Genomic DNA, 53,105 nt, shown 5'->3' with positions numbered 1-53,105 from the left:
AGCTGTTCTAATCGCATCATCGAGCAGCGCAAACTGAGTTGGATTACCTCTGAGCTTGGTTTCCAGAACAATCATGAGCGGCAAGACTCAAATCTTGTGGGCACACTTTACCATAAACAAGAGTACAGACGGATGTAAGGATCTCGGTTGAGTCTGATAGATTATTGCCAATCTCCGCATCCGCTCCGATTGGCGCGGCATTCATCTCAGCACCGCCCTTCGGGACGGTGTGAACCTTCTGCCTGGAAAAGGTAAAATTTCTTCACACCCTGCGTTGCCATCTTTACCCCATGCTTTGCGACTACCTGCAACTCATTCTGACGGCTCGTGTGTATGATGTGGCTCAAGAATCGCCGCTGGAACATGCGCCCAATCTGTCTACCCGGTTGAATAACAAACTCCTGCTCAAACGAGAAGACATGCAGTCGGTCTTTTCCTTTAAGCTGCGGGGAGCGTACAACAAAATGGCGCAACTGCCGCCTGATTTACTGGCTCAAGGGGTGATTGCGGCCTCGGCTGGTAACCATGCTCAGGGGGTGGCTCTGGGTGCCAGCCGCTTAGGAACACGGGCTGTGATTGTCATGCCAGTCACGACCCCGCAAGTTAAGGTCGATGCGGTTAAAGCCAGGGGAGGCGAGGTGGTGCTGTATGGCGATACCTATGATGATGCCTATGCCCATGCCCGCCAACTGGAAGCCGAAAAAGGTTTAACCTTCATTCATCCGTTTGACGATCCATCAGTGATTGCCGGACAGGGCACCATTGGCATGGAAATTTTGCGCCAGTGCCAACAACCGATTCATGCCATTTTTGTAGCGATCGGCGGAGGTGGGTTAATTTCTGGCATTGCTGCCTACGTGAAGCGCATCCGCCCTGAAATCAAAATTATTGGCGTAGAACCGATCGATGCGGATGCCATGTATCAATCGCTCAAGGCAGGGCATCGAGTCCGGTTACCTCAGGTGGGCTTGTTTGCCGATGGGGTGGCGGTGCGGCAAGTGGGAGAAGAAACCTTTCGCCTCTGCCAGCAGTATGTTGATGACATCATTCTGGTGGGAACAGATGATACCTGTGCCGCCATTAAAGACGTGTTTGAAGACACGCGATCGATTCTGGAACCCGCCGGGGCGTTGGCGATCGCCGGGGCAAAAGCCTATGTTGAACGAGAGCAAATCGAAAACCAAACGCTGGTGGCGGTCGCCTGCGGTGCCAACATGAACTTCGATCGCCTGCGGTTTGTGGCAGAACGCGCCGAACTGGGGGAACGGCGCGAAGCCATTTTTGCCGTCACCATTCCGGAAGAGCGAGGGAGCCTCCGCAAGTTTTGCGAATGTATCGGCAAACGCAACTTAACCGAGTTCAACTACCGCATTGCCGATGCAGCCGAGGCCCATATTTTTGTGGGTCTGCAAATTGAAAACCGGGCAGATGCGGCAAAAATGGCGCAGACCTTTGGCACCTGCGGCTTTAAGACCATTGATTTAACCGACGATGAGTTAACTAAACTGCATCTGCGGCACATGGTGGGTGGGCGATCGCCCCTGGCTCATAATGAACTGCTCTATCGCTTCGAGTTTCCCGAACGTCCGGGGGCGTTAATGAAGTTTGTTGGTTCCATGAGTCCAAACTGGAATATCAGTATGTTTCATTACCGCAACAACGGCGCAGACTATGGACGAATCGTGATGGGCATCCAGGTTCCGCCGCACGAGATGGCAGAGTGGCAAACCTTTCTCGAAACCCTGAGCGATCGCTACTGGGATGAAAGCCAAAACCCCGCATACAAGCTGTTTTTGGCATAGGGCGATCGGTCGCAAGCTGGGTCGATTCATCCAGGCGGGCGAGCTGGTTTAGCCGCGATCGCAACCCGAAAAGGGCTGTAAATCAACAGGTTCCTGCCCAAAGGCACAAAATCCCAGTAAGCTAGGTCAATGAAAGGTGTAGTTTGCGTCAGTTAGTAGCAACTTCACCCGTATTTTTATTCAGCGTTCGCCCAACCAGGGGATGCGGTTTCTTTGAGGTTTTCAAAATGAATGTTTTACTTCTTTATCCTCGTTTCCCCAAAAGCTTTTGGTCATTTGAGAAAACGCTGGCACTGCTCGATCGCAAGGCCATGTTGCCGCCGCTGGGTCTGATCACGGTTGCTGCCATTTTGCCGCAACCGTGGAACTATAAGCTGGTCGATCGCAACGTGCGTGATGTGACCGCAGCCGAGTGGGAATGGGCTGATCTCGTGATCTTATCTGCCATGATTGTGCAGAAAGACGATTTACTCGATCAAATTCAAGAAGCCAAACGGAAAGGAAAGCGGGTCGCTGTGGGTGGCCCTTACGCAACCGCATTGCCCAACGAGGTAACGGACGTTGGAGCCGATTATTTAATTCTGGATGAAGGGGAGATTACCTTACCTCTGTTTGTGGAGGCGATCGCACGCGGCGACGAATCCGGCATCTTCCGAGCCGGGGGCGAAAAGCCAGATGTCACTTCAACTCCGGTGCCTCGCTTTGACCTGCTCGACTTCGATGCCTATGCCGAAATGTCGGTGCAGTTTTCGCGCGGCTGTCCGTTTCAGTGCGAGTTCTGCGACATTATTGTGCTGTATGGCCGCAAGCCGCGCACCAAAGCGCCCGATCAACTGCTGAAGGAACTCGATCGCCTTTACGAATTAGGCTGGCGGCGCAGCATCTTCATGGTGGATGACAATTTCATCGGCAACAAGCGCAACGTCAAGCTGTTTCTGAAAGAGCTAAAGCCGTGGATGGTGGAACACCAGTATCCCTTCTCCTTTGCCACAGAAGCGTCGGTGGATCTGGCGCAGGATCAGGAATTGATGGATGCAATGGTGCAGTGCAACTTTGGCGCGGTGTTTCTCGGTATTGAAACCCCCGATGAAGCCAGTCTGACGCTAACCCAAAAGCACCAGAACACGCGAGATTCGCTCAGTGATGCGGTTCATGCGATTACGCGATCGGGCTTGCGGGTAATGGCCGGGTTCATCATCGGCTTTGATGGCGAAAAGAAAGGGGCGGGCGATCGCATTGTGCAGTTCGTTGAGCAGACCTCTATTCCCACTGCGCTATTCAGTATGCTGCAAGCCCTGCCCGATACGGCTCTCTGGCATCGGTTGGAAAAAGAAGGACGGCTTCGCAGCAAGTCGGCCAACATCAACCAGACGACGTTGATGAACTTTGTGCCAACGCGACCGCTGGAGGAGATCGCTCAGGAGTATGTGGATGCCTTCTGCCGATTGTACGACCCGGCAAAGTTTCTCGATCGCGCCTATCGCCATTACCGCATTTTAGGAGAAGCCACCTATCCTAAGAAAGGGAAGCGATCGAAGAAGGCCGTAAATTGGGTAACCATTCGAGCCTTCCTTACCATCTGCTGGCGGCAGGGTGCCCTACGCAAAACACGCTGGCAGTTCTGGCGCAATCTGTGGAACATGTGGCGTTATAATCCGGGCGGAATTAGCAGCTACCTGTCGGTGTGCGCCCAAATTGAACACTTCCTGGAGTACCGCGAAATTGTGACGCGCGAAATTGGGGAGCAGGTATCTCAGTTCTTAAAGGAGGAGGCAACCCTGGAGGCTCAGGTGAAGCCAAAGGTTGCGGTGTAACAGCGATGCCGTCATATGCTTCAGCCAGCGATCGCGCTAACGGTTGGACTCCATCACCAGGGTGTTAGATTTGCGTAAAGTGTGTGTATAATCACACACCTGTTTAGATAAACGGTACAGAAATACGGGCACTTGGTTTGGGTGCCCTATTTTTGCCCTGGCACACGATCGCTACACGAGGCTTTTGAGATGCGCGTTTTACTGATTTATCCCCAGTTTCCCAAAAGTTTCTGGTCGTTTGAGAAAACGTTAGAACTGGTAGGCTTCAAGGCTCAGCTTCCCCCCTTGGGCATTGTCACGGTCGCGGCCATTCTGCCCCAAACCTGGGAGTTTAAGCTGGTCGATCGCAACGTGCGAGATGTCACTTCAGACGAGTGGGAGTGGGCTGAACTGGTGTTGCTATCCGCCATGATTGTGCAAAAAGCGGACTTTAGGGCGCAAATTCAAGAAGCGAAGCGTCGTGGTAAGCGGGTGGCGGTGGGTGGTCCCTATCCTACCGCGCTGCCGGAGGAAGCCAATACTGCCGGGGCAGATTTCTTAATTTTGGATGAGGGCGAAATTACCCTGCCGCTGTTTGTGGATGCGGTTGAGCGGGGCGATCGCACCGGGATTTTCCGCTCGAATGGTGAAAAACCTCCAGTCACCGATACCCCCATTCCCCGCTTCGACCTGCTGCAATTTGATGCCTACGCCGAAATGTCGGTGCAGTTTTCGCGTGGATGCCCGTTTCAGTGCGAGTTTTGCGACATCATTGTGCTGTATGGCCGCAAGCCGCGCACTAAAACGCCAGATCAGCTCATTGCAGAACTTCAGCGGCTCTACGAATTGGGCTGGCGGCGCAGCATTTTTATGGTGGATGACAACTTCATTGGCAACAAACGCAACGTTAAGCGGCTGCTGCACGACCTGAAGCGCTGGCAGGAGGAGAATGGCTATCCCTTTGCATTTGCGACTGAAGCATCGGTGGATTTAGCCCAAGATCCAGAACTGATGCAGATGATGGTGGACTGTAATTTTGGCGCAGTCTTTTTAGGCATTGAAACTCCTGATGCTGACAGTCTGGCATTAACCAAAAAGTATCAGAATAATCGTGATCCAATTGTGGATTCGGTGATGAGGATTGCCCAATCAGGCTTGCGGGTAATGGCCGGATTCATCATTGGCTTTGATGGTGAAAAGAAGGGGGCGGGCGATCGCATCGCTCAGTTTGTGGAACAGACGGCGATTCCAACCGCCATGTTTAGCATGTTACAGGCATTGCCCGATACAGCGTTGTGGCATCGCCTTGGGCGTGAAGGTCGCTTGCTATCGGAACGGGGAGACGGACACCAGGCGACGCTAATGAACTTCATGCCCACTCGCCCGTTGGAGGATATTGCCCACGAGTATGTCCAGGCATTCTGGACGCTCTACGACCCGATCACAGTGCTGAATCGTACCTACCGTCATTTTCTGGTGTTAGGAGAGGCACATCGCCGCAACCAGCAGGAACATCCCCGTACCAACTCTACGGGTAGCCCGGATGTCAATTGGGCGACGATTTGGGCGCTGCTCATCATCTGCTGGCGGCAGGGGGTGGTACGCAAGTCTCGCTGGCGGTTCTGGGTAAATTTGATTAGCCTGACGGTGCGTTATCCCGCCGTAGTGGGCAATTATCTGTCAGTATGTGCTCAGGCCGAGCATTTTCTGGACTATCGCCAGATTGTACGGAGCCAGATCGAGCAGCAGTTAAATGAGTATTTAAGCCAGTATCCTGCTGAACGTCAGCAAGTTGCTGAGGTGAATGTTGCGGCTTAGCGTTAATTTGCCGTAGAGACGTGTTTGATTCATCTCGTGTTAGAGGGTGTTTGAAACGTATCTTTTACGTCCCGGTAGGGGCGAAGCATTCGGTAGACAATGTCTCGGTTGTTCCAGCCATCCTGATTCGTAGATTGCTTCTCGCAGAGTATGCTTCGCCCCTACACCTATCGGGTAACTAATCAGACCTTCATCCTCTTACAGCCATTTCCATTCACCACGCCTTAAACCCTAAACCCCACACCCATCTTGGCGAGACTGTGGCTTACTCGATTGAGAACCGCTGTAAGTCAACGCTCAAGAACTGGCTCAACCTCTGTAGAATTGAACCGCTACTGATTGTCGGCAAACTGAGCGTTGACCCATCAATTCTTAGGTTACAAAACCTCTGTATGTGAAAGACATAATTGAAGTAGTTATGTCTACAAAAGCAACGTTAAAAACTTGACAGCTCTTCTTACTCTGTGGTGAAAATAATGTTCAGGAATAACAAAAAATCAGTAAAAATGATGAAAACTTCAAAGTTATCTTCCAAATCCGGCCATTAATGCTTTAGTAGAGTTTCTCTCTCGCCAAACCATTTTGATCGCATCTTTTTGACCATTTTGACAATGTATATTTGCGCCCAAGTTTACCCGTAACCCCACAATCAAGACGCAATGAATGGGGAGTTATAGTCAGTCAACTTATACGGCATGCGGCAAATTAACAGCATTAACCCTGTAACTTTTTTAACATTTACTCTCGCTGGATATGGGTGGTTTTATATATCAGGCAATGCCGTCAAGCCCGTTGGTTCAACACCATTGGGCAGAATGACTGACTTAACAGAAGCAACAGTAGGGGTGTGAGGGAGATTAGCCGCATCGAGCAGCCCAAGCCAGATTTCGCTTTAGCATTCACAAGATTGAACATTATTTAATCACTGATGTAATTAGGTTAAACAACCGTTAGAACAGTAGCTTAACGAGATAACAGCCTACACTCACATTGTCTGAAAATGCGAAGGCAGAATGAAGCCGTCTAGTCTCCAGACTGCTGTATTGCTGTCGCTTCAAACCAGCTAACCGTTGCTAACCCTACTGAATATTACGTTCGCAGCACACTCAGATCCAGTTTTGATTCAAGTCTAGTTTTTTACTTTCGCGTTTGCTGAGAAGTGCGCCTAATTGCGCCTCATCAAGTCATGAACCGTATTAGCAGCAGATTCGTGATGATGTCTATGTATCAGGAAGTTCAACATTCATGGAATTTCTATGCTGGAATATTACTGCGATCGCCTACCCGCTGAGAGCCTTGCTCTAGAGCAAGGCGTATTCTTATCACCGACTCAGCGGCAATTTCTGTTGAATAAGCTGCAAAGCAATTTGCGGCCAGAGCACCGCCGTCGAATTGAAATCATGTTGCTTGCCGATATGGGGCAATCTCAAACCCAAATTTGTGAAGCGTTGCAGTGTTCTCACGATACGGCCCGTTATTGGATTTCAATGGTGCAGGCGGGTCGCATTCATGCTTGGGACGACCTGCCGATTGGTCGCCCTAAAACGATTAACGAGCCTTATCTCGATCGCCTGAAAGAATTGGCCAACCGCAGCCCCCGCGATTATGGCTATTCATTTCGGCAGTGGACGGGGCAGTGGCTCAGCAAACACCTACACCGTGAGTTTGATATCAAAGTGAGTCCTCGCCACATCAATCGGCTGCTCAGACAAATGGGACTTTCCACTCGGCAGCAACAACCCGATGCAAACAGAAATGGCCAGCATCCTGCATCAGAGGATGCTGGCCTTACTGCTGGTATTGTTTTCTGCAATTTGCCATCGGCATCATCCCAATCGCCGCCGGAATCTTTAAAGCTATGGCCCTTTAGCCCCAAATCCTATTAGCAACCAGGACTCATACAACATCATCTTCAATATCTTCAATGAAGGAGCAGAAGCGTATGCTTCACGATCCATCTGCTCAATTTCCATTGCATCATCAGCTTGCCCAACTGTTGGCTCAAACGCTGGGGCAAGCCCTCTCTGTTCAAGACTGCTCTACTTACACGCATCACGTTGAGATCATTCAACCTGCTGCTGGCAAACGCTTCTGGCAATCTGATGCGGCTCCTGGTATTTATATTGTGCTATCAGGTAAAGTGCGATTGCTAGATGCCAATGATGAGTTGCTGGCTTCCCTGGAAGTAGGGGAATCCTTTGGAGAGCTAACGCTATTTCCAGAGGACTTGTTTAAGCCATATTCGGCTCGCGCTTCTGCTGAGCTAAAACTTGGCTATCTTCCCGCATCACCGCTGCACCGATTGATGCAACGCTATCCTGATATCAGCACGCATCTATATCAGAAGGCTACATTGTGGGAGTTGTTGCTGTTGTGCCGTCAGACTCCGCTGTTACAAAAGGTGCCTGTGCGGGAATTAACTCGAATGCTGCCGTTTTTTCAGCGGCATTCCCTTGCGGCGGGCATCCTGCCAGGTCATCTGCATCATCAAAAGCTGTGGCTGATTCATCATGGCGAGTTGTTGCACCCATCAGGAACACGGCTGCAAGCTGGCAATGTGTATCTCCCTTCTCGTTTAACTGAACCTGCCCCCTGGCAAGTTACTTATGCAACTGAGCTATACACCTTAAACGATGCAGATTGGCAAATGGTGCTGCCCTATGCCCCCCAACTGGCTGAGCAAATTGAGGAGAATTGGCTACAGTCCGTTGTTGTTCAGCCAACCCCAGTAGCGCGGCGATCGCTCCAGTCCCGGTTAACGCCTCCATCGCCTCCACGACAGCGGCGATCGCCCCACTCTGCTTACTTTCCTAGCCCACAAATGAAAGTTGGGCATTGGTGGCAACAGGTAACACGACGCTACCCTTTCTATGCCCAGCAAAGTGCCTCTGATTGTGGTGCAGCTTGCCTGGTGATGATTGGTCGCTATTGGAATAAGCGCTTTAGCGTCAACCGCCTGCGAGACATGGCTAATGTTGACCGCAATGGAGCGTCGCTTCGCGGGTTAGCGGCTTCTGCCGAAACCATTGGGTTTTCTACACGCCCCGTTAAAGCTAGTTTGGATCAGCTAGCCAAACAGCCCTTGCCTGCGATCGTTCATTGGGAAGGCAATCATTACATTGTTGTCTATGAAGTAACGCGCGATCGGGTGATTGTTGGCGATCCGGCCATTGGTCAGCGAGTCCTCAGTCACGCCCAATTTAAGCAGGGGTGGACGGGCTATGCCTTGCTGTTACAGCCAACAGCGCTGTTGCAGCAAGCCGAAGAAGCCAAACAGACATTCTGGCAGTTCTTCGAGTTGGTTAAGCCTCACGGAGTGGTTCTGCTAGAGGTGTTTTTGGCCTCTGTCTTGATTCAGCTCTTTGGACTCATTACCCCTGTGTTTACCCAACTGCTGTTGGATCGGGTAGTGGTTCAGGGCAGCACGCTGACGTTGACGGCAGTGGGGCTGGGATTGTTAATCTTTGGCATATTTCGTGTTGCCATGAGTGGTCTACGGCAATACCTGCTCGACCATACTGCCCGTGGCGTTGATTTGGCTCTGGTGGTCGGCTTTATTCAACATACATTTCGCTTACCGCTTAGCTTCTTTGAATCTCGCTATGTGGGGGATATTGTCTCCCGCGTTCAGGAAAATCTCAAAATCCAGCGATTTTTGACGGGTGAAGCGTTATCCATTTTGCTCGATTTGTTAACTGTATTTGTTTATGTAGGGCTAATGGTTTGGTATAGCTGGCAGCTAGCCCTGCTGGTGTTAGTAGTAGTGCCTCTATTCTTCTTACTAGCGTTAATTGCCACGCCGTTCTTACAACGAATCTCGCGCGAAATTTTTAATGCACTGGTGACCGAGAGTAGCTTTTTAATTGAGGCTCTTTCCGGCATCCGTACTGTAAAATCAATGGCGGTTGAGCAGACGGTGCGCTGGCGCTGGGAGGAACTGCTCAACAAATCCATTAAAACGACCTTCAGTGGACAGGTGATCAGCAATCAGCTACAGATTCTGAGTGCCACCATTGAAATGGTGACGACAACGGCGCTTCTGTGGTTTGGGGCGTGGCTGGTGATTCGCAACCAGCTTACTATTGGGCAATTAGTTGCCTTTAATATGTTGCTAGGCAGTGTGATTAATCCGTTTCAACGGCTCACCGTTTTGTGGAATGAGTTTCAGGAAGTGGTGATTGCGGTTGAGCGAATCAATGACGTTTTGGAAGCAGAGCCGGAAGAAGGCTGGAAACCGCAAGCCTATCAACGCCTGCCCCAGGTTCACGGTCATATTTGCTTTGAAAACGTTACGTTTCGCTATCATCCAGAAAGCACGATTAATGTGCTGGAAAACCTGAGTTTTGAGGTGCAACCCGGACAAACAGTTGCGATCGTGGGTCGCAGTGGATCGGGAAAGACCACCGTTGCCAAACTGGTTTTAGCCCTGTATACACCCACAGACGGCAAAATTTTGATTGATGGTTATGATATCACGACGATTGCACGGCGATCGCTGCGACAGCAAATTGGTGTGGTCGATCAGGATACCTTTCTATTTGGCAACACCATTCGAGAAAACATCAGTCTTGGTCATCCAGAAGCAACGCTAGAAGAGATCATTGAAGCAGCTCGACAGGCCGGAGCCGATCCGTTCATTCAACAACTGCCCCTGGGATACGAAACCCAAATTGGTGAAGGCGGCGGCTCTTTATCAGGAGGGCAACGGCAACGGCTGGCGATCGCTCGGGCGCTATTAGGCAATCCCCGGCTGCTCATTTTGGATGAAGCCACCAGTAATCTGGATGCTGAATCTGAGCGGATCATTCAAACCAATCTCAACAGCTTTTTAAAGGGACGAACGACACTCATCATTGCCCATCGCCTTTCTACAGTGCGTCAAGCTGATTTGATTTTGGTACTGGATAAAGGTGTTCTGGTCGAAGCTGGAACGCACGACGAATTAATGGCTGAGGGGGGGCAATACTTTTACCTCAACCAGCAACAACTGGTTACTGCTGCTTAAAGGGGCTGAGCGTTACTCGAACCGTCCCCTTTTCTGGCTGGCCGCAGGCGCTAAACCCCCCGACGAGACTGAATAACTCCTGCCTTTTTCCCGGTTCTTATACCATCCAATTTTTCTTAGCGATCGCAGGTCTTAGACAATGAACAGCAAAAAAGCTGAGCCAACTCTATCCGGTTCAAGTATCCTGCTTCCTCCTAACCAAGAGGGGTTGAGCCGTAACGGATCGACGCATTCATCGGACGATCGAGCCAGGTCTGAGGAGCCGCCCCATCCTGCTCTACCCACTGCATCCGCACTGCCAGAGCAAGACTGGTCGCACGTGACTCAAGATTTGCTAGATGCCCTGCCCAAAGCCTGGACTCGCGGCATACTGTACCTGCTAGCCGTCTCTGCTGCCGTTGTGGTGCCCTGGTCTATGTTCACCAACGTGGAAGAAACGGGAAGCGCACGTGGTCGGCTAGAGCCTCAATCTCAAGTTCTGCAACTTGATGCGCCCGTGTCTGGAACGGTCACAGCAGTTAAGGTCAAAGAAGGAGAGACCGTACAGGTAGGACAGGTTTTAATGGAGCTAGACTCCGATGTCCTGCGTGCTGAACGGCAACAAGCGGAAGCCAAGCTGAATGGGGCACTCGATCGCCTGACTCAACTGGCACTGGTGAAAAACCAGCTAGAACTCACGACTCGTACGCAAGAATTACAGAATCAAGCGCAAGCTGCCGCCCAATTAGCTCAGGTCGAGCAGAACCAACAAGAGCTTGATTTTAATGAAACGGCTTACCAGTTGGCGCAAGAACTATTAGACAAAGATCGGCATACGGCAGAACGGCTGCAAACCGCTCAGGAATCGGGGGTTGTGCCGCTTCTGCAAGTTGAAGAGGCAGAGCGCTCCTTAATTCAAAGCCAACAGCGATTAGAGCAAACGCACTCAGATATCCAAAAGTCTCAGGTAGAGATTGAGCGACAAAAAAGCACCTATGAAGGACTGCTTCGCCAGGGTGAACTCGCCATTTTGGAGAGTAAGAAACAAATTGAAGAGCTGCAAACGCAAATCACCGATACCAAGGCGGAAGTGACTCAAACCCGTCAACAGATTCACTCGCTGGAATTTCAGCTCCGGCAACGGGTACTACATGCTCCCATTGATGGTGTGCTGTTTGAACTACTAGCTGAGGGAGTTGGGGATGTGGTCAATCCTGGCGATTTAGTAGCTGAAATTGCGCCACAGGGAACGCCGCTCATTCTCAAGGCTCACATTTCTAGCCAGGAGAGCGGATTCCTCAAGGTGGGAATGCCAGTCAAAGTTAAGTTTGATGCTTACCCGTTTCAAGATTATGGTGTGGTTTCAGGGCGGTTGAACTGGATCTCACCCAGTTCTAAAGTGGTTAAATCCGAGCAGGGACAGATGGAAGTGTTTGACCTGAAGATTGCACTCGATCGCCTCTACATTGACACGCCTAATGGTAGAGTTGCCCTTACTCCAGGACAGACCGCTACGGCAGAGTTAATTATTCGACAGCGTCGAGTCATTGATTTTATCCTGGATCCGTTCAAGAAATTACAGGAGGGGGGGCTGGAGCTATGAGCTGAACCCTGTTTTGGCTGATCAGCCCACCCAAAAAGAGCGATCGTGGGTGCGATCGCTCTTTTTCATCTCATCATTGCTCACTCCTTTCAGTACAGCCCCTTAACCGCCTGAAGCACGAAAATAATCAGCGTTTAGATCAAGATTAGAGCTGCCCTGAATAATAGCAATTAGCTCATCGCCAACGTAGAGTCCTGTTCCGTTAGGTAGCGTTGCCGGGGATGCACCCAGGCGGTAGTTAGCTTTTTCACCACCTAGCTCAATGAGATCCAGGCTGGCATCAAAGTCAGTGATGAGGGCATAGTCACTATCACCAGATTCATCGTAATGAATCACTGGAGGATCGGAGTCTGGATTAGACTGTGATTTGCCGCCTAATACAAAGCGATCGGCACCGTCACCACCTGTTAGCGTGTTGACTCCGGTGGCATCGGTTACAAGGGCGATCGGGCTGGCGTTCTGATCTGTGGTGATGTAAGAAATGCCGCCCCCCGTTAAAACATCGTCCCCTGTACCGCCAGAGAGGATATTGTTACCACCAAGGCCAGTGAGTAAATCGTTTCCCTCTCCCCCATCGAGGGTATCGTTTCCTGCACCACCCGTGAGAATATCATCGCCTGAGCCGCCAAACAGAGTGTCGTTGCCACCGCTGCCGTCGATGATATCGTTACCGTCTCTACCGTCAATCTCATCATCGCCTTCAGTGCCCACAAGAATGTCATCGCCCAAACTTCCAGCAGGAAAAGGGGTATTGTCACTATTGCCGATGAGAATGACAGATTCCAGTCCGCTATTAATTACCATCTTGATTCTCTCCCTTTACTCACTTATAGCCCTGCCACCTGTAATTCGATCGCCCAATAATAGATGCAGTGCAGGTAGGGTCATATTTTCTCGCGTCACGAATGAACTGTTGCCAAATCTTAGGAGAAAGAGCTTGGGAGCTTAACACCTGCGGCAAGCAAGAAAAGGGGGCGGTTCAAGTGACAACCAACACTTTTTAGCCGTCCTCCCAGACTCCCCATCGTTTATATACTTCTTTGAATCATTCAATTGATTTCTAGATTCTTTAACATCTGATCTGAAATATCAAGATTCCAAGACGATGTTATTAGACATAACTTCTATACTTATGTCTCAATCAATCCATAGACTTATTATTAGATTAAGAAGTTAAAGGATGATTGCAATCTAATTCTGGCATCGTCTACCAACGACCAGTCCGCTATTAGGTGCAGGTTGTTCAATCAGGTTGATTTAAGAGGACACAGATCTTTAAACTGATATAAAGCAAGATCGTTTTTTTAGTATTAAAAAATCTCTTTCTTGTTCTCAATCATGCATTGATATTATAATTTACTAAGGTAAAATTAACGGAAACGACTTCATCAAAACTTCACAAAATTCCTAATTAAGCACCCACATAATAGGAGTATTCAATGATTTGACGGCATTTAAAGTTAATTCATGATTGTTCAGCCTCTTCTCCCTCATATGGGTGTAGTCAAATTTGACCTTCACTTTTTAATAGAAATAGTGCGAATTCTGTAAATAGCCTTTAACAGTAGAAGTACTATGGTAAAAGCAATTAGTATTGACCGCAACGAAATTTTTAAGCATATTCAACTCTCTTGCCAACTGCCTACTTTTATTGAAGGAGCTATTCACTGCAAAATTATTGCTTCTACAGCAGCAGCACAGGGTATTACAGTAACGCTGGCCGAGTTACAGCAGGCCGCAGACAGTTTTCGGTTGGCAAATCAACTTTACGAGTCGAATGATACATGGCTGTGGCTAGAAAAGCATCATTTGAATTTGGATGATTTTGAAGAATTAGTGTGTACCAACGCCCTCAGCAGCAAACTGGCGCAACACTTGTTTGGGAAGCAGGTTGAGCCTTTTTTCTATGAGCATCAGCTAGACTATGTCGGTGCAGCCGTATATGAGGTGGTCTTACCAGATGAAGATTTGGCGATCGAGCTTTTTTATGCCGTGCAAGAAGGTGAGACGAGCTTTCATGAGGTTGCTCGTCAGTACATTCAAGAACCAGCACTGCGCCGTTCCGCAGGATATCGAGGGATTCTGCGCCGCTCGGATTTAAAGCCAGAGATTTCGGCTGCTGTTTTTGCGGCCACTCCTCCTCAAATTCTGAAGCCGATCGCCACCTCAAAAGACGTGCATCTCATTCTGGTAGAAGAAATCATTCAACCTGAGTTGAATGACCAACTCCATACCCAAATTCTGGCCGATTTGTTTTCAGCGTGGCTCAAACAGCAGACGGAACAAATCGAGGTTGATATTCACCTTGAAGACTCACCTCCTAAGGATCTGACGGTTTCAACGCACAGCAAACCCATCATGACCATTGATCCGAGGTGAGAACAGCAATTAATTCAATACAGAGGGGCATAGACTGAGCTATGCCCCTTATAAGCTGTGAGAAATGCCGCTTCAGGAGCGAGGTTAATCGTCGGCAGATGCCTCCAACCACTCTTGAAATAGCGATTCTAAGATTTGGTCTCTGACGGAATCCGTTAATTCAGTGGGATACCATTTCTCAACTCGAAGAATGTGATAGCCCAACCTGGTGTGAATTGGGCCAACCACATCTCCTTCGGTAGCCGCAGAAATAGCCTGGACGAGTTCAGGCATCAATTCTGCTAAAAAGTGAATTCCGGCAAAACCGCCGTTTTCCTGCGACTGCTTTCCTTTGGAGTAAGATAAAGCCAATGAACAAAAGGAGTCTTTTTCCTCCCTGAGCGCTTGCACAATTTTGAATGCATCCGTTAAATCCAGCACTAAGATTTGGGATAGGGCAACCCGCTTATACTCCTCACGATTGCTAATGTAGTGACCATCGATCGCCGTGCCGAAAAGATGTTCTTTTAGCTTCTTCGTGAGTAAGGCGATTCTAACGCCTTCTGACCATTCTTCTACGGTCATTCGCTGTTGGGCTAACCATGTCTGGGTTTCAGCAATACCCAATAGCTTGTGTTCTAAGCGAAATACATCTCCAGCAGCTTGCCACTCATCCTCTGTAACCGTTACGCCAAACTGAGCGCATAGCTTCAGGATTACAGCATCTCGTTCGGCTGAAGCCGCTATTTCAGCAAATTGGCACGAGTACTTCAGGTAGGTCAGGATGTCTTCAGCCGTTGCTGGAGACTTGTCAGGAAATAACCGATTGTTAGCAACAAATGTTTCGATCATGGTGGTTAAAGAGCGGTGATTGGTGAAGTGGGGATGGCGATCGCAGGCTGATACAGCAAGCGCTCAGGAGGAATATCACGGGCTTTAATTTGATTGCGATGTAAGTCACCGTAGAGGTTGAGATAATCAACTTCAGCAGGGGTCAACTTACCGCGCTGAACGCTCTGAATGGCGGCATCAACCTCTTCACGCTGGGTTAGTCCGGTGAGGCAGACATCGACACCATCCTGGCTGAGGGAATAGCGGTATAAATCGGGTATGGACGGTTGCCAACAGTTCGCTGGCAATCCCGGAGGCATCTGCCCCAGCAGAGTTTGCATTCCAGCCGATTTGAAAGTAACCATACCGGGACGTTGAGGATTTTGGCGATCGAGATAGGGAAAAACCTTGCGCTGGGCACCGCGATGGGCGACGTTATGACGAACCATAACCACATCCAATAAGGGACTATTGATCCACTCGCGAGCCAGGTCATGGTTGTGAAACGAAGCACCAATATAGCGAACAATGCCCATCTTTTTCAGCCGCTCTGAGGTGGTAAACATGCGCTCGATGGTGCGCTGGTAAACCGTGTTTGGCCCTCGCAGGTCGTTGGAGGCATTCATGCATTGCTGGAAATCGTTCGCATTGTCGGTGTCAATCCATCCCCAAAAGAAAATATCAATGTAATCAATGTTTAGTTCGATAAACTGATCGAGTAAGGAGGCTAATATGCCATCGGGATTTTTGACGATGTAGGTGACGGTTGCCAGAACGACCTGTTCTCGGACGGAAGATTTGCGACCGCACAATTGGCGCAACGCATTTGACATGGAACTATAAAGGTAGTGATGCAAATCGCTGGAGTAAAAAAAGAAATTGATTCCCTGATCAAAGGCGTAGAGCGTGTCCTCACTGGAAATGTGTCCTCCTCCACCCAGTCCTAAACAACTGACGGTCAAATCGGTATGTCCCAGTTTGCGGTAGAAAGGTAGCGTTAATTCAGACTGTGGCGTTATGACCGCATCAGGTGTAGAGACGGTTGGTGATGCAGGCGTTGTTAAATCGGTGAGCTTCATAGGTCTAACGGAGTATAAATATCGTCGGAGCTGGCATTGAGGTGGGAACGCCACAGTTCAATGCCTAACGTAGAAAATTGGGTAAAAATAGCTGCCATTCGATCGCCCGGAGCAGTCTTTTCCTGATGTCGCGCTTCTAACAAAGCATCTGCTACTATTTGACAACGGTTCATGCCAAAGCTTTCTTGATCGGCAAATTTCTGATCGGGTTCTTCGGCAAGAGCAAGTCCCGGCGCGAGCTGCTTTGTAAACAGAGGTACCTCTGGGCGAAAGTGGAGCTGGTGTTCCAGATAAACCGCTTGCAGCACCCGCTTCACGGCCTGGTAATAGCCTTTGTCAAAATAGAGCACTCCCGAGTCGTAGCGGCCATAATCTGACGGGTTATACAATACTTTGAATGAGAAGGGAAGGCATTGCTCATTCAGTTGCTGGGTGAGGCTATCCATGACGGCAACCGCTCCATCCGGACTTAAATTGAAGTAAATTCGCACGGTTTGGGGCGATCGCTCGTGATGCTCCCTGGATGGATTGGTATTGCCGATCGCCATATAGAATCCGTTTTGCAGCCGATTGCGAGGCAGGCGAATCGCAACGGCATCACCGATCGCTGCCGTATGGTCGTGGGGTTGTAAGTGGCGATCGCGCTCAATATGAAGCGTCAACCCATTTTTAAACACCACCCAGTGAGTCTCATCTTCCTGCCTCACGATTTGCCAACCTAGATCAAAGTAGCCTGTTCCCCGGTTGCTTTGGTGGAGCCGTTCATAGAAGGCAAGATCAACTCCCTGGAAGGTATTGTTTTCCAGATTTTGATGCAGCATTGAGTCGTCGGTATCGGCATCAAGGGTCAGGATTTCCTTATAGGCACCGTTGTAATAAATGCCATACAAAAAACTTCGCAGTTGCAGACTGAGGTACTTATGCTGCAAGTCGGCAGGCAATTGCTGAAAGCGATCGATCGCGTCATCGGGAAGTTCTAACGGTTTATAAGCAGGATGACGAATACAAAAAGTAGAGTCAATTTGCAATTGGTGAACGATATCTTCTAACGCGGTTTGAAGTTGATCAGGTAGCTGATCCAGCCGCTGGTTCTGCCAGGAATTGAGCAATTGCATCATAGGTGTACCTGCCTGCAAACATGGGGCTAATAATTGGAGCAATGATGAACATCATCAGGCCAGGATAAGGTGAGTCTGGGTGAGTTCTGCCTCCGCAACGCCGAACACAGTGGGGATAGAATCTTGGGGACGGCACAACAAGGTTTTTGCCACCTGGAGCATACAAACACCTGTGTTGCCAAATGTTTTTTGATACTGAATCATAGACAAAATTGATTGAATTAACCCCAACCCCGCAAACTGCATGACCTGCCGGAAGAAATCAGGGCGATACTCTAGCATCTCTGGAAACTGAGCAAAGTAGGCACGAAGCAAGGCTACCAATGTCGGCTGAATGGTATCCAGTGGAATCATAGCCAGACGTAACGACTCTTCGATCGCCATCGATTTGCTGGCTACCAGGCTACCCAACCACATTCCTAAATAGCTGGCAATGATTGATCCTAAATCAAACGCTGGATCTCCCCAATTGGCACGCTCCCAATCAATCAACCTGAGGTGAATTAAGTCCTTTCCATCGCCTGAGCTGTTGTTAGCCGCTTCCCAGTCATTGGGTAAAAGAATATTGTTAAGCTTGAGATCATTATGGGTCAGGCAACAAGGCTTAAACGACTGGCTCAACGCTATGATAGCCTGGGGCAGGCTATCATAGCGTTGATAAAGCGCAAAGAATCTTAGTCCATCAATGGGAACCTGACCAAAGACCTCAGGAGCGATTCGTTCTAGCCCCAGCGTGAGGTTGGGAATCTGGGGGCTGGCTGGTTCTGCGCTATCCGGCTGATGGGACAAAAAATTGTGGTAGCTCTGCTGATTCAGCGTTAGTTGATGGATGGTAGCAAGAACTGTACCAATGGAAGTGGCGATCGCGGTTGGGAAAGCATTTTCCTTGACATAAAAATCACTTAGATCTCGATGATCGTCCAGGTATTCAATCACAATGATGGAATGATCTGCATCAAAGTGACAAACGTCTGGCAACCACTTCTGCAAATAACGTACCTCTGAAAACTGCTGAAAAAACTGGTGAATTCGCCGCTCCCTCAAAAATTCACCTGCCGTTTTTCCATCACGGTTGTGGGGTTCTTGCTTTACTAATATCTGCCGTCCTTCTGATAAGGTCAGCAGTAAATTAAAGTTTTTGGCAAGCTTCGGCTCAATCTGAACAGATTCTCGCTGCTCTTGAGTGCAAACACCGTGTTCAAGTAAGTATTCAAAAACGTTTTTGGAGCTTAGTAGAAATGTCATATTTAAATTTTTCTGTTTGGTTAAAAAGGTGGGTCGAATTAACCAACCAATGGAGTAGCGGTTAAATTCCAGACCTAAGCTGTAAAAGAGAGGGAGTAAAGCGGCGAGGTGCCCTGAATGAAGTGGGATAGGTGTAGTTTTCCAGGGGGGTAGAAAACGCTTCTTGTATTGTGTTAAAAAACCGCCCTTAAAAGTCAAGTGAATTGGAGTTTTTTTAGGACATAACTTCCTCTTTTATGTCCTGAAAGCCGTTGTTCAAGTGAAGTGCCCAATCGCTTAATGGCGATCGCGGCGTTTAATCACAGTATTAACTTTACCGATGGTGTTGGCGTTGACTGTATTGCTGACAGTACTAAAAATCGTTCTGGGTCGAATGGCTGACCTAAGTTGACCTAAAAACGGGAGGGACAATAGTATGCCGCCATTCACGCTGCTCGTTTCATCATCTGTCAATTCATTGAGAAACGTTTCACAGTCCTGAAAAAGTTCAGAACCGACACGATTCAAGGTAGGTATTTTGATCTTTACCATATCCCTATCCTCCTAATGCTGTTTTTACGTTAGAACCGATAGTAGTACCTGGCTTGGTTTGTGAGTCAGAATCAGCCAAGGCCAAAGAAAAAAGACTCACAAACCAACTAAAAGCGTTCAGTCTATCTGAGAACTAGTGTATTGATAGCACTTATGCTATTAGCATTGATGGTGTTAGAGTTGGCAGAAATAAGCGTGAAAGCGTAGATCGAAGCTTTGATTTCACCGATGGATATAAAGATATTTCGTCCTCCTCCTAAAACCCCTAATTCATGCTCAGTTAATTCATTCAAAAAATTTTCAGAGTCTTGAAATAAAGCAGATCCAACCGGATGAAGATCAGTCAGTTTAATGCTAGCCATTTGGAATACTCCTGAGTTAGTGAATGGATTTAATTGAATTGGTTGATAATTGAATCAACCAAAATCAAACTAACATAGATACATAGATTTGCTTTCAATGAATTTCAAAAAGTTTACTTTAAGATATCAATTTGCGTTTGAAGTATTGTATTTTAACTTATCGTGCTTTGGAGTCAATTCAGACAAAATCACTTTTACTTTCCCCTGCTGGTAACAGAGGAAGTATGTTGGTAATAAATCAACAGACAAACCCTTTTTAACAGACACTTAAGGACTAAGATATCTGAGAGGGATTTGATGGTTTGCATTTGTTTCATCGGCTCAGAAGCCCCTAAAATTGAGAGGTTTAGAGGGCGAATGCAGCACATTTGATACTCTTCAACCATCCTCTAAAGAGCGTCTGATGTAGACTACAACCTCACCAGCTTGAGTAAAGATGGTGGGACAACTCTCTGTTGACGAGCTCTTGGACTATTAATTGATGCTAGCTCGCAGATCATTCGACGATACAAAACAACTAAAGCCGCTTGTAGAGTTCTCGCCGTTGCCACAACAACACGAACCTATCATTGCCAATGAAAGGAACAGTCGAAAGTACTCATTGCAGCGAAATCTGTCACCCGCTGAAAGGATTTGCCAATATCATCAAGGGGCTACTGTATTTTCATTGCCAACGGTTTGTGCATTCATTGTTTGTCCATTGATACTGTTATTGCTACTAAAACCATTTACATTCAGTGCCGCAAAATTTGTTCTGGTTCTGCGCCGTAGTAGCCTGAGGAGCCTCCGGGGAATTTTAGCCGAGAAGTGGTTCCTGTAACCGCCTTCTATTTCTGTCAATTCTTCGTCTGTTAGCTCATTGAGGAAACTCTCAGAATCACAGAATAATTCAGAGCCAGCAGGGTGAAGGTTAGAAACATTGATGCTAGCCATGTAAAACCTCCCAACGAATAAAAGCAATGGCCTTGCAGAAAAGGTTGGACAAATTAATTGATGCGTATCCTATCAGCTTGCGGATTAAGAGGCTGTTTGAGCCAGAGTCAATGTTTCCTGTAAGGGCACAGCATTCGGCAGATTGCCTTGCACAAACGCACGTAGCCTGCTTTCTGAGAGGTGTCGGGCTACGAATCAGACCCGTTAAGACATCCTCCAGATTGCCCCTACTCTAATAAACCGCTGAGCTGATAGGTTACGTTTTTTGGCTTTTCGATAAAAAAATGGGAAGTTGAAGCCTAGCAAACGATCGCCGTATTAACGTTGCTTAGTGTATTGGCATTAAACGTATTGCCGTTCACAGTCTGAACGCTAATACTAATGCCAATATTTGTCACAATGATGATCTTCTTACCATGCTTTTCCTTTCTTTTAGAGCCAAAGATCTCCATGCTCTGGTCGTCTGTCAACTCGTTTAGAAAACTTTCAGAATCTTGAAACAAACCAGAACCAGCAGGATTCAGTTCGGAAATGTTGATACTAGCCATATCTTTGTTTCCTTAACTAAAAAAACGTAGCTTGAGGAAAATAAAGCATAAATACAAACGTTTGGAAGCATGACATTCTGCCAGCAACTTGAAGACCTAAAGCAAATAATGACGCGTTGTTCCACTGCTATTGACTTCAAAATTGAGGAGTAGCAAAGCCTACCAGGCAGGCTTTGCTACAGAAGAAATCATGTTTCCTCTTTTCCTACTGCAAACAACCAAAAGTTAGATCGTTTCCAGTCATTTTCAGGATTCTAGTAGCCGCCGACGATTGCAGTATTCACATTCGTCAAGGTGTTGGCATTAACAGTGTTACCATTAACGCTTTGAGCGCTGATGGAAATACCCAAATTCGTTACCGCAATGAATCCACCGCCCTTCTTCCGACCAGCACCTACTAATTCCATTGTCTGACTGTCAGACAGTTCGTTGAGGAAACTTTCAGAATCATGAAATAAACCAGAACCAGCAGGATTCAGTTCGGAAATATTGATACTAGCCATTGGATTTCTCCTTTTTTTAAAGAGTCGTAATGCGATCGATCTGAAACTTGAAGTAAGCTCTAAAAAAGTGAGCTATTTCTCTGATTGAAGTAGCTTAACGTTCATTAAATTACTTCATTAGAGAAACTGAATTGCACCCTTAGCCAACGTATGCGGTGTTGAAGTTACCATAGGTATTGGCGTTGACAGTGTTACCATTGACGCTTTGAGCGCTGATGGAAATTCCCAAGTTGCTATAAGCCAGGAATCCACCGCCCTTCTTCCGGCCAGCACCTACTAGTTCCATCGTCTGACTGTCAGACAGTTCATTGAGGAAACTTTCAGAATCATGAAATAAACCGGAACCAGCAGGATTCAGTTCGGAAATATTGATACTAGCCATTGGATTTCTCCTTTTTAGAACTAATGAGATTAAATGAAGTTGAAGTAGAAACCAGCTTGAATTGCCTCGTTTCTATTAGCAATAGTGCAAGATGTAAATTGAATAATCAAGTCAGTTGATTCGATTTGTAGACATAATTTAAGGAGTTATGTCTTCTGCTAATTAGAGGAAAAAGCTTACACTACCGGGCTTAAAACCAGGTCATCTCAGACATAACTAAAAAACTTATGTCCTCAATACATAGAGTTGTGGAACGGCGATCGACATTGTGGTAGCGGTACGCAGAACTATCGCTTTATGCATATCCAGTAACGCCTTGGTTTTTAATTGTTGGTGGCATAACGCGAGTCTCAACCTCACGGTCGAAGCTAAGCGCTAACGGTATAATGCGGGTATTAAACCTTTTTTCTCAGAACTGTCTGGAGTATTGTGGTTAGCCACTGTCCCATTTCTTTCACCTGCTGATGCCAGATCAACCTGCACTAGAAATCGAACTGCTACGCGCAGCATACGCAGCCTTCAACGCGCGTGACATTGATGCTGCTCTCGCCCTTATGACTGCCGACGTGGCCTGGCCGAAGGCATTCAAAGGCGGTTTTGTCCGTGGGACTGAAGCAGTCCGCGCTTACTGGACGGAGCAGTGGAGCGAGATCAATCCACACGTCGAGCCGATTGCCTTTCACCCGGAGGATGCTGGGCAGGTCTTGGTCGAGGTGCATCAGGTCGTGCGCGATCTGACCGGAGCCGTGCTTGCCGATGAACATGTTGGTCACCGTTTCACCATTGAGCAAGGCTTAATTCAAGCAATGGAGGTCTGTCCACTTTCATCATCTGGCCTCGGTTCCTGAATCCTGTCCGCACTATTAGGGAATGACACCCAAACAGATTTGATAACACCATAAGAATCTGACAAACTGTCCTCAACAGTTCAAACACCTCGCTGGAATGACACCAAAGCAGATTCGCTAACGACCTAAGAATCTGATAAATCGCCACAAGAATCTGAGGGTTGGAACTCACTCCACGAAGGTGGCAGTGGCAATCTCCTGTCGCTGATCATGGCCACGGTGTTCTTGAGACTCATTACACCCCTGGGCGAGGAACTGCTCTTCCGGGGCGTTATCACCACCGCCCTGCTCCGTCATGGCTCGTCCTTCGGAGTCGTGAGCAGCGTCTTGATCTTCGCCCTCGCCCACGGCATCAATACCGTCTTCCCTGTCGCATTGGTGGTTGGTCTCATCACTGCCGAAGTCTTCCGCCGCCGCCGCTCGATCTGGCCTGCCGTTATCGTTCCCGTCGTCAACCTGCTCCCCGTCCCGGCACTGGTGCTTGCTGGCGCGGCCTGAACCACCTGGCAACGTAATTTATCCAAATCATGGGACTGATGACCTATGTGCTGCCTTTGTGGCTCCGAAACCAGGGACGAATGCGCTTGGCAGGAGTGCAGATGGTTGATTTGTCTCAGGAGAATCAGGATCTACTGGATTTTGGCGGCAGATAGAGTCGTTGACTGGGGATGCTTCAAGCCAAACGTTATCTTAAGCCAAGGTGTTTGTTTGAGAATTCGGTGGTGGTGTTGAAAAATTCGGTTTTGATGGGGAGCAGCCGCCAGACGCAAGGGGGAAAGCGTAGTGCAAAGCTGCCACTGTCCCGCAACTGTAATAAGGGATTCATCTCTTTAAGTCAGGATGCCCGCCGAATGTGATAGCTCATTTCGATTTAGAAGTCTGCGAGGTACAGACGAATATGAAAAAGCATCAATGGTTCAGCCTTGCGATGATGGCGGGGCTGACTTGTTATCTAGTTGTTGGTTCGCCCCCGCCTGCCTATGCCATGCACATCATGGAAGGGTTTTTGCCTGTCGGTTGAGCTGTTTTCTGGTGGGTTATCTTTCCTTTTCTGCTCTGGGGGCGGCGATCGCTCTCCTGTATCGCTTGTCTGTTATTCATTCTCTTCACCATTCCATCCGCAGAATTATTGTCAATTTTGCGTCAATGCCGTATTCCTCCAGTGCTAATTGATCTGTTGCTACTGATGTATCGATTCATCTTTTTGTTTCTCGATGTCTTGACGCAACTCCAGTTAGCACAACGGGCACGAGGCGGTTATCGAACGCGCCAGCGGTGGATGTACAGTACAGGACTATTAGTGAGTCAATTAATGGTGCGATCGCTGCAACGGTATCAGCAATTTTCTTTAGGATTAGCTGCCCGTGGTTTTAATGGAAACTTTCACCTTTACTCCTGGCTGGCGTGATGGCATTACAACCAGAGTTGCTGTTGCTGGATGAACTGACTGCCTATCTGGATCGACTGCAAACCCGTCATTTATTTGAGGAACTCGATCGCATCCATGCCAGCGGTACTACGATTGTGATGGCGACTCATGACCTCGATCTCGCCTATGCTTGGGCAAATTGGGTGATTGTGCAGCATGGCGCAATCGCCGACCGCCCCCTAAAACGATCGCAGAGTTGCATGCTTACGGGCTGAATAACTCTACTACTTGGCACTCCTCGTACCAATATAGGCGCAAGGACTCTTGGTTCAACATCGACTCCCATTTCAACTCTGAAATCTAGCCGCTGGTTCGTTGCTTGGAATTCTGTTATGTATAGACAACCAAAACAATCGCCGCGACTGAATATAACTCTGTCATTTTTCCTTAATAGTGTGAGAAATAGTGTGAGAGTGGTCGATCATGCAAATAACCACTCTCTATCGCTCTGAACACAACTGACTCTCAACCATGCGTATTCTGTTTGTTGAGGATGACCCCGAACAACTGGAACCTCTGGCGATCGCGCTCAGCCAGGTGGGTCATGTCGTCGATGCGGTCGAAGACGGACAAACGGCTCAGTGGTTGATGGGCGAAAAAGAGTATGACCTGTTGATTTTGGACTGGATGTTGCCAGACCTCGATGGCATCCAGCTTTGTCGCCTCTATCGAGATGCAGGAAAAGGATCTCCCATTCTGCTGCTCACCGCCAAGGATACAATTTCAGATCGCGTGATGGGTCTGGATGCCGGAGCAGACGATTATTTGATTAAACCCGCCGATGTGAAAGAGCTACTGGCACGGGTACGAGCCTTGGGGCGGCGGTCGCCCTTATGGACGGGCGACGCACTGTGTATCGCTGATTTGCAACTGCACCTCAGCACCATGATCGCCGAACGGCAGGATGCAAGCGTCTCACTATCCAGCCGAGAGTTTCAATTGCTGGAATATTTCATGCGCCATCCCAAACAGGTGTTGACCCGTGATCAGATTGAGTTAGCCCTCTGGCAATGGGGCACAGAACCGGAAAGTAATGCCGTTGCCACCTTAATCCGCCGCCTCCGTCAACGGCTCAAGGCTCTTAACTGCGAAACCTGGATTGAAACCGTCCACGGTACAGGCTATCGGCTGTTGTGCCCTGGAGATGCAGGATGAAAGGTCTTTCCCCGTATCATTCCTTACGCAAACGGCTGACCCATCTAGCGGATTGTGGGCAAGGATTGCTGAAAACAATGTCGGCTCAGCAACGGGGAACTCTAATTCTGTCTATTCCCATTATTTGCCTGTTGACCTCCCTGGGAGCCTTTGCATGGCTCAAAGCCAGTCTGGTCGAAGACGAATTTTGGGTACAGCATACCCAGCAAGTGCGGCTGGAAACCAAACGATTACAGGCAGCTCTGTTAGATGCTGAAACGGGGGTGCGTGGCTATGGGCTAACGCGTCGCCCTGAGTTCCTGGAACCGTACCAGCAAGCCCAGCGACAAATTCCCCGATCGCTCAATACCCTGGAGGAATTGGTCAGCGATAACCCCGACCAGACCCGACAACTGCAAAGAGTTCGGCAATTCGTCGATATTACGTTGCAGATCCTCCATCAAAAACAAACCCTGCAACAGGAATTAGCGGCTCTCAACCGCGCTCCAGATGCCCTCGTTCCTGCGGCTCTGCTTTACGATTGGCTGGAGGAGGGGAAAGTATCAATGGATGCGACCCGTACCGCCATCGATCAGTTTGCGGGTGAGGAAGAACGCTTGCTGCAAGTTCGTAAAGAACACCTGGAAACCTATCGCCGCATTACCTGGTTTGTCCTGTGGCTGTCAGCAGTGATTGGGATTCTGGGTGGTATTTTCTCAACCTACCTGTTCCGGCGATTGCAGCAGGAATTAAAACTACGCCAACAATGCCTGGAACAGACCAACCAGCAGTTAACACAGGCTTACGATCAGTTGCAACGTTTCACCGCCAACGCATCCCATGAGTTGCGGGCACCCCTGGCTGCCGTGCTGAGCAACGTCCATGTAGGTCTGACAGCCCCTGAAGAGGATTGGACAACCCCCCGACAACGGCTGGTCAAAATAGAAAATTTGGCTCAATCCATGAGTGCCCTGGTGCGTGACTTGTTATTCCTGGCTCGACATGAAGGACAGCTAACAGAAGAGGTTCGGCAACCCTTAAAATTGGTGCCATTTCTAGAGGCGATCGCCCACGACTGGAACCCCCAAGCTGCACACCACAACTTGAAGCTACTTACCGATTTGCCATCCCAGGAGATTGTACTGCAAGCAGATGCAAACCTCCTGCGACAGGCGATCGCCAACCTCCTCAGTAATGCCTGCCGTTACACTCCCGCAGGAGGCACGATCTCCCTACAAACATCCGTCCACCCTCAGCAGGTTGCGATCGCTATCCAGGATACCGGAATAGGAATTTCGGAGGACGATCTCCCTTACATTTTTGAACGGTTTTACCGTACCCGATCCAGTCGTGCCAGGGTCAGAAATGGATTTGGATTAGGTCTGGCGATCGCTCAACATATTATTCATGCCCACGGGGGTCAGATCTTGGTTTACAGCACCCTGAATCAGGGCAGCACCTTCACCATCGTTTTACCATTGAACATAACGAAACCTTGAAGTGATTCATTCAGCCTCACTGTCATTTCGGTGTCATTTCAACTCGTTACAGTTGCATTGATGAATGGATAAATCTTCCAATGCAACAGTGGATTCCTTTACTGGTCGTCGTTATCTCTAGCTTTACTGGGTTGTCGGCTACCGCGCAAACACCCATCGAGGAACTGCGCCGTGATGCTGGCACCACTATTTCGGGAACGGTGCGAAACGTAGTTGGCAACGAGTTCATTTTGGATGATGGCACCGGGCAGATTATTGTGGATGCGGGGCCTACCTGGTATCACCAACTTTCTATCCGGGAAGGTGAACAATTGACTGTGGTTGGGGAGTATGATAACTACGACTTTGATGCCTTCCGCATTACCCGCAGCAACGGTGATGTGATCACGATTCGCAGTGGTTCGGGTCGTCCCCCTTGGGCAGGCGGACGCGATCGCCGCTAATCAGGAACGATGCTGATGCCCTAAATTGACCTGCCTGGAACAACGCGAAAGGTACAGCTCGTTCGTCATTAAACGATCGTTGCAATATCACCCTCAGCAGACGGCAATGGCAACATAGCCATTGCCATCTTGTAGCTTTCCTGCGTCCAAATCTCCCACGCTTTTCCTTGACTGAACACCGCAGGGCAGCGATCGATCAACCCCAGGGTCGTTGGATACTCTCCACTCTCAGCGATTTCAATTAACGCACATGATAAAGCTTCTCGAATCTCGGTTCTGAGCCGATAGTCGGGATTGAGAGAACGCGTTCGTTTGGCGCTCAACAGCCCAATTCCAACAAATCCTGCTATATAGCAGGACATCATCAGAATAACCACGTCGATAAAGGGCAGAACGTTGAGCATAATTAACGGCTACTGGCTTGAACCAATCTTAGCTGATGGATGATTCACCCGGTCGTTGTTCGCTACCGTTGCCAATGACGGCCACTTTATGCCGATAGATCAGCTCGGCTCCGTACCAGCCCGTTACGCCTAACACCGTTGCTACCACCACCGAGATCGCCAACCCGGTCGGGAGAATAGCGCTACTGGGGCTTTTCCAGCGCAGAAATAAGCTTCCACCAGAGAGCAATAATGCTGCAATATTACCAATCATGTGAACCCAGCCTGCGTTGTGTTGGCGAACGCGGCTAATGCCCAAAAAATCGACCATTCCAGTAATGGCGGCAACGACTCCTGTAATTAAACCGGCTCCTAGCAGCATTACTGAAGCCTTTGCCCAAAACGGGTCGCGCGTGAGCCAATATCCCAAATCGGTACCCAACACTCCCACCAGAAACGCGATCGGAAAGGTGACCAGCAAAGGATGTAAAGGATGTCCGGCGATCGCCACTTTGCTGGGCACACCGCTGTCGTAATACTCTTGCTCGTCACTTTCAATGAACGGCGGTACATCAGGATATTTAGTCATGGAGTCTCCGTTATCTGGGACATCTATCTGGGATCTGATTCGTTAAGTAACGTACAGTTCAATGAAACCAATGCGGTGAAATGCGATCGCTCCACACGGCTCCGTAACCCTTTGTCGATCGCATTTCATCGTAGCAAACTCAACACCCGAACTGGGATTTAACCCTCTTCGCACCCTCTCTGATGCACGCTGCCCCGAATCAACCGATTAGCTGCCTCTGGGCTGACCCTCAGTTGTGGCAATTTCGCCTGCTTCCATCAGCATTTTGAACCGCCGCAACTCGTCCCCAATTTGCTGTTCCGGTTCTTCACCAAACAGCTTGGCGATCGCAGCCGTTACAGCCCCGCCGGGTGGATTATATTCCATCACCACTTTGACTTCTGTTCCCCGTCCGGCAGGAGCAGGCTGGAAGCGAACAAATCCTGAATTATCGATGTCTGCCCCTTCAACCGAAGCCCAGGCAATCAATTGGTTTGGGCGATCGGTGATAATTTCCGCATCCCAGGCCAGATCATTACCCAACGGCGCATTGGCTACCCAATGAGAGCGGAGATCGCTGACCACCTGCACCGACTTAAGATGCTTCATGAAGGTTGGCAGGTTCTCCAAATTACGCCAGAACTGATACAGCTCTTCTGGCGATCGCTGAATGGTAACGCTTTTTTCTACCCGGATCTGCTGGCTTAACCCAACGGTGTCCCCAACTAAATCGGGCAAGCTCTTTTCTCCCTTGAGGCCGTGATACGCTAAGCTTCCGCCCGCCAACGCTGTTAAAGCCCCTCGCAAGGAGCGATCCCTTAACCCCAGCAGAACCAGGGCACCTCCGCCAATGAGTGATCCCCACCGCTCAACATCACCAACGTTGTTGGCTTGTGCTTCTGAAGAGCTTTGCGGATTGTTATTTGCTGAAATGGATTCTTCCATTGCCTTATCTCCACTAATTGCAATTTGATCTACTCAAACAGTCGATTGCGGCAACCTGAACTCAAGACGGGTGGTTGGGATTGGTTAGCTGCGTTGCCAGGAGCGCCAGTGCGCCCAGACCTGCGATCGCCCCCCATTTTGCAGCCGGGTGGAAATCAAACCAATCTAAAAAGCTGGGAATGGTTACCTGGTTAAAGTCACCTTCAACGGTGTCGTACCCTTCGGCTTCGATCGCCTCATACAGGTTATTGGGATCGGTTGCCGCCTTTGGTTCTTGGGTGTGTTGCCCATCCACTGCAATTAACTGCAAAATGTAGTCCACCAAAGAGGGTGAGATTTTCTGCAACGCGTCTAACACTCTGCCAGCATCACCAACGATAAAGTCGCGTGTCGGATTTTCAGCCACGTGCAAGATGGCATCAGCAACCAGGTGTGGTGAGTAATACGGCGGAATTCCTGTGGGTTTAACACCCAGCTTGGTAAGCGCCTTGTTGTAGAAAGGCGTGTTGATGGTCGCTGGCAATACGTTTGTAACGCTAATAGGAATTCCGTCATGCTGAAGTTCAACCCGCAACGAGTCAAGGAATCCTTCTACTCCGTGCTTTGCAGACGAGTACGAACTTTGCAACGGCAGCGATCGCCGTGCTTCAACGGAGGTAACGTGAATCAATGCTCCTCGGCCTTCGCGCTTCAAATGCGGCAACGCGGCCATTGCACCATAAACCTGCCCCATCAACGTCACATCAATAACCCGCTTAAACTCGTCCGGTGTCACTGATTCAAACGGAGAAATAACGGCAGTTGCAGAGAGATGCACCCATGTGTCCAGGCGACCGTATTCTTCAACGGCTTTATCGGCGATCGCCTTCACCTGGTTAAAGTCGGACACATCTGCCGGAACAGCGATCACTTCGCCACCGATCTGTGTAATTTCGTCTACTAAGGTTGCCAATCCTTTCAGGCTGCGTGACGACACAACCAGTTTGGCTCCATTTCGAGCAAATCGATGGGCGGTTTCTCGGCCAATACCGCTAGAGGCACCAACAACAGCAACGACCTGTTGACGAATCGGTTTGAGTTGAATAGAAGGCATATTTGAATCTAAAGAATGGGAGGGTGATTTGATAGGTCGAGCCTGGAAAACTGTGATGCACAAACGGCATGAAAATCTGTGCGGGCACCATTAGTGAGCAATGATGAGCAATGAACAGATTCTTTCCCTGATGCAAAGCCAGTTGAGTTGAGTTGCTACTTTGACTCACTGCCACTTTGACTCGCTGCCACAATGATTGTTGAATGGCTTCAGTTCTCGGAAACAGACGGTTTCTGAAAAAGAATCTGAGTTCAGCTTAATTAAAATTATTTAATTGCAGTACTGATTGATGGTAGCTAGCCAACATATTGCCGCTATCTACCTCTGGGCTTAAACCACGAATCCCCATTCAGTAGGGGAGAAGCGCTGAAAACGCGATCGAACTCTCGGTCGATTGGTCAGCCCTATCATCCAATCTTTATTTCGCTACTAATAATTAATGGAGGTCTGCATCTGTGCAATGCAGACCTCCTTGAGAGACAAACTTGAGAAGACAAACAGTGATTCCGTTCTTGCTGCCTTTGTCCCGGCTCAATTAAGAACAGCGATAATTTGACACAATGAGACGTACCCCATTCATCAATGACCTGCTGAACTAGATGACAAGCCAGGACGTTTACCCAACGGATATGCAATCCTCCCAGCCGGATAGCGCCCCAGCCGCTGAAGCCGCTGCATCAGCATTTGTAGCCTACCTGCGTCACCTGCATCAAACTTATTTACCGTTGCGAGAAGGCCGAGTCGCTAACTACATTCCCGAACTGGCAAAGATGAACTCAGACTGGTTCAGTATCTGTGTGGCAACGGTGGATGGGCAGGTGTATGAAGTCGGTGATTCCAGCCAAACATTCACCCTACAGTCCATTTCAAAGGTATTTGTGCATGGTCTGGCATTGGAAGATCACGGGCGCGATTACTTGCTAACGCGAGTTGGAGTAGAGCCAACCGGAGAAGCCTTCAACGCCATTATTTTAGATGAACGCTCAAAACGTCCGTATAACCCAATGGTGAATGCAGGGGCGATCGCCACGACGAGTCTGATCAAAGGCTCTGGCCCCACAGAACGGCTCAACCGAATGCTGAGTATGTTTCGTCGTTATATTGGTCACGATATTTTTGTGGATATGCCAACGTTTCTATCAGAGCGGGTCACCGGGCACCGCAACCGGGGAATGGCGCATCTCATGCTCAACTTTGGCATGATCGATCCGCCCCTGGACGAAGCGCTGGATTTGTACTTTCAGCAATGTTCTGTTTTGGTCAATTGTCGAGATCTGGCGATTATGGCAGCCACCCTGGCGAACCATGGCATCAACCCACTAACCGGAGAACAGGCGGTCAATCCCTGCTATATCCGAGACATGCTCAGCGTTATGTACACCTGCGGCATGTACAACTTTGCAGGCGAATGGGCTTATACCGTGGGAATTCCGGCCAAAAGTGGGGTGTGTGGCGGAATCATTGCGGTGGTTCCCCATCAGTTTGCCATTGCTGTATTTTCGCCACCGCTGGATGAACGAGGCAACAGTGTGCGTGGCGTGAAGGTGTGCGAAGAAATATCGCAACACTACGATTTGCACTTGTTTGACTCGTCAATGGGTTGCCAGACGTTTTTGCAGCGACTGACTCAGCCCGGTGAGCGGTTTTAGCCTACATCAATCGGCTTCCTGTTGCCGGATCAAAAACAAACAGCATCGTGAGGTCAAGCTGAATGGGGAGGCGATCGCCCGGTTGGGGCTTCACATTGGGCAATACCTGCATATTGACCATCGGAACAGAGCCACGATTGTCTGGCGATAGCGCTGCTCGAATCAGGGTTTCTCGCCCTAACGGTTCGACCACATGCACCGTCACCGTCAAATGGCTGTTGCTGGAATCAGCAGCAATCTGGATATGTTCTGGCCGAATGCCAATGTTGTATCGGTGTCCTGGTTCAAGCAGGTGTTGAAGGCGATCGGGGCATGGCAACCGTTGGCTCTCGATTTGCAGAGCGGTGCCATCATACAAGGCGCTCAAAATATTCATGGGAGGACTACCCAAAAACGTAGCCACCATTTGATTCGCCGGATTGCCGTAGATCGTTTGCGGATCGCCAATTTGCTGAATCTGACCCTGATTTAGCACCACAATTTGATCGGCTAGCGTCATTGCTTCGACCTGGTCGTGCGTAACATAGATTGTGGTAATCCCCAGCCGTTGATGCAGTTGTTTAAGTTCAGCCCGTGTATCGTCCCGCAGTTGGGCATCTAAGTTAGAAAGCGGCTCATCCAGCAAAAACACCTGGGGTTGACGGGCGATCGCCCGTCCTAAAGCCACCCGTTGCTGCTGCCCCCCCGATAGCTGCCGGGGACGACGATCGAGCAGATGAACAATATCGAGCGATCGAGCAACTGCATCCACCCTGGACTTAACCGTTGTGCTGTCTGTCTTCCGCATCCGCAAGCCAAACGCCAAATTTTCGGCCACGGTCATATGAGGATAGAGCGCATAGTTTTGAAACACCATCGCCACGTCTCGTTGGCGTGCCGGAATGCTGCTAACCAGGCGATCGCCAATAAAGATCTGACCCGATGTGGCGGTTTCCAACCCGGCGATCGTCCGCAAAATGGTGGACTTGCCACAGCCCGACGGCCCTACAAGCACCCAAAACTGTCCATCGGGCACTTCAAACGAAATATTGTCAATGGCGGCAACTGCATTAAAACGCCGAGAAATATCCTCTAAATAGACCCGTGCCACGGCTTCAACCCCGTTAGAAAGCTCATACCAATTCTGCCAGGTTTGACCGCCATTCCAGCAAAACTCGCCTTACCGCCCAACTCATCTCTATAGAGAGAGGTAGATGTCAACCTCTAAAGTCAGACTCTAGCCATACTGCTTTTCTCTCTCTCGGTAGTCTATCTATACGAAAAGGCTTGATACAGTAGGTACAAGTTAAACAAAAGACGCACCGCAAGATGAAAACACAGGCCGTTGTGATTCTCTGACTGAAGCTGACAGATAACCATCTCGAAGCGACAGACGGTGTAATAAAAGCAAGCGCAGGCGTGTAAAAAGGCTTTTTGCCTGGTCTACATAACACTACTCACAAAAAGGTCAAATCCTTTGTATACGGCAAACAGGGGTAGTGAACGTCTCGATTTGATTAAAGGGTATCGTTCGGTCTCGCTCGTTCGCTAACACACAACTTGAAAAACAAAAGATAAAGGAGAAGGTAACAATGAATATTCTTGCTTGGATTTTGCTAGGTCTGATCGCTGGTGCTATCGCTAAAGCTATTTATCCTGGTCGTCAGGGTGGCGGTATCTTAGGAACCATGCTGTTGGGTATCATCGGTGCATTTGTTGGTGGTACGCTCTACACCCTGTTAACGACAGGAAGCTTCGCCCTTGGGGCAACCGGATTGAGCATCGGTGGTGTATTCATCGCTGTGTTGGGCGCGATCGTTGCCCTGTTCATCTACTACCAATTTGCTGGTCGCCGCGTTTACTAAGCCCGAACTGGGTAAGTAACCGACCGATCAGGTCGTACTTGCAAACTGTTGAATCAGCGACAAAGCCTCTGCACAATGCAGGGGCTTTTTGTTGCGCTGCTCTCTCACTTCCCTTAACCGTGCTTCCCTTAACCGTGCTGCACGATCCAATCCACGGCTCCAGCTAAATCTGGAGCAATATAGTCAGGCTGAGTGTGATGTTGATAATCGCCGCTGAGAACGCGATCGCCAAACCCCGTCTGCACCAAAATTCCAGTGCAACCTGCATTGTGAGCCAAATCAATATCGGTCGCTTTATCCCCCACCATAAAACTGTGGCTTAAATCCAGGTCATGCTCCCAGGCTGCCGCCACCAGCATCCCGGTGTTGGGTTTGCGCCAGGTCGTCCATTGCGTAAACTCTGGAACGGTACCGCCTTCGGGCGCGCTTAAATGGGGGCAATAGTAAAGCGCATCCAGTTTTGCCCCTGCTGCTGCCAGCAGTTGGCTTAAGCGCTGGTGTAACGCTTCAACATGGCTCTGGGGATAGTATCCGCGTGCTGGCCCCGATTGATTGGAAACCAAACAGCAAAATAAGTGGCGATCGTTCAGTTGGCGTACAGCCTCAGCGGCTCCGGGCACCAAATGTAAATCGTCTACGTTATGAATGTATCCGGCTTCAATGTTGAGGACACCGTCGCGATCGAGAAATACGGCTGGTTTCGTCATTGAGTGAGCAAACTACCAAATCTTAGACATAGCAAAGCGGCTCAAGCTTGAGCCGTTACCCAATTGGAACCGATCGACGGTTGGTTTACTGAATCTGCAAACCTGAGTTTGTCAGTCTCCTTACCCTCCCCATATCGGTTCAAGCACTTGCTGGGGAGAAATATCAGCCATTTTGCCCGTAGATGACTTGATGCCCAAAAACTTGTCGCTAGGCGGCAACAGTTTCGCCGGGTCGGTGGGGCCAAACAGCGCCACCGTGTAGACCTTCAACGCAACAGCTAGATGCATCGGGGCGCTATCGGTGCAAAGCATCAGGTTTGCCCCCGCAATCATGGCGGCTAGCTTACCAATGTCGGGCGGCATCACTGGTTTTAACCCAGGACAAGCCCCAACGAGTGCTAAAACCAGCTCTTTGTCTTCTGGCCCTTGCACCACCACCATCGGTAAATCGGGCTGTTTTTGCCGAAAGTCTTGCACAATCTTGGCCCAGCTTTGGACGGGATAGATTTTGTCGATTCCTTTGGCCTGCGCCAGTTGGCTAGAGCCACCATGAATGAGTACATAACCGCTTTCGGCAATGCCCAACCGCTTTTGCTCTGCTTCTGCCCATTCCAGATCCTGCTTGGGAATGCTGATTGCCAAATCGGAGCAAGGGCTGTTGCTCCCCAACCCCTGAAGCAGGTCATGGTACATGTGTGCCGCATATTGGTCGGGCTTTAAGGGAGCCGGATGAGTCAAAAATACTTTGCCAGCGCTGGTGGCATAGCCCACTCGCGCCGGAATCCCAGTTAGCCACAGCAGTAACCCAACCTGCCACCGCTGACCCAGCGCAATGGCGATATCGTAGTAGCGATCGCGCAAGATACCCAATAGGTTGGCCCAATCGGCCAGGCTATTTCGATCTTTAAAGTCAAACACAATCGTGTCGCTAACGGATTTAGAAACCCGATAGGCGCTTTTTGCTCTGGGTTCTACAACTACATCGATTTCGGCATTGGGATACGTCTGTTTGAGACTATCCAATGTTGGGAAAAACAGTATCTGGTCGCCGATCCCACCAGGGACGAGAGCCACTATTCGCATAATACAGGCATCAACATTGAGAGGTTTTTATAGAATCCGTTGCAGTCTAAGAGGATGGTTGAAACAGGCTAAATTGTGACTCAAACCGCCTCTTCTGCCTTGCCGCAGGCGCTAAGCCCCCAACCCTGGGGACTTTGAGACAGAATCGGCTCGGAAGTTCCCCAAACTGGGGGATCAGAGAACCATTCGAGTTAGGCTCAGCACGTCTCAGGCATCCTCATTAATAGTCTCGATTAACTTATCAGTTCGTCGAATCACTCTTCAACTATCCTGCAAACAGTCTAGTGATTTCTCAACTAAATTATGTAGATTTGGTTGAATCAGAAAAGCGGATGCAGGGAAATAGCAAAACGTGAAGCTTTGTAGCCGAGTAGTTGAGGATTTGTTTTAGCAGTTGATAAGCTATGTTCACACTAATGGGCTAAACTGCCTAGAGCAACTTTCCAGACTATCTAGTCTAGATGGTTAGGTTACAACTCCATCATTTGACCTGTGCCCATGCGAACTTTTCGTCGATCGCCCCCTCCCTCTCCCCCCGCCGAATCTGAAACGCAAACCCGCATTTTGCAAGCGGCACAGCGCCTGTTTGCCCGTCATGGCTACGATGGCACGACTACACGCGATCTAGCACAAGCGGCAGGCGTGGCGGAAGGCACCATTTTTCGCCATTTTGAGAACAAAAAAGCAATCCTGGTTGCCGTTGCCACCCAGGGATGGGTCGAAATTTTGACTGACCTGCTAACCGAACTCAGCGAAATGGGCAGCTACAAGGCGATCGCGCAGGTGATGCGGAAGCGGATGTTGCGGCTGCACGCTAATGCCGACATGCTCAGGGTCTGTTTTATGGAAGCACAGTTCCATCCAGACTTGCGAGAGCGCATCCAGGCCGAGGTGATCGACAAAATGACCGACGTGGCAGAAGCCTTCTTTGAAACCGCGATGGATCAAGGCATTTACCGCCGGATGAATCCTAGAATTGTGGCGCAAGTGTTTCTAGGCATGTTTACCGTCGCTGGATTTAGCCGAGACACCGTGATGCCAGAAGGTTCGTCGCCCCAGGCCATGCAGGAGATGGCAGAGGGGCTTGCCGATATTTTCCTCAACGGGGTCTTAGCGCCAAACGCTTAACGGGTGTCATAGGATGAAGAGTAGTCCTCTGAATGGGTTGTGACGGCACCGCTATGCAAGCTCAGAGTCTTTCTTCTCAAACGCACGCTCAGTCTACTGCTCCAGGGTTGGAGGCATCGTTATCTCTGGCCGCAATCCTGCGGCAGCGGCGGCAGCGATTGGCAGCTTTGTTCGATCGCCCCGTGCTGTTGTGGGCAGGGCAGGGCAGGGCCCGCAACTTTCCGGCAAATCAATACCCGTTTCGCGCCAGCAGCCATTTTCTTTACTTTGCAGGTGTGCCGCTCCCCCATGCCGCGATTCGGCTGGAGGCCGGTCGGCTAGAGCTGTATATGGATAATCCGTCTGCGGCCAGTATCCTCTGGCATGGGCCAACGCCAACGCGAGAGCAGATTGCCGAACGCATTGGTGCCGATGCGGCGTTTCCGCTGGCTCAACTTACAGCGCTTCTGGATGAGGCCGCTACAATCGCCGTTCAAGATATGGCAACCTGCCAGAGCCAGTCTCACGTCATGCATCGCATCATTGCGCCATCCAACCCGCCTCAAGCGCTGGATCTAGAACTGATGCAGGCGATTATCACGGTGCGCTTAACCCATGATGCAGGGGCGATCGCAGATATTCGTAAGGCGGCAGCGGTGACGGTACAGGCTCATCAAGCCGGGATGGCCGCAACGCCGCAGGCTCGAACTGAAGCCGAAGTACGGGCGGCGATGGAAGGAGTCATTCTGGCGCACAACATGACCACTGCCTATAACAGCATTGTTACGGTGCAGGGCGAGGTGTTGCATAACGAAACCTATTGCCATTCCCTGCATCCGGGTGATTTGCTGCTGGCGGATGTGGGCGCAGAGTCGGAAACGGGTTGGGCATCGGATGTAACCCGTACCTGGGCAGTATCGGGCAGGTTTTCGTCAACGCAGCGCGATCTGTATGATGTGGTGCTGGCGGCTCACGATCTCTGCATTAAGCAACTGTACCCCGGTGTAGAATACCGTGATCTGCATCTGTTAGCGGCATTGACGATCGCTCAAGGGCTGGTGGATTTAGGGATTCTCCGGGGGCGAGCTGAGGATCTGGTGGAGCAAGATGCCCATGCGCTGTTCTTTCCACACGGCATCGGTCATTTGCTGGGGCTAGATGTCCACGACATGGAAGATTTGGGCGACCTGGCGGGGTATGAGCCGGGTCGGCAGCGGAGCGATCGCTTCGGACTGTGCTACCTGAGGCTCGATCGTCCACTGCGACCCGGCATGATTGTCACCATTGAGCCTGGGTTCTACCAGGTTCCAGCCCTTCTCAACGATCCAGAACGGCGATCGGCTTACCAGACGGTCGTAAATTGGGATCGTTTGGCGCAGTTTGCCGATGTGCGCGGCATTCGGATTGAAGACGATGTGCTGGTGACAGAAACAGGCAGCGAGATTTTGACGGCAGCATTACCCACCCAGGCCGACGCGATCGAGCAACTCGTTCAGGGTGGCTAGTCATTCAAATCATCAATTTGAATTTCGATCTCCATGCGCTGCAATTGCTCACCAATCCACTGTTCCAGCAACTCATTCCGCAGGGTTTGCTGAATTTGGGGATCATCTAGCGTGGCGGGAAGCCGTTGCTCGAGCCGGACGATCGCCCAATCTTGCTCAATTGGCATAGGTTCAAGAATATCGCCCTCACTGGCTAAGTCAACGGCAGCGCGTAGCCGATCGGGCAGGGTATCTCGGCTCATCAGCCCCATCATGCCGTTGAACAGGCGATCGTCGCTGATGGAATACTCTCTGGCAAAGTGTTCAAAGCTGCCGCCTTCCAGGATTTGCTGCCGCAACTCATCGGCCAGGTCGCGATCGCTCACCGTGATGCGAGACAGCACCACCTGATCTAGCGACAGCTTGCGTTCAATGAAATATTCTTGCAGCTTGGGTTGGGCGATTTGAATCGTAAACTGTTCCAGCCGCAGGTCAAATTCGAGCTGCTGTCGAAATTTGGCATAGTCTAACCCCTGTTCGGCTAGCCACAGGTCAAACTGTTCTGGGTCGCCAAGCTGATTCTCTAAGCGAAAGTCGGTCAGCATTTGCTCAAGTGTGGCAGCGCTGACCGCTAACTCGGTGCGCTGCTTTAGCTCTCGTTCTAAAACATGCCGATGCAAAATGTCGGCAATGAACGCATCCAGTCTTCCAGAGGCTTGCAGATAACGGACAGCCTGCCCCAGGTAGATTGGTTCATCATCAACGACTAAAAACGAGTGAGTTCCCATGAATCAGTTGCGGCATTAAACAGCCAACACAACCATCATGCCTGTTTTGTCGTTGCTGCGTTCTGATTGTTCCGTCGCGTTCCGGTAAACGAAGCTTCATAGCCATAGGCACCCTGTTCCACAAATCCGGTGCCGTAAAAGCGAACGCTGCCCACCACACGTCGCCCGTTGTTGCGGAACTGAAGCTCCATATCGCCTACTAAAATCTGTTTTGGTGCTGCAAACACGCTGGTACGCCAGTTAAAACTGTTGAGCTGTGTTGTTCGTGCCGCGTTGTAATCGACCACCACTTTGAGGCTGCTCGTTTTAGTGTTGATGCCAACATAGGAGACATCGAGGGTAGGTGCCTGACTAAAGCTGCCGCCAGCACGACGGAACACTCGACTGTTGGTGGCAAACCAGGCGGCACCCGCTTGAGGATTAGCATTGACCCCCAACAACGGATTGATGCCCACAAATAGCCCAATTTCTCTGACGTTTTTGCCGTTTTTGAAATCTACTCCCTGGGGCAAGGTTTTTTCCAGGGTCAGCCGTCCTGGCAAGTTGAAGACTTCAATGGGTGTATAGGTCGTTGTGGCGATCGGGATGGCGGTATTACCTGCCAGGGATACCCCCGTCACCCTCAGGTTATAGGTGCCGTTCAGCGGAACTTTGGGTTTGGCCTGAGCCGATGCGCCAGATGCCGCCCGGTTGGCGATCGCCGCTTGAGACGAACTGCGCCCCAGTTGAGCCAATCGCCCGCCTAAGCTACTGATCCCGGTCTTTGCCAAATTGGAAGTAAGGGCAACAGAGCGAACGGACTGGTTATTGAGTAAAGTCGTGTGTTTTTGTCCTAGCATTGCGATCGCCAAGTAATTCGGTATACAGTTGCTAATTTACAGCCTATATATACGCGTCCTGCCTGTGTATGAGCAAGGAAGTTCATCGAAATTATTATGGTTGGCAGTAACGAATAGGTGAACGATGGGTTTAGTCAATCTGGGGCAATAGGGTGAGGCAGGGATAGCGTCAAAATGCCAACAAGGGTCACGGCTGCACCTGCAACACTCCACAGTGGCAGGTGTTCACCTAGCATCATGGCGGCGATCGCCGCCGCAAAAATAGGGGTGATTAAATTCAGGGCGGTTGTCAAAATGGGTGATAAATTTCTGGCCGCATAGCTGTAGCACACGGTTGGAATCACGGTTGATAGAACCCCCAGGGCTAAGGCGATAGCAACCCGATTGGGTTGAAAAAGTAACCTTAAATGCTGTGATGTAGAAAATAGGGTGATTGGCGTAATGATCATTGACCCGATCGCAAAGGTAATAAAGGCAACCAGAACGGGGTTCAGCAGAGGTTGTGTTGCAGCGTAATACTTAAACAGCGAGGCATAGGCGAGGGTAATTGCCGCCGATAGAAACGCAAAAAATAGTCCCATTAAATAGGTTGCGCGATCGCTGCCCTGTCCCTGTAGTTTGGGCAGTATAAACAACACCAAGCCGCTAAATGCAGCAATGGCTCCGATTCCTTCTGTGGCAACTAACGGCTTTCTCAATATGAATTTAACGGCCAGCCCCAACAATGGCGAAAGACCAACCATTAGAACCACGTCACTAACAGGCGCTAGCTGGAACGCCCGGACGGCAAATAGATAGTACAGCACCATCAAACTGGATAACACCAGAGCCAGCGGTTTACCCATTAACAGGCACAGATCGGATCGTAAGGAGCGCCGCAGTAAAAAAATGGGGAACATGACGAGAAATGCAACCACTAAACGAATCGACAGCACTTCTAACGTTGTGAACTGAGGCATGAGTTTGATCAAGATTCCAGTTAGCCCCCAACCCAGGGCAGCAAAACAACCCGACGTTAATGCCAGGGTGCGAGTGGAGTCAGGCATGGTTGCTCTCCAAATGTATGGTCTTAAAAATGGGTTAAACCAGTTAGCTCGTCTCAGGGTTGCATCTGCATCCGGTATTGCCCCGGCGTAACGCCAACCCAGGCTTTAAAGGTTTTAGTGAAATGGCTTTGATCGGTAAATCCCAGATCGATCGCAATTTGAGTCAATGGATGAGGTTGGCGTAATCGTGTTTTGGCCTGGGCAATGCGGAGATGAGTCAAATACGCATGGGGTGGCAAACCAACCGATTCATGAAAGACTCGCGTTAAATGAAACGGACTGAGACCACAAACATGCGACAAATCCTTTAAGCAGGGATCGTGGCCATAATGGGCTTGCAAATAGGTTTTAATTTGCTCAACGATCCGGTGGTCAGTTCTGGCGTTGAGCCTGTCCTGTATGGCTGGGGTAGCGTAACGAGCCACTAAAGGCTGAAGTATCGATACTAAATGGGATTCCAGCTTTAAGCGATCGCCCCTTTCCGATTGCTCTAACACGGCATGAAATCGCAGCAACCGTTGAAACAGCGATCGATCGACAATCACAGGATCAGCAAAAAACGGCATGGCGCTCGGTTGGTCTGGGTCTCCATGCATCAACTGTTGCAGGAGCCGTGCAGGTGGGTAAATGACCTTAAAACTCCACCCGGCCTCAACTGCCGCCCAATTGCTATGAGCTTCATCGGGTTGCAGAACGACAATACTGCCCCTGGGTGCGACATGGGTTGCCCCCCGATACTTAACCGCTTCTACGCCACCGACAATCACGCCAATGCAAAACTCCTCATGCACATGTCGGGAAAAAGTATGGGTCGATAAGTGGCATGAAGCACCTCTAAATTTGTGAATACTGGCGATCGCCAAGCTTTTGCCTGTTCAATCATGGCACGGTTAGAATGGCACGTTGAACCTCATAATAGACGGCAGCAATGGTTCTGTCTTGTAAAAACTTGCGGCTACAAACGCAAAAAAGGGTAGATATTTCCTACCCTCTAGCAATGATCGTGTTGTAGTGAGTGTCTGGCAGCCCGTGGCTGTTACACAGTTTTAACGGGTTGCTTGGCGATACCAGCAATGCCGTTGCCGTTTTCGGCTAGTTCAGACGGTTGCAGATGAGCTTCCAGGAACCAGAGTCTCATGTCGATGGTGCGCGAAACCTCAACATAGAGATCGTTAGTATCCATATCCCCCAGGTCATCTGCTGTGTCGATCGCCTGACGCAACGACTTGCCATAGGCCGCCAACCGATCGGCTAGTGCTGCAACATGCTCTTTACCTTCTAAAATGTCGTATGGGTATTCGGGTAAGAAAGACTGCTGCGCCGCCGCACGCGCTGTTCCAACGGCATATCCTCCCAATGCCGTGATGCGCTCGGCAAACTTGTCGATGAATTCCTCCAGTTCTGTTGCAATTTCATCGAACAGTTGGTGCAACTGAAAAAAGTCCATCCCCTTAACGTTCCAATGAGCTTGCTTGACTTGAGTTTTTAAGTCTGTACTGGCTGCCAGCGTTTGGTTAAGCATCTCGACTACAGCCGAGCGAGTGTCTGCAGGAAGGTCGATCCGGGTGGGATAGAGTCGCTTCTGATATTGCTGATAATTGATGCTGCTCATAGATTTGTAGCCGTGAAGTTGACGCGATCTCTATAATTCAATATTCTTGCATGAAAATAAATACGTACTTGGACGTAAATCGTTGTATTACATCGTTCCTATCAGCACCTCCTGCTTCTAGGTAGGCTATGAAGAAGGTTACAAAACCGGGTGCAATGCTGGAACCACTGAGCGGTTAAGCGACACTAATCGTCTTCCAGCTTCAAAAGCTGTTCATTTAGCTCTTTGATGTAAGTCTGCACCAGATCTTCGGACAGAATACGCTTACGCAACGCATCATTGACGGCTCCCTTTTCGGCTAACAGCAACCGCCGCCGAATGGCATCTAGCTTGGTGCGATCGCCCACATCGTTAAACGATTGTGCCTGCCGTTGATTGTAGAGATCGCGCAACCGTCGCTCGGAAGAGGCAATTCTCGCTTGATACGCCGCCCGCATCTCTTCATAAATTGCTTTAGGCAAAATACCCGATTTCAATAAACTATCTAGCTCGTCTTGAGCCGCTTTAGACGCAATCAGTTTCACCTGCAACTCCTCTGCCTGCTGGCTGATGCTGGAAACAGTAGACAGCTTTAGCCGTTTTACCAACCAGGGTAGACTTGATCCTTGCCCCACTAACGAAACCAGCACAGAGCCAAATACAAGCGCAATAATGTTTTCTCGTCCTGGCATCCCCAGCGGAATACTGAGGGCAAGTGCCATTGAAAGGGAACCTTTCACATTTCCTAAAAACAGAACATGCTGCCAGCGCAGGGGAATGGGGCGATCGAACAACCGCAGCAACGCCAGCAACGGATAGACCGAGAGGGCACGACCCGCCTGATAGATCACCACGGCCATCAGCACAGCGGGCAACGTTCGCCACAGGGTGGTCAGGTCAACCTCCAGGCCAATTAGCAAAAAGATAAATGTATTTACCCCAAAGCCCGCATATTCCCAAAAACTGAGAATGGTGATTTTAGTGGACGCAGAGGCATCTCTGGCAACGCCAATATTGCCAAAAACCAACCCAGCTACCACCACTGCCACCGCCCCCGATACGCCCAAAAACTGTCCGGCCTGGAAGGCTCCCAGGGCTACCGCTACGGTTAAAAGAATATCGCTTAAGGCATCATCCGACTGACGGGACAACTCCACGCTAAGATAGCCCAACCCAAAACCGACAAAGGTGCCGCCAATGATGACTACAAACAGCTCTTGCAACCCATCCAGGACAGTAATAGAACCCGCAGAGTAAACACTGGCGATCAAACTAAATAACACCAGAGCAACTCCGTCGTTGAATAAACTTTCTCCCTCCACAATGGTTGAAAGCCGTGACGGTACAGCAACTTCCTTAAACACAGCAATCACGGAAACCGTGTCGGTAATCGCCAGAATTACGCCTGCAAATAGGGCGGGTATCCAGTCTAAGTTGAGACCCAGCTTGAGCAGACCTGCTGTAATGGCCGAAGCCAGGAGGATGCCGGGACCTGCTAATAGGGCGATCGGCTTGATGGTACTACGAAGACGGCTGATATCGGTGTTAATGGCGGCCTCAAAAATTAGAATCGGCAAAAACAAATTGAGAACCAGCCCGGAGTCTAACCCCACTCGCTCTGGCAACAGTTCTGTAATGGCTAACCCGGCCAACACCAATCCTGTAACGTAGGGTACTCGTAGCCGTCGTGTTACCAGGGCAACTACGGTTGCCACTAGCAGCAGGATAATTAGAGTCGTTGCAAATCCCTCTAAATCTCCAGAAACCGTTTCTGCGGCACTACCCTGTGCTAAAGTCCATTGTCCAACTAACCAGTGCATGATCACTTCTACATGAGACGTTAACAGGATTCACTCTAGTACTGCTCGAAATTTTGGCAGGTAGCCGTCTCGACGCAATTGTGTTCCCTTGCAGCCAAAATATCAGGTTTATCTAAAAAAGATGGTGTTATGGCTAATGAATAGCTATTGGTTCGTGAATCTGTTGGTTACTCAAACCTTTTTGCCCCACACCTTCCGCATTTTTGAGGAACGTATGGGGCAAGAGGTATGACTGCTTCGAGGTTGCTTTAAATGGATCAAATGGGCTGCATTTGTCCCTAAATTACCTCAACCTTGGGAGACTTCCGAGCCGATTCTGTTTCAAAGTCCCCCCGGGGGGGTTAGGGAACAGTTCGAGTGACCATCAATACCTTTAAAACTATCCTCTTAGGATAGAGACTGGCGGCTGAAACGGATCAAACAACTTTCAAACAAAACGTTAAGCAAACGGTACTGCTTACGATTTCAGGTCGGCTGATGCTGCCGATTGAGAAATGCTGTAGCGTCCGGTTCTACCGCGATACCATTTGTTTGCTTTTTGACCCGTTGAAAGAATGGTTGAAATGCGATTGCTGGCAACGCTCCGCACCTGTTTGGGTGTGTCTTCAATAAAGATAGAGTCAATAATTTCTGGGATGCCAACTACATCCTTTGGCTGTTGTTGCAACACCATACCAACGGCCTGAGAGAGCGAACTCTGGTTAAATTCTGCTCGGATGTATTGCTGTAAATCCTGGCCTCTGCGAGTCTTACCCGATCGCGCTGATGTGGCAGCAGATTTGGTTTCTGATTTCGAGCGACGAGTTTTTTGATCGTGGGGTGATTTGGATGCCGACCCGTTTGATTCAACCCCTAAAGATGGTTCTACTGTTACAGGAGTTGAATCTTCAACGGTGGTTTCAATCGTAGAGGGCACAGGCGCTTCAGGTACTACAGGCGGTTCAGCCGTAGTGGGTGTAGGCAGATTCGATAGGGATGTCGGGCTGCCGGAAAACAGGGTGAGAACCGTTTGTAAACTCTTCCGTTTTTCTTGAATTAACTCTAATTCTGCTAACAGTTGAGTTTCTTGTGCCGCCAAATCAGAATCGATGTCTAGCAGTTTAGACAAAGGGACTTCAGAGGCAAGATTCGCTGACTTTAAATTCTGCATTGCTCAAAATTCCTACCGTTAGATGATGATGGTTAGTCGTTATCGAGGTCGATGAATGACTCTATCAAACAGATGACATTCATTTCAATGTTAATGAACCATCGCTCATTGTTTCATGTATGTACTACTTCTATTAAAGTGCAAATTTGAAAACTTATCATCAAATTAATCACTTTTCCTAAAATCGCTTGCAAAGAATAATTAGCTGGCGTGTTTATAGCTGACCTGGCGGCAGCGATCGCCGCTAACAGTTAAACGCTACAAGATTTTGAACGTTTAATTATAGACTGATTCCTACTTCAATTTGATGAAACTGCTACAGGTTGATGAAGAATCATTCACGTTAAGCTTAAACCGGAGGAAATCAGTCAGGATAATTCAAAATCTGCTATGAACGGAAGCCGAAATTTGAGAGTACAGGCCAAACTGTTGTCGCTTCAATCGGTTAGTTTTTGGCCGTCATTGTCTTGCGCCGACGATACCAGGAGTTGCACCTGATAATTTATACTGTGAAAGAAAAATAGCAGACACCATTAAGCGACAGCATCACCGTTTGGTATACCCTTGATGCGGATTAGAGATGCTTTAGGAAGATAGAAAGCTGCTGGTCTTGGGAAATAGCGTAGGCAATATCAGAACAGCAAAGCGATCGAGCGCTACATCACCGATACCGTATCGTCTGCGGCTGGAGTTGTGTGGGTTGAACGGCGACGCTGACCCAAGAAATACAAGATAACGAGGCCAAAAAGGGTACTGGCAGAGGCAACCATCCAGGCGTAGTCGGCAATGGGATGGGACTGATCCATTGCCCAACCTCCTACAATAGGGCCAACAAAATAGCCAATCGACCAACACTGGTAGCTAATGGCCAGATAAATTCCTCGCGATGATTTTGGTGCCAGTTCTGCCACAATCGCCGGGGCAAACGGTTTATAGATGGCCGTAGCGATCGACAATAAACCAAAGGCTGCAACCATACTGATTAGCGGCATAGATGTAACGAATCCAGCCGCCCACACCAGGCAGAACCCAATGCACCACAGCAGCATTGATAGCATTAGAACCCGCACCCGCAGGACAGAATTTAGCCCTTGCACAAGAGGCCATTGTAAGACTGCGCCAATTCCGACATAGCACCAGGTAAACAGGTTGGCAACGCTCACCAGCGTTGTGCCAGATGCTGCCCCCGAAACGGTCTCTGAGGCTGTCTCAGACATCACGTTGGTGAAATAGAGCGGCAGCGTGCTGTTGACCAGCGCAATGTAGGTTGTGAAGAGAATGTTGACCAGTACAAACAGTTGCAGCGATCGATCCTTCAGAGCCTTAACAAACCCTTGTAAGGGCTGCACTCGCTCTACATCATCCTGCCGAGTTTCAACAACGGCCAGTAAAACCAGCAGCAAAAACAGCAGAAACAGCACAGTTGTACCCAGAAAGAGGACGTGAATTTGGGCAGCCATCGCCAGCAACACACCGCCTCCCAAGATACCCAGCCCACCTCCCAGGCTATCGGCCAGCACCATGACTGCAAATGCCTTATGCCGCTGCTCAGAGGATGTGACATCAATCACTGCCGCATCAGCCGCCGTCCAATAACATCCCGCACTTAACCCCAGCAGCAGATTGGCGATCACCAGCAGCGGCAGAGTTTGCGTTTCCACAAAAAAGAGTGCCGACAGAATGGATAACCCGGCTGAGATTAACAGGGTGCGTTTGCGCCCATACGCTTGAGAGTCAGCTAAATAGCCGCCCAGCAAATGACCGAGTACTCCGGCTAGCGAACCGCTGCCAATGCCAATGCCAACAGCGGTGGCCGACAAACCCACCTGATTCACAAAAATCAGCGGTACGTAAAACTGGATGACTCCGTAGCCTGCTTGATAGAGCGATCGCCCGATCGCCTGAACCCAAACCTGCCGACTCGACGCTTGTAGTAGTTCTGGCAGTTCTACGTTGGACTTCTCCACACTCCCCCCACCTAACGATTAACCAGACGACTGCTATCAAACGACCGTTGTTTTGTAGCACCCTATCTCTAGCAATACCCTAACGCAAGCAAAACGCAAGCCTGGACGTTTGCGGCTCCATTTGCACCGATATTCACCCAAATGAAGTACGTCTCAGGATAGAGGGTTCAGCCAGTTTAAAATCTGTCTTAAGGCAGGTAGGCAACTAACCAAATAAGGAAGAAGATGGAAATGTGAGGAGTAAGATTCAAATTAAAAAGCCCCTGGAGTCGAAACATGGACAGACGCCCAGGGGTTTTTTAATGACTGGGTTATCGTGATTTACTCCATCAGACTCGCCACTCTGCTCATTCGGCATTACTCTAAATCAAGGAGAGTGTTCTGTATAAGGTGAGTTTCCTTGGTTCAGCAACCCGATCTTCAAGATAAGTCGTCAATGCGATCGCTGCAACGCGTGTTGGGGAGTTTAACCGCCTACCGTTGGCTGGCGTTCGGTGCCCTACTTAGCGCATTGCTGTTAACTGCCGCTTATGCGGTAACACCTCAACTGTTTCGCTGGGCGATCGATCAGGGCATTGCGGGGCAAAACCTGCGAGTTGTGTTGTATAGCGCTGGCTGGCTGGTGGTTGCGGCGATCGCGCGCGGTCTATTCAACTTTGGGCAAAGTTTTTGGGCTGAAGCTGCGTCTCAAGGGGTTGCCTATGATCTGCGAAACACCATTTTCAGCAAAATCCAAAATCTTAGTTTCAGTTACCACGATCAGTCGCAAACATCCCAACTGTTAACCCGCGTTACCAGCGACATTGAACAAATTCGCACGTTCCTCAGCACCAGCTTGATGCAGGTCATCAGTGCCGTGGTAACGCTGGTCAGCATTGCGGTTATTTTGCTGATCATGAACTGGGAACTGGCACTGATTACGCTAACCGTGATTCCAATGGCTGGCTGGTTAATGGCACGGTTTCTATCTCGAAATGGCGATCTGTTTCGGCTTGTGCAAGAGCAACTGGGTAATCTTAATGCCGTCCTGCAAGAAAATTTGCTGGGTGTGCGGGTGGTCAAAGCGTTTGTGCGCGAATCGACCGAAACCGATCGCTACACCAGGATGAACGATAGCCTGGTAAAAACGAACATGAAGACAATTCTTGCCATCCGCAACACGTTTCCCTTCATTTTTTTGTTGAGCAACCTGGTAACGGTGGTGGTGGTGGGGTATGGAGGAGCAGCCGTTATTGGCGATCGCTTTTCGGTTGGGGAACTGGTCGCATTCAACTCGTATCTGCTGTTAATTTTGCAGCCTATTTTGCTAATTGGGTTTGCGGCTCCAGCCATCGCCCAGGCAGCGGCTTCGGCGGAACGGGTGTATGAGGTGGTGGATGCCAAAATCGAAATTCGCGATCGCCCTGATGCGGTTGCTTTTGAGAGCTGTAGCGGCAGAATTACCTTCGAACATGTATCATTTCGCTATCCTGGAGCCACTAGTGAAGCCATCAAAGGCGTTTCCTTTGAAACCAAACCAAAGGAATTGATTGCCATCCTCGGCACAACCGGGTCCGGAAAAAGCACCATCATGAACCTGATTCCACGCTTTTACGATGTCAGTTCTGGAGCGGTTCGGATTGATGGGCGAGACGTGCGAGACTTTACTCTGTCCAGTTTGCGATCGCACATTGGCATTGTCTTTCAAGAAACGACGCTCTTTTCGGGAACGTTGCGAGAAAACATTGCCTATGCTAAATCCAATGCCACGTTGGATGAAGTGATTGAGGTCGCAAAAGCGGCACAAATGCACGAATTCATTACTGGCCTGCCTGAGGGATATGAAACGATCGTAGGTGAACGTGGGGTTGGGCTTTCGGGCGGACAAAAACAGCGAATTGCGATCGCCCGCACCTTACTCACGAACTACAGTATTTTGATTTTGGATGACAGCACCTCGGCAGTAGATGCTAAAACAGCGGCTCAAATTCAAGCGGCGCTAGATGGCCTAATGCGGCAGAAAGCCTGCACTACGTTTGTCATTGCTCAGCGCATTAGTACGGTGCAAAACGCCGATCGCATTTTACTGATGGATAAAGGCCGATTAGTGGCGCAAGGAACGCACGAAGAGTTGATGCAGCATAGCCCCCTTTATGGTTCGATTCTGGAATCGCAAGTGAAGCGATCGCCTTCAACTACAGGTGCACCATCGTGATGCAGGCAAGATAATAGTCATCTTCTCCTCAATCAGTTTGAATTTTCTCTCCCTATAACAAACAGTTTCTACCCCGGAATTGGGGATTGGGGGGACGGTTCGAGTGGCATTCAGCACTGTTAAAACCATCCTCACGCCATTGGCAGTCGAATGCAGAACTCGGTGCCCTGACCTAACTCAGACTGCACATGCAGGCTGCCACTATGTTGCTCGGTCACAATTTGTCGCGCGATCGCCAGCCCTAACCCCGTGCCTTTGCCCACGCCTTTGGTGGTAAACAGGTGATCAAAGATTCTGGTTTTCACCTCTTCTGTCATGCCAACACCGTTGTCACGAATGCGAATTTCTACGGCATTGTGGTCATCCAGCACAGCGGTTTGAATCGTGATTTCCTGCGGTTTGGCTGCTAAATCATCGAAAGACAGGTGCTGAGCGGCTTCGTCAAAGACATCGATCGCGTTTGCCAGGATATTCATAAATACCTGGTTAAGCTGACCAGGAAAACATTCGACTAGCGGCAAATCACCATAGTCTTGAGTCACCTGAATGGTGGGTCGATACTCATTGGCTTTAAGGCGATATTTCAATATCAGCAGGGTGCTATCAAGTCCGTCGTGCAGATTGGCATTAACTTTGTATTCAGTATCAGCACGAGAGAAGGTGCGGAGGCTGGTGCTAATATCTTTGATCCGATCGGTCGCACCTTTCATTGAGTCCAGAAGCTTTGGCAAGTCTTCACAGAGGAACTCTAAATCGATAGCATCAGCCTTATTTTGAACCGGTTGCACCGTAGCAGGATGATGTTGCTGATACAGTGTTAGATAGTCGAGTAAGTCTTGCACATACTCGATCGCATTATCGATACTGCCATTCAGAAAGCCAATCGGGTTATTGATTTCATGGGCAACACCTGCCACCAGATTTCCCAGCGACACCATTTTTTCACTCTGGACAATCTGGATCTGGGATTGTTCAAGCTGCTGGGCATAGATCTGAGCTTGTTGATAAAGCTGAGCATTTTCCAGAGCAATGGCCGCCTGAGTGCAGAGAAAGTTGAGAATCACGATGCAATCGTTAGTGAATGCTCCACTGGTTGATTGATTGGTTAAATACAGAATGCCGAGTAGCTTTCCCTGGTTAAGCACAGGTAAGCACAGAATACTCTTGGGCTGTCGCTGTATTAAATGCTCGTCTAGAATTGGCAACTCAGTTTTAAGATCATCAATGACTATTACTTCCTGGGTATTTTTGACGTACTGAACCAGTTTAATGGGCACGTTGGTATTGCCGTCCAGGAGCGCCGAACAAAGTTCTGTAGTTTCGGGTGTGGCGATGGCTTCAATTTGCCATGTGCCAGCGTGGTTGGGCAGGATTAACGCGCAGCGATCGCCGCCTGAGTTCTGCAAAATAATCTGAGTTAACTGGTGCAGCAGGTCGTCGAGTTGAATGGTGCTCGAAAGGCTCTGGGACGCTTTGAGAATGGCAGCAAAATCTAGTGCGGTATTGATGCTCGTACCAGAAGAGCGGTTGGTGGTTGTGGAGCTATGGATCGAAAGCTTGGGAGCCGCAATGGACGTTAAGGTTTCAAAGGGGTTCAGGGTTTGGGCTGCTTGCTGGAGAATGGGGCGCAGTAAATTGGGGTATTGAATTTCCAGGTCATCGGTTTTGGCTCTGGCTCCCCAGCGGGCATAACAGTAGTACGCTTCCTGCATGTAGACGGCGGCAACTTTCTCTTTGCCCCAGTTGAGGTAGAACCTGGCAGCCAGTTCATTTGCTAAGGCTTCTTCTTGGAGATACCCGTTCGTTTTGGCTCCAGCAATGGCGCGATCGTAATGGTCGATCGCCTCAACGGTGTGACCCAAAACTCGATGTAGTTCTGCTTCAACTAAATCAAATTTATGTAATTGATTGGCTGGAGCATGAGAAACCCACACTTTTATCTTGTCTTGATTAGCGGTTACTCGTTTGAGAATGCGCTGTTGTTCTATCTCTGAAACCTGAGAACAAACAGCTAGATGTGCCAGAGAATCATAGGTATGAAAGACCGGAATCAATGACATCCCTGTAGCGGCACCTAAATAGCTTTCTAGTTTAATAGCTGTTGCGATCGCCCGCTCATGTTGCCCAAATAGATAACACAGGACTAATTGACTGACATTAAGGTAGCACAGTACTGTTTGATTCCCCGCTTCCAACAAAATCGGCAGATGCTTTGCTTCATCAAAAGCATCTCCTGCAAAATCCCAAGCGTGAGGAGAACGACCTAGCAAATTCAGGATAGCTTGTTGAAAAATAGCTCCCTGCTTAGACATGGTTTCCTGCTTGAGTTGAGTAAATTGGGCACAAATAGCTGCCCCCTCTCGACTCAGGTCATTTAGTTCCTTGCCTGCAAACCAAGCGTGCATGAGGTAAAGAACAGCACAAATGCCACCCCATTCTAAGTCTCCAACTTCCAGGCCACTTTGGTATCCCTCTCGCAAATAAGACAAGGTATTCACAAGCGGCTCTTTCCAATGGGAAATGCAGCAATTAACCTGTCCGTAGGTTCTGGCCTTGAGTTTTTTGGTATTGAGTTGTTCTTCTACTAAAAGTGCTAACTGACCAAATTGATAGCCCGTTTCAATGTCTCCTGCCACTCCACACAGAATAACGCCATAACCGCAATAGCCATCAGAAGAGAATAAGCTATTGCCATACTGCAACGATAACTTTACCTGTTCGAGCATAACGAGGGGCAGCAATGTTGGTGCCGCAACATAGGCAGAAGCCATTACACTGGCTAGAATCTCCATAATTGCTAATTGCTTGGGATCGCTCATCTGCGGCAGAGCAATTAAATCCAGTGGTTGTCTACCTGCTAACAGCGATAGCGTTTCCCCCATGGCCTGTCCAATATCCTGTTCATTGGGCTGTTCCGGAAAATGAACCCCTAACTGTCGCAAAATTTGTCGGGCAATTTCTATTGCCTTTGACGGCTGCGCTTGCGCCTGAGCGGCCTGGATTTCAACTTCGTAAACCTTGACCCGATCCAATAGAGTTCTGGTGTGTTCGAGAACAATGGCGGCCAAATCAGCCATTTGCTGAAAATGACCGCCCAAATAAGCTGCTTCAGTGGCAGATGTATATAGCTCTAAGCTAAGACTGTATTGAGCCTGCCAGCAATTTTCGCCTAGCAACTCAATGCCAGTTACAAAGTATTCCAGTGCGGCAGCATAAGCAGTGGCACTCCTTGCTTTTTGTCCAGCTTGCAGATTCAGTTGGGCGAGTTGCGTTTTCTCAGCGCGCCTGTCAATCAGAGATTTAGCCATGTTGAGTTGGTTGACAATCTCAAACAGGGTTTCCTCTTGCTCGCTGACGGAAGTATGGCTCAACAGCAGTTGGCCAATTTGGAGGTGAGTGGCCTGCTTCTGCTCGACTGGAATCAAAGAATACGCTGCTTGCTGCACACGGTCGTGCAAAAAGCGATAGGCAACGGTAGGTTCATGCCCCAGTTCTGCACTCGGCGTGGAACTCGCCTGCGCTTCATCCGCCAAATAGAACTTGTACACCTGAGTCTGTGGAATGACGAACCCTTCCTGCAACGCTTTCCACAGCGCCGTCGCCA

At 49.4% G+C, this 53,105-nt stretch carries 46 protein-coding genes, 1 pseudogene and 1 riboswitch; of the genes and pseudogenes, 20 read left to right on the top strand and 27 right to left on the bottom strand.

The window, feature by feature from the left end:
• Positions 1-290 precede the first annotated feature (290 nt).
• From ilvA to IQ268_RS24025, 6 genes are all read left to right on the top strand, one after another.
• Positions 291-1,802, top strand: coding sequence for a threonine ammonia-lyase, biosynthetic (ilvA, locus tag IQ268_RS24050; RefSeq protein ID WP_193884504.1), 1,512 nt, complete (start codon positions 291-293; stop codon positions 1,800-1,802).
• Positions 1,803-2,029: 227 nt separating this feature from the next.
• On the top strand, positions 2,030-3,616 hold the full coding sequence (locus IQ268_RS24045; protein WP_193884502.1) for a B12-binding domain-containing radical SAM protein: 1,587 nt from the start codon (positions 2,030-2,032) through the stop codon (positions 3,614-3,616).
• 189 nt (positions 3,617-3,805) lie between these two features.
• The gene (locus IQ268_RS24040; RefSeq protein WP_193884500.1) at positions 3,806-5,413 is read left to right on the top strand and encodes a B12-binding domain-containing radical SAM protein; all 1,608 of its coding nucleotides are present in this window, start codon (positions 3,806-3,808) and stop codon (positions 5,411-5,413) included.
• Between the two features lie 1,256 nt (positions 5,414-6,669).
• Positions 6,670-7,299, top strand: a complete 630-nt coding sequence (locus tag IQ268_RS24035) for a helix-turn-helix domain-containing protein (protein ID WP_193884498.1) — start codon at positions 6,670-6,672, stop codon at positions 7,297-7,299.
• Positions 7,300-7,355: 56 nt separating this feature from the next.
• Positions 7,356-10,418, top strand: a complete 3,063-nt coding sequence (locus IQ268_RS24030; protein ID WP_193884496.1) for a peptidase domain-containing ABC transporter — start codon at positions 7,356-7,358, stop codon at positions 10,416-10,418.
• 139 nt (positions 10,419-10,557) lie between these two features.
• A complete protein-coding gene (locus IQ268_RS24025; RefSeq protein WP_228035672.1) occupies positions 10,558-12,000 on the top strand; it encodes an HlyD family secretion protein in 1,443 nt (480 codons plus the stop codon).
• A 102-nt stretch (positions 12,001-12,102) separates the two neighbouring features.
• On the opposite strand, the gene IQ268_RS24020 is transcribed toward IQ268_RS24025, so the two are convergent.
• Positions 12,103-12,804, bottom strand: coding sequence for a calcium-binding protein (locus IQ268_RS24020; protein WP_193884493.1), 702 nt, complete (start codon positions 12,802-12,804; stop codon positions 12,103-12,105).
• A 771-nt stretch (positions 12,805-13,575) separates the two neighbouring features.
• Between IQ268_RS24020 and IQ268_RS24015 the strand changes: the two genes are divergently transcribed.
• Positions 13,576-14,379: a peptidylprolyl isomerase gene (locus IQ268_RS24015; protein WP_193884491.1), complete on the top strand. Its 804-nt coding sequence runs from the start codon at positions 13,576-13,578 to the stop codon at positions 14,377-14,379.
• A gap of 84 nt (positions 14,380-14,463) precedes the next feature.
• Here IQ268_RS24015 and IQ268_RS24010 read toward each other — a convergent pair whose 3' ends face one another.
• The 10 genes from IQ268_RS24010 to IQ268_RS23965 form a co-directional block, all read right to left on the bottom strand.
• A complete protein-coding gene (locus IQ268_RS24010) occupies positions 14,464-15,210 on the bottom strand; it encodes a peptidylprolyl isomerase (protein WP_193884489.1) in 747 nt (248 codons plus the stop codon).
• A 5-nt stretch (positions 15,211-15,215) separates the two neighbouring features.
• Positions 15,216-16,268, bottom strand: coding sequence for an aldo/keto reductase (locus IQ268_RS24005; RefSeq protein ID WP_193884487.1), 1,053 nt, complete (start codon positions 16,266-16,268; stop codon positions 15,216-15,218).
• Positions 16,265-17,383: a T3SS effector HopA1 family protein gene (locus IQ268_RS24000; RefSeq protein ID WP_193884514.1), complete on the bottom strand. Its 1,119-nt coding sequence runs from the start codon at positions 17,381-17,383 to the stop codon at positions 16,265-16,267. Before IQ268_RS24000 ends, IQ268_RS24005 begins: the two co-directional genes overlap by 4 nt.
• Positions 17,384-17,440: 57 nt before the next feature.
• Entirely contained in the window at positions 17,441-18,631 is a 1,191-nt protein-coding gene (locus IQ268_RS23995; protein ID WP_193884485.1) for a phosphotransferase family protein, read from the bottom strand.
• A 276-nt stretch (positions 18,632-18,907) separates the two neighbouring features.
• Complete coding sequence (locus tag IQ268_RS23990; RefSeq protein ID WP_193884482.1) at positions 18,908-19,162, bottom strand: hypothetical protein; 255 nt, start codon at positions 19,160-19,162, stop codon at positions 18,908-18,910.
• 122 nt (positions 19,163-19,284) lie between these two features.
• A complete protein-coding gene (locus IQ268_RS23985; protein WP_193884480.1) occupies positions 19,285-19,524 on the bottom strand; it encodes a hypothetical protein in 240 nt (79 codons plus the stop codon).
• Positions 19,525-20,169: 645 nt separating this feature from the next.
• Positions 20,170-20,457 (bottom strand): bacteriocin, encoded by a 288-nt coding sequence (locus IQ268_RS23980; RefSeq protein ID WP_193884478.1) that lies wholly within the window; start codon positions 20,455-20,457, stop codon positions 20,170-20,172.
• A gap of 299 nt (positions 20,458-20,756) precedes the next feature.
• Entirely contained in the window at positions 20,757-21,005 is a 249-nt protein-coding gene (locus tag IQ268_RS23975) for a hypothetical protein (RefSeq protein ID WP_193884476.1), read from the bottom strand.
• Between the two features lie 254 nt (positions 21,006-21,259).
• The gene (locus IQ268_RS23970; RefSeq protein ID WP_193884474.1) at positions 21,260-21,508 is read right to left on the bottom strand and encodes a hypothetical protein; all 249 of its coding nucleotides are present in this window, start codon (positions 21,506-21,508) and stop codon (positions 21,260-21,262) included.
• A 139-nt stretch (positions 21,509-21,647) separates the two neighbouring features.
• Complete coding sequence (locus IQ268_RS23965; protein WP_193884472.1) at positions 21,648-21,890, bottom strand: hypothetical protein; 243 nt, start codon at positions 21,888-21,890, stop codon at positions 21,648-21,650.
• Between the two features lie 464 nt (positions 21,891-22,354).
• Here IQ268_RS23965 and IQ268_RS23960 point away from each other — a divergent pair, with 464 nt between their 5' ends.
• The 8 genes and pseudogenes from IQ268_RS23960 (at position 22,355) to IQ268_RS23930 (ending at position 27,243) form a co-directional block, all read left to right on the top strand.
• A complete protein-coding gene (locus IQ268_RS23960; protein ID WP_193884470.1) occupies positions 22,355-22,738 on the top strand; it encodes a nuclear transport factor 2 family protein in 384 nt (127 codons plus the stop codon).
• Between the two features lie 210 nt (positions 22,739-22,948).
• On the top strand, positions 22,949-23,236 hold the full coding sequence (locus tag IQ268_RS23955; protein WP_193884468.1) for a CPBP family intramembrane glutamic endopeptidase: 288 nt from the start codon (positions 22,949-22,951) through the stop codon (positions 23,234-23,236).
• Between the two features lie 29 nt (positions 23,237-23,265).
• Entirely contained in the window at positions 23,266-23,391 is a 126-nt protein-coding gene (locus IQ268_RS33075) for a hypothetical protein (protein WP_255527259.1), read from the top strand.
• Between the two features lie 68 nt (positions 23,392-23,459).
• Positions 23,460-23,605: riboswitch (cobalamin riboswitch) on the top strand.
• A 172-nt stretch (positions 23,606-23,777) separates the two neighbouring features.
• Positions 23,778-24,146: a CbiQ family ECF transporter T component gene (locus IQ268_RS23950; RefSeq protein ID WP_193884512.1), complete on the top strand. Its 369-nt coding sequence runs from the start codon at positions 23,778-23,780 to the stop codon at positions 24,144-24,146.
• Positions 24,134-24,319 (top strand): annotated as a pseudogene (locus IQ268_RS23945) (cobalt ABC transporter ATP-binding protein); the annotation flags it as partial. The gene IQ268_RS23950 and the pseudogene IQ268_RS23945, both read left to right, overlap by 13 nt.
• A gap of 319 nt (positions 24,320-24,638) precedes the next feature.
• Positions 24,639-25,322, top strand: coding sequence for a two-component system response regulator RppA (gene rppA / locus IQ268_RS23940; RefSeq protein WP_193884466.1), 684 nt, complete (start codon positions 24,639-24,641; stop codon positions 25,320-25,322).
• Positions 25,319-26,800, top strand: a complete 1,482-nt coding sequence (locus tag IQ268_RS23935; protein ID WP_193884464.1) for a cell wall metabolism sensor histidine kinase WalK — start codon at positions 25,319-25,321, stop codon at positions 26,798-26,800. Before rppA ends, IQ268_RS23935 begins: the two co-directional genes overlap by 4 nt.
• Positions 26,801-26,880: 80 nt before the next feature.
• Positions 26,881-27,243, top strand: coding sequence for a DNA-binding protein (locus IQ268_RS23930; protein ID WP_193884462.1), 363 nt, complete (start codon positions 26,881-26,883; stop codon positions 27,241-27,243).
• A 68-nt stretch (positions 27,244-27,311) separates the two neighbouring features.
• Here the strand turns inward: IQ268_RS23930 and IQ268_RS23925 are convergent, their stop codons facing one another.
• From IQ268_RS23925 to IQ268_RS23910, 4 genes are all read right to left on the bottom strand, one after another.
• Entirely contained in the window at positions 27,312-27,647 is a 336-nt protein-coding gene (locus IQ268_RS23925; RefSeq protein ID WP_193884460.1) for a hypothetical protein, read from the bottom strand.
• 28 nt (positions 27,648-27,675) lie between these two features.
• Positions 27,676-28,215: a DUF2231 domain-containing protein gene (locus tag IQ268_RS23920; RefSeq protein ID WP_193884458.1), complete on the bottom strand. Its 540-nt coding sequence runs from the start codon at positions 28,213-28,215 to the stop codon at positions 27,676-27,678.
• A gap of 207 nt (positions 28,216-28,422) precedes the next feature.
• A complete protein-coding gene (locus tag IQ268_RS23915) occupies positions 28,423-29,139 on the bottom strand; it encodes an SRPBCC family protein (RefSeq protein WP_193884456.1) in 717 nt (238 codons plus the stop codon).
• A 61-nt stretch (positions 29,140-29,200) separates the two neighbouring features.
• Entirely contained in the window at positions 29,201-30,223 is a 1,023-nt protein-coding gene (locus IQ268_RS23910; protein ID WP_193884510.1) for an SDR family oxidoreductase, read from the bottom strand.
• A 608-nt stretch (positions 30,224-30,831) separates the two neighbouring features.
• Between IQ268_RS23910 and glsA the strand changes: the two genes are divergently transcribed.
• Positions 30,832-31,881 carry a glutaminase A gene (glsA, locus tag IQ268_RS23905; protein WP_228035668.1) on the top strand — a complete coding sequence of 350 codons (1,050 nt, stop codon included), beginning with the start codon at positions 30,832-30,834 and terminating at the stop codon, positions 31,879-31,881.
• A 1-nt stretch (position 31,882) separates the two neighbouring features.
• On the opposite strand, the gene IQ268_RS23900 is transcribed toward glsA, so the two are convergent.
• On the bottom strand, positions 31,883-32,971 hold the full coding sequence (locus tag IQ268_RS23900; RefSeq protein ID WP_193884454.1) for an ABC transporter ATP-binding protein: 1,089 nt from the start codon (positions 32,969-32,971) through the stop codon (positions 31,883-31,885).
• Between the two features lie 481 nt (positions 32,972-33,452).
• On the opposite strand from IQ268_RS23900, the gene IQ268_RS23895 reads away from it, so the two are divergent.
• Entirely contained in the window at positions 33,453-33,725 is a 273-nt protein-coding gene (locus IQ268_RS23895) for a GlsB/YeaQ/YmgE family stress response membrane protein (RefSeq protein WP_193884452.1), read from the top strand.
• A 128-nt stretch (positions 33,726-33,853) separates the two neighbouring features.
• Here IQ268_RS23895 and IQ268_RS23890 read toward each other — a convergent pair whose 3' ends face one another.
• Both IQ268_RS23890 and IQ268_RS23885 read right to left on the bottom strand, forming a co-directional pair.
• The gene (locus IQ268_RS23890) at positions 33,854-34,432 is read right to left on the bottom strand and encodes an HAD-IIIA family hydrolase (RefSeq protein ID WP_193884450.1); all 579 of its coding nucleotides are present in this window, start codon (positions 34,430-34,432) and stop codon (positions 33,854-33,856) included.
• A gap of 120 nt (positions 34,433-34,552) precedes the next feature.
• Positions 34,553-35,515, bottom strand: coding sequence for a glycosyltransferase family 9 protein (locus IQ268_RS23885; protein ID WP_193884448.1), 963 nt, complete (start codon positions 35,513-35,515; stop codon positions 34,553-34,555).
• 498 nt (positions 35,516-36,013) lie between these two features.
• Here IQ268_RS23885 and IQ268_RS23880 point away from each other — a divergent pair, with 498 nt between their 5' ends.
• Together IQ268_RS23880 and IQ268_RS23875 are read left to right on the top strand one after the other, a co-directional pair.
• Positions 36,014-36,643, top strand: coding sequence for a TetR/AcrR family transcriptional regulator (locus IQ268_RS23880; protein WP_193884446.1), 630 nt, complete (start codon positions 36,014-36,016; stop codon positions 36,641-36,643).
• Between the two features lie 53 nt (positions 36,644-36,696).
• Positions 36,697-38,127 (top strand): aminopeptidase P family protein, encoded by a 1,431-nt coding sequence (locus tag IQ268_RS23875; RefSeq protein ID WP_193884444.1) that lies wholly within the window; start codon positions 36,697-36,699, stop codon positions 38,125-38,127.
• On the opposite strand, the gene IQ268_RS23870 is transcribed toward IQ268_RS23875, so the two are convergent.
• From IQ268_RS23870 to IQ268_RS23835, 8 genes are all read right to left on the bottom strand, one after another.
• Positions 38,124-38,894, bottom strand: coding sequence for a peptidylprolyl isomerase (locus IQ268_RS23870; RefSeq protein WP_193884442.1), 771 nt, complete (start codon positions 38,892-38,894; stop codon positions 38,124-38,126). The genes IQ268_RS23875 and IQ268_RS23870 overlap by 4 nt on opposite strands.
• A gap of 35 nt (positions 38,895-38,929) precedes the next feature.
• Positions 38,930-39,733, bottom strand: coding sequence for a hypothetical protein (locus IQ268_RS23865; RefSeq protein WP_193884440.1), 804 nt, complete (start codon positions 39,731-39,733; stop codon positions 38,930-38,932).
• Positions 39,734-39,867: 134 nt separating this feature from the next.
• The gene (locus IQ268_RS23860; protein ID WP_193884438.1) at positions 39,868-40,779 is read right to left on the bottom strand and encodes a DMT family transporter; all 912 of its coding nucleotides are present in this window, start codon (positions 40,777-40,779) and stop codon (positions 39,868-39,870) included.
• Between the two features lie 53 nt (positions 40,780-40,832).
• The gene (locus IQ268_RS23855) at positions 40,833-41,642 is read right to left on the bottom strand and encodes an AraC family transcriptional regulator (protein WP_193884436.1); all 810 of its coding nucleotides are present in this window, start codon (positions 41,640-41,642) and stop codon (positions 40,833-40,835) included.
• Between the two features lie 173 nt (positions 41,643-41,815).
• Positions 41,816-42,391 carry a DNA starvation/stationary phase protection protein Dps gene (gene dps, locus IQ268_RS23850; RefSeq protein WP_193884433.1) on the bottom strand — a complete coding sequence of 192 codons (576 nt, stop codon included), beginning with the start codon at positions 42,389-42,391 and terminating at the stop codon, positions 41,816-41,818.
• Positions 42,392-42,576: 185 nt separating this feature from the next.
• The gene (locus IQ268_RS23845) at positions 42,577-44,190 is read right to left on the bottom strand and encodes a sodium:proton antiporter (RefSeq protein WP_193884431.1); all 1,614 of its coding nucleotides are present in this window, start codon (positions 44,188-44,190) and stop codon (positions 42,577-42,579) included.
• A 457-nt stretch (positions 44,191-44,647) separates the two neighbouring features.
• Entirely contained in the window at positions 44,648-45,340 is a 693-nt protein-coding gene (locus IQ268_RS23840; RefSeq protein ID WP_193884429.1) for a hypothetical protein, read from the bottom strand.
• Between the two features lie 656 nt (positions 45,341-45,996).
• Positions 45,997-47,307: an MFS transporter gene (locus IQ268_RS23835; RefSeq protein WP_193884427.1), complete on the bottom strand. Its 1,311-nt coding sequence runs from the start codon at positions 47,305-47,307 to the stop codon at positions 45,997-45,999.
• Between the two features lie 436 nt (positions 47,308-47,743).
• On the opposite strand from IQ268_RS23835, the gene IQ268_RS23830 reads away from it, so the two are divergent.
• The gene (locus IQ268_RS23830) at positions 47,744-49,501 is read left to right on the top strand and encodes an ABC transporter ATP-binding protein (RefSeq protein WP_193884507.1); all 1,758 of its coding nucleotides are present in this window, start codon (positions 47,744-47,746) and stop codon (positions 49,499-49,501) included.
• A gap of 131 nt (positions 49,502-49,632) precedes the next feature.
• Here the strand turns inward: IQ268_RS23830 and IQ268_RS23825 are convergent.
• A partial coding sequence (locus IQ268_RS23825; RefSeq protein ID WP_193884425.1) for an ATP-binding protein occupies positions 49,633-53,105 on the bottom strand: 3,473 nt, incomplete at its 5' end.

Origin of the sequence: Oculatella sp. LEGE 06141 (genome assembly GCF_015207605.1) — a bacterium.
Taxonomy (GTDB): domain Bacteria; phylum Cyanobacteriota; class Cyanobacteriia; order Elainellales; family Elainellaceae; genus Oculatella.
The sequence above is the reverse complement of the archived record's forward strand: the minus strand, read 5'-3'. Positions and strand labels throughout refer to the sequence as shown.

Coding starts and splice junctions, on each gene's coding strand:
- ilvA (WP_193884504.1), top strand. CDS start 291: ATGCTTTGCGACTACCTGCAACTCATTCTGACGGCTCGTGTGTATGAT.
- IQ268_RS24045 (WP_193884502.1), top strand. CDS start 2,030: ATGAATGTTTTACTTCTTTATCCTCGTTTCCCCAAAAGCTTTTGGTCA.
- IQ268_RS24040 (WP_193884500.1), top strand. CDS start 3,806: ATGCGCGTTTTACTGATTTATCCCCAGTTTCCCAAAAGTTTCTGGTCG.
- IQ268_RS24035 (WP_193884498.1), top strand. CDS start 6,670: ATGCTGGAATATTACTGCGATCGCCTACCCGCTGAGAGCCTTGCTCTA.
- IQ268_RS24030 (WP_193884496.1), top strand. CDS start 7,356: ATGCTTCACGATCCATCTGCTCAATTTCCATTGCATCATCAGCTTGCC.
- IQ268_RS24025 (WP_228035672.1), top strand. CDS start 10,558: ATGAACAGCAAAAAAGCTGAGCCAACTCTATCCGGTTCAAGTATCCTG.
- IQ268_RS24020 (WP_193884493.1), bottom strand. CDS start 12,804: ATGGTAATTAATAGCGGACTGGAATCTGTCATTCTCATCGGCAATAGT.
- IQ268_RS24015 (WP_193884491.1), top strand. CDS start 13,576: ATGGTAAAAGCAATTAGTATTGACCGCAACGAAATTTTTAAGCATATT.
- IQ268_RS24010 (WP_193884489.1), bottom strand. CDS start 15,210: ATGATCGAAACATTTGTTGCTAACAATCGGTTATTTCCTGACAAGTCT.
- IQ268_RS24005 (WP_193884487.1), bottom strand. CDS start 16,268: ATGAAGCTCACCGATTTAACAACGCCTGCATCACCAACCGTCTCTACA.
- IQ268_RS24000 (WP_193884514.1), bottom strand. CDS start 17,383: ATGCAATTGCTCAATTCCTGGCAGAACCAGCGGCTGGATCAGCTACCT.
- IQ268_RS23995 (WP_193884485.1), bottom strand. CDS start 18,631: ATGACATTTCTACTAAGCTCCAAAAACGTTTTTGAATACTTACTTGAA.
- IQ268_RS23990 (WP_193884482.1), bottom strand. CDS start 19,162: ATGGTAAAGATCAAAATACCTACCTTGAATCGTGTCGGTTCTGAACTT.
- IQ268_RS23985 (WP_193884480.1), bottom strand. CDS start 19,524: ATGGCTAGCATTAAACTGACTGATCTTCATCCGGTTGGATCTGCTTTA.
- IQ268_RS23980 (WP_193884478.1), bottom strand. CDS start 20,457: ATGGCTAGCATCAATGTTTCTAACCTTCACCCTGCTGGCTCTGAATTA.
- IQ268_RS23975 (WP_193884476.1), bottom strand. CDS start 21,005: ATGGCTAGTATCAACATTTCCGAACTGAATCCTGCTGGTTCTGGTTTG.
- IQ268_RS23970 (WP_193884474.1), bottom strand. CDS start 21,508: ATGGCTAGTATCAATATTTCCGAACTGAATCCTGCTGGTTCTGGTTTA.
- IQ268_RS23965 (WP_193884472.1), bottom strand. CDS start 21,890: ATGGCTAGTATCAATATTTCCGAACTGAATCCTGCTGGTTCCGGTTTA.
- IQ268_RS23960 (WP_193884470.1), top strand. CDS start 22,355: ATGCCAGATCAACCTGCACTAGAAATCGAACTGCTACGCGCAGCATAC.
- IQ268_RS23955 (WP_193884468.1), top strand. CDS start 22,949: ATGGCCACGGTGTTCTTGAGACTCATTACACCCCTGGGCGAGGAACTG.
- IQ268_RS33075 (WP_255527259.1), top strand. CDS start 23,266: ATGGGACTGATGACCTATGTGCTGCCTTTGTGGCTCCGAAACCAGGGA.
- rppA (WP_193884466.1), top strand. CDS start 24,639: ATGCGTATTCTGTTTGTTGAGGATGACCCCGAACAACTGGAACCTCTG.
- IQ268_RS23935 (WP_193884464.1), top strand. CDS start 25,319: ATGAAAGGTCTTTCCCCGTATCATTCCTTACGCAAACGGCTGACCCAT.
- IQ268_RS23930 (WP_193884462.1), top strand. CDS start 26,881: ATGCAACAGTGGATTCCTTTACTGGTCGTCGTTATCTCTAGCTTTACT.
- IQ268_RS23925 (WP_193884460.1), bottom strand. CDS start 27,647: ATGCTCAACGTTCTGCCCTTTATCGACGTGGTTATTCTGATGATGTCC.
- IQ268_RS23920 (WP_193884458.1), bottom strand. CDS start 28,215: ATGACTAAATATCCTGATGTACCGCCGTTCATTGAAAGTGACGAGCAA.
- IQ268_RS23915 (WP_193884456.1), bottom strand. CDS start 29,139: ATGGAAGAATCCATTTCAGCAAATAACAATCCGCAAAGCTCTTCAGAA.
- glsA (WP_228035668.1), top strand. CDS start 30,832: ATGACAAGCCAGGACGTTTACCCAACGGATATGCAATCCTCCCAGCCG.
- IQ268_RS23895 (WP_193884452.1), top strand. CDS start 33,453: ATGAATATTCTTGCTTGGATTTTGCTAGGTCTGATCGCTGGTGCTATC.
- IQ268_RS23890 (WP_193884450.1), bottom strand. CDS start 34,432: ATGACGAAACCAGCCGTATTTCTCGATCGCGACGGTGTCCTCAACATT.
- IQ268_RS23885 (WP_193884448.1), bottom strand. CDS start 35,515: ATGCGAATAGTGGCTCTCGTCCCTGGTGGGATCGGCGACCAGATACTG.
- IQ268_RS23880 (WP_193884446.1), top strand. CDS start 36,014: ATGCGAACTTTTCGTCGATCGCCCCCTCCCTCTCCCCCCGCCGAATCT.
- IQ268_RS23875 (WP_193884444.1), top strand. CDS start 36,697: ATGCAAGCTCAGAGTCTTTCTTCTCAAACGCACGCTCAGTCTACTGCT.
- IQ268_RS23870 (WP_193884442.1), bottom strand. CDS start 38,894: ATGGGAACTCACTCGTTTTTAGTCGTTGATGATGAACCAATCTACCTG.
- IQ268_RS23865 (WP_193884440.1), bottom strand. CDS start 39,733: ATGCTAGGACAAAAACACACGACTTTACTCAATAACCAGTCCGTTCGC.
- IQ268_RS23860 (WP_193884438.1), bottom strand. CDS start 40,779: ATGCCTGACTCCACTCGCACCCTGGCATTAACGTCGGGTTGTTTTGCT.
- dps (WP_193884433.1), bottom strand. CDS start 42,391: ATGAGCAGCATCAATTATCAGCAATATCAGAAGCGACTCTATCCCACC.
- IQ268_RS23845 (WP_193884431.1), bottom strand. CDS start 44,190: ATGCACTGGTTAGTTGGACAATGGACTTTAGCACAGGGTAGTGCCGCA.
- IQ268_RS23840 (WP_193884429.1), bottom strand. CDS start 45,340: ATGCAGAATTTAAAGTCAGCGAATCTTGCCTCTGAAGTCCCTTTGTCT.
- IQ268_RS23830 (WP_193884507.1), top strand. CDS start 47,744: ATGCGATCGCTGCAACGCGTGTTGGGGAGTTTAACCGCCTACCGTTGG.